Origin of the sequence: Sphingopyxis sp. JAI128, from assembly GCF_014207235.1 — a bacterium.
Taxonomy (GTDB): Bacteria; Pseudomonadota; Alphaproteobacteria; order Sphingomonadales; family Sphingomonadaceae; genus Sphingopyxis.
Genome location: NZ_JACHDA010000006.1, coordinates 1 through 57,303, shown reverse-complemented (window position 1 = coordinate 57,303; position 57,303 = coordinate 1). Strand labels below are relative to the sequence as shown.

Genomic DNA, 57,303 nt, shown 5'->3' with positions numbered 1-57,303 from the left:
CTTGAAATCATTGTAGCTGGTCAGCGAGACGAGCTTCATCGTCTCGCCGAGATCCTGATCCCAGCGCAGCTTCAGCCCCCAGAAGCGATTGTCCTCGGCGAGCGGGCCATCGAGGCCGAGCCCGGTGCCCACGTCCGCCGAGCGCGCCGCTTCGGGCGCCCAATCGGCCTGGCTGGCCTTGGTCGGAAAATTGGCCGAGAGATAGTCGGCGAGCCCCGGCGCGTTGAAGAACCGCGAATTGCTGGTGCCGGTGACGGGATTGGTCGCTGGGGTAAAGCCGATTCCCTGCCCCGCTACGGTATCCGAACGGTTACGCCACCAGGTCACCGACAGGTCGAAATGCGTCCCCGGCGCCGGGTCGATCGCAAGCGAGCCGCGGATGCCGAGCTTGTCGACTTCGCCCAGCCGATCGCCCCGCGCGTTGCTGACCTGCCACCCCTTGTCACTATTCTCGCTGCGAAAGGCAATGCGCGCCGCGACGCCCTCGCCGAGCGGCCCCGAGACATGACCGGCGATATTCCAGGTCTGGTAATTGCCGAGATCGGCCTTGATGCTGCCCTCGAAACGGTCGGTCGGCTTGGCGGTAATGAAGTTGATCAGGCCCGCCGTCGTGTTGCGGCCATAGAGCGTGCCTTGCGGCCCCTTCAGCACCTCGACGCGCTCAAGGTCCATCACCGGTCCGGTGTTCATGATCGGATAAGCGTAAGCAACCTCGTCGACATAAGTACCGACGGTCGAGGTCGACGACAGGTTGATCGTGTTGAAGCCGATCCCGCGCAGCGTATAGGTCGGAACGCCCTGATAGCTTTGCGAGACGGTGAAGCTCGGCGCCACCGCGGTCAGATCGCGCAGGTCGGTCACGCGCAGATTTTCGAGCGTTTCGGCATCGACTGCCTGGATCGCCATGCCGACGTCGTTCATCGATTCGGCGCGCCGCTGCGCGGTGACGATGATATCGCCTTCGGTCGCGACGCTGTCGGGTGCGGTTTCTTCGGCGGCAAGGGCCGGTGCCGCGACAACGAGGCCGATCGCGGTGCCGGGGGCCAGGAAAATACGCATTGCCTTCATCACTCATCCTCCCTCAAACGGCTTGTCGCGGGGCTCGTCTTTGTGCGAGCGTCGCGCGAAGCCGGACCGTGACAGAACAAAGGATTGCGGCGGGGCGAACAAGCTGACACCTGTGTCAGGGAGTGGAGGGACAAGCGTGTGATCAATGAAAGGGTCGAATGCTGGGCCGACATGCCGGCACTGATCGCGGCGGTACAAGCCGCCGGCGACGCGATCGGCCTGCCCTATGTCGCGGCGCAGGCCGACCTTGGCGACCCCGAACCGATGAGCGACGAGGTGGGCCGCCCCTATGCCGAAACCAGCTTTCACTGGGTCGACCCGAGCTATGCCTATTGGCGCGACCGCAAGCTCGCGCTGCAACTCGCCTTCCTCACCGCCGCGCGGCTCGTCGCCGAGCCCTTTTACTACAGCGACGGGCGGCTCGGCACCTGGCGCCCGTCGCACCTGCTCGATGAAGTCGATTGCTCGCAGGCACGCAACACCCCCAATTTCGGCGAGGCGATCATCGCGCCGGTGCACCTGCCACGCGGGCTCGTCGGCGCGGTCTTCTGGTGCTCGCGCGAGCCCGTCGGGGTCGAGGCGATCTTTGCCGAAGAGGCCGGCCATCTGCACAGCCTCGCAGTCAAGCTCGTCGCGACGCACAATGAGGCGCGCGGACGCCCGCGCAACGCCACGGTACCGCAGACGCTGACGCGGCGCGAGGTGCAATGCCTGCGCTGGGCGGCGGCGGGCAAAACCGACGGCGAGATAGGGATCATCTTGTCGCTATCGGTATCGACGGTGCGCTTCCACCTTCGCAACGCAGCGGCGAAGCTCGGCGCGACGGGACGCGCGCAGTCGATCCAGATCGCGGCGGGGCTCGGCTTCGTCGGTGCGCGCGCGGCCTGATGCAGGTGCCAGCTTGGCCCGACGTCGGCCGAAAGCCTAAGCAGAGGCCATGGACATGCTGAACGACCCGGCGTTTACGGCCTTTCGCGACGAGGTTCGCGCCTTTCTCGCGGCGCACCTGCCCGACGATATCCGCCGCGGCGCGGCGCGCGCGACGAGCGTTTTCATCGACCCCGCGATCACATTGCATTGGCAGCGTATCCTTCATACCAAGGGCTGGGCCGCCCCCGACTGGCCGGCGGAGTTCGGCGGCCCCGGCTGGAACGAGATCGAACGCTATATCTTCGCTGCCGAATGCGCACGCGCGGGCGCGCCGAACCTTGCCCCGATGGGGCTAAAAATGGTCGCCCCGGTCATCATGCATTATGGCAGCCCCGAACAGCGCGCCCATTACCTGCCGCGCATATTGTCGGGCGAAGATTATTGGTGCCAAGGATTTTCGGAACCAGGGGCGGGATCGGACCTTGCCGCGTTGCAGTTGCGCGCGGTGCCCGATGGCGCCGACTATGTGCTGAACGGATCCAAAATCTGGACCACCCACGCGCATTTTGCCAATCGCATGTTCGCGCTCGTGCGCACATCGAACGAGGGCAAGCCGCAGGCCGGGATCAGTTTCCTCCTCCTCGACATGGACTCGCCGGGTATCACGGTCGAGCCGATCCGCACGCTTGCGGGCGACCATGAATTCAACCAGGTGTTCTTCGACGATGTCCGCGTGCCGCAGGCGAACCGCCTCGGCGGTCAGAATGAGGGCTGGTCGGTCGCGAAGCATTTGCTCACCTTCGAGCGCGGCGGCAAATATGCGCCGGGATTGATCAGACGCCTCGATCAGCTGAGTAGACGGGCCGACGTCGGGGCAGTCCTGCGCGCGCAGATCGATCGAGAATCTATAAATCTCCACGCGCTGCAGGCACTCGAACTCAAGGCGATGCGCGGCGTCGGCGGCAGCAACGCACTTTACGCGTCGGCGTTGAAGATCCTTGGGACCGAAGCGGCACAGCGCATCGACGTGCTGGCCTGCGAGATTGCAGGTCATGCGGCGTGGGTCGACGCCGACGGACAGACGCCCGACGAACTGGCGGTCGTCGTGCCGCGCTATTTGAACGACCGTGCGGCAAGCATCTATGCGGGATCGAACGAAATCCAGCGCGATCTGATCGCGCGTCTCCTGCTGGGCTAAGCCGTTGCCTGGGCAAAGCGCGCCAGATGGCCGGCGCGCGAGCCGAACCCCGCGGTGATCGCCAGCGCTCGCTTGAAATGGCCGCCAAGGTGCAATTCCTCGGTCAGGCCCATCGCCCCGTGGATTTGCACCGCGCCTTCCCCGACGATCCGCGCCGCATCGGCGGTTTCGATACAGGCGGCGCTCACCAGTCGGGAACGCTCGGGACGTTCCTGGTCGACCGCGCCGATCGCGGCCTCGACCAATGCCGCGGCCTTCATGGCCGCAAGTTTCATGTCCGCGGTGCGATGGCGGAGTGTCTGAAACAGGCCGATCGGCTTTCCGAACTGCTGGCGCTGGTTCAGATAATCGACGCTGTCGGCAAGCATCCGGTCAATCAGTCCAAGTGCCTCGGCGCAACGCCCGACAAGAACCAGGTCGTTCGCGAATTCGGCAAGCGCCCGCGCTGCGGTACCGGACGCCAGCACCTCGAGATCGCCCGGCTTCAGCGTGAAGAAAAGGTCCGCCGACACGCTGCCGTCGTGCATGATTCGGTGGCGTTGCTCGACCTTGTCGTGTTCGGCCGCAATCCGCAGCAGGGCATCGCCGTCGGCCAGCAAGAAGAGATCCGCTTCGGCAGCTCCAGCGACCAGCGTCGCACTGCCCCGGACGGACGCGTCCCCTTCCACCACCGGCATGGTCGCCGACGACGCGGGGCAGATGATCGCCGCCCGCTTGGCGCCGGTCGCCAAGTCCGGCAATGCCGCGTCATCGGGCGCCACGCGGCCGAGCAACAGCGTTGCCGCGGCATGGGATAACCAGTCGGCTCCGGCCAGCGCGGGCCCGAGTTCCGCCATGACGAGCGCGATGTCGATCGCACCCCCGCCGAAGCCGCCCGCCGCTTCAGGCAAGGCGAGACCCGTCAGGCCAAGCGATTCGGAAAGGTCGGACCAACTGGGCCACGGCCTGTCGGCAAGGAAACGCTGAATGCTCGCCTGCGACAATTGCTGCTCGCCAGAGAGCGGAAAGTCTAGACCGCCCATGCCGGCGCATCCCGCAGGTCAGCAGATATCGGCATTATATATGTCACAGCATCCTCCCCCCTCCGCCTAGCGTCATAGCGCCGAAAGGGTCTAGCTGATTGGCGTATCAGGTCGAGCGTCCGGTGCCCTCCGTCTTATGGCACCAAAATGTCGCGGGGAAACACCGGCTGGCTGGGGCGGCAGGTCGAACGAAGATTCTATATCAATTTGAATTTAAGTGTTTTTCTTCGATCTCTGGTCTGAAATACCAGAATTTTGACCGCAATCGAGCTCCAGCCTTCTGAAGACAGGGCGCTCACTGGAGAGGAGCCCCACGGCAGATTTACCCGTCTCGGCACCCAGAAACCGACAGACAGCAATCGGCTAACATGGGAAGCCTGATAAAAAAGGTTCCGCCGAGATTGCAATGCCCCGCTGAGACACCATATGTCGGTCATTGCCAGGCCAAACTGCGTGCCGGTAACTGAGAGACCATCGCGCTCCCGCCCCAGGAGCGAAAATATGGATCTCAACGAACTTCTCTATCATCATCAGATCGCCCTGATGTCCGTCAGTCAAGCGGAGCGTCGCGGGCATGCGACGGCAAATTTCGATCTGCCGCTTTATTATGCCAAGCGCATCAACGACTATCGCGACATTCGGGGTTTGGCGGGCAATTTGATCATGTCCGACGGAACGCCGCAGGTGTCGGGCTTGTCCGACCGCGTCGAATGCAATCGATATGTCGGCGACATGCTGTCCATGGCGCAACCGGCCATTCTCGCTTGAAAGATCTTATTGCGTTCGATCTCGACGGCACGCTTGCCGAGAGCAAGCAACCGCTCGACGAGGCGATGGGGGAGGCGCTTGCAGATCTTCTCTCTGTCGCCGACGTGGCCATCATCTCGGGCGCCGACTGGCCGCAGTTCGACAAGCAGATCGCCTCGCGCCTTCCGGTTCGCGCCGACCGTGCGCGATTGTGGCTCATGCCCACGACCGGCACGAAGCTCTACACTTATCGTTGCGATGCCTGGCAGGCGGTCTATGCGGAACTCTTCGCCGACGATGAGAAACAGAGCATATTCGAAGCATTCGATGCCGCTCTCGAAGCCACGGGCTTCGTTCCGGAAGCAGTCTGGGGTGAACGAATAGAAGACCGCGGCAGCCAGATCACCTTTTCGGCGCTCGGGCAGCAGGCACCGATCGGCGCAAAGGAAAAATGGGATCCGGACTTTGCGAAGCGCAAGATCATCCAGCAGGATCTTCGCGGGCGCATGCCGGGACTGTCGGTCAATATGGGCGGGGCGACGTCGATCGACATCACTCGTGCAGGCGTCGACAAGGCCTATGGGCTGACCAGGCTGCGCGATGCGAGCGGTACCCCGCTCGACGCGATGATGTTCATCGGCGATGCGATTTTTCCCGGCGGCAATGATTATCCCGCAAAGACGCTCGGGCTCGACACGATTTGCGTTCGCGATACGCGCGAAACGCTTGGGGTTATTTCGACCATCATTGCCTGTCTGAAATGATCGGGTTTTCGCCGCGGAGCAGGTGTCCGGCGGAACCAACGCCTCGCTGATTTGTATTATTTCCGAACCCGCCGCAGCAGATCACGGCGCGTCCTAACACAATCAATCAATTTATTGGTGAGGCCTTCTGCCGCTTCATTTTGGAAGGTAAAACCTGTGTACGAAGCTCCTGATCGCACGTCGTTCGATGAAGGCCTCGAGGCTTGCCGATCGCTTCGTCCCACCGTCGCGCCGTCGCTCCGGCTCGCACTGATTGGCGGCTTCCTTCCCCGGCGCTGCGGCATCGCGACGTTCACCGCCGACATTCACGCGTCGCTTCGGGCAGCTGCGCCGGAGGTCGCTGTCGATGTCTATGCGATGGCCCCCGCAGCGACCCCGACCATATTCGATCCGGTGGTTTGTGCCGCGATAACCGAGGGCGACACCGACAGCTTTATCGACACGGCAAAACAGATCGAGGCGAGCTGCGCGGACATCGTCTGGCTGCAGCACGAGTTCGGTCTTTTCGGCGGGCTGGCCGGGGATATGGTGCTCGAACTGGTGGACCGGGTTTCGGCGCCTCTGATCGTCACGCTTCACACGGTGCTCGCCGAACCCGATGCCGATCAGCGCCGCGTCATGGGTCGCCTGATCGCGCGCGCCACCAAGCTTGTCGTTATGTCCGAACGCTCGCGCGACCTTCTGCGCAGCGTCTATCGGGCCGATGACGATCAGATCGCCATGATTGCGCACGGCGTACCCGATCGCCCGTTCGGCCGCGCGTCGCAGTTCAAGCCGCGGTTCGGCTTTGCGGGCAAACAGGTCGCGCTGACCTTCGGGCTATTGTCGCCGGGCAAGGGGATCGAGGCCGTCATCGAGGCACTGCCCGTGATCGTCGAGGATCATCCCGACTTTCTCTATTGCATCGCGGGGGCCACGCATCCCAATCTGCTCGCGCAGGAAGGCGAAGCCTATCGCGACCGGCTTGAGGCGCTCGCCGTCTCGCTTGGGGTTGAGGCGCATGTCCGCTGGATCAATGCCTTCTTGGACACCGACGATCTGCTTGATCTGATCGAGGCGGCCGACATCTATGTGACGCCTTACACAGGTGCGCAGCAATCGACGTCGGGCACGCTCTCCTATGCGATGGCGCTGGGCAAGGCGGTGATCTCGACGCCCTATGTGCATGCGGTCGAGCTACTCGCCGACGATCATGGCGTGCTGGTTCCTTTCAACGACAGCGAAGCGATCGCGAACGAAATCCGCTATCTGCTTGGCGATACCGACCGGCTGCTCACGCTGCAGCGCCGCGCCTATGATCGTAGTCGAGACATGATCTGGCCGGTGTTTGCGGAGCGCACCTGCGCGCTGATCGCGGAAAACCGTGTCCTGCCCAAAGCCGCTCCCATTCCCGACCGGATCGGCATCGACGGGTTCCTTCGCATTTGCGACGACACCGGCATCCTCCAGCATAGCGTTCATATGATTCCCGATCGCGCGCACGGCTATTGCGTCGACGACAACGCGCGGGCGCTGATGCTGATGCATCGGCTTGACGACGACGCCTTCCGCAGGTGCGGGCAGTTGACCTCGGTTTTTGCGGCATTTGTGCAGCATGCCTGGAACCCGGACCGCGCCGAATTTCGCAACTTCATGGGCTTCGGACGCGACTGGCTTGAGGACGTGGGGTCCGAGGATAGCTGCGGGCGAACCCTCTGGGCACTCGGCGCGACAGCGCGCGACGCACGCGAACCCGGTCAGCGGCTATGGGCGCACGAGCTGTTCGAGCGCACGGCCGCGTCCGCGCTGGATTTCCGGTCGCCGCGCGCGATTGCCTTTGCGATGCTCGGCGCCGACTTCGTCCTCGCGACGCATCCCGAGCATGACTTGGCGAACCGGATATTACGCAGCGGCGCCGACCGCCTGATGACGCTTTACGAAGTCGCGGCGCGGCCGAACTGGAGATGGTTCGAGCCGGTGCTTGCCTATGACAATTGCCGCCTGCCCGAGGCGATGTTGCGCGCGGGCGTGCGGATGGAGCGTGCGGACATTACTGCGTGCGGCGTCGATACGTTGCGGTGGATCAACGACGCGCAGATTTCGCCTGATGGTTATTATCGTCCAGTCGGATCCGACAGCTTCGGTCATGACTATGAAATTCCGCGCCCCTTCGATCAGCAGCCGCTCGAGATTTGGGCAGCCATCGATGCGGCGTCTGTGGCATACGACGTAACCGGCGACGATATCTGGCTCACGCACGCGCAACGGGCCTACGAATGGTTTTCGGGGCGCAACGACCGAGGCGTGATCGTTGGGGATCCGCTGACCGGGACCAGCAGGGACGGCATAAATCCCCGCGGTTTGAACTTGAACGAAGGCGCGGAGTCGGTCCTTGCCTATCAGCATGCGACCTATGCCATTCGGGATTTCATCCGCAAGGTCGACTGAGGGGATTATGGTGCATCTGGTCCAGGACGAATTGCGGCTCCACGCCGACCCGACGCGCGTCGTCGTGCGACCCTTTCACCTGGCATGGCAAGCGTCCGGCCCCGATCTCGAGCGCGTGCGGCGTCTGGCGCGCGAAATCGTTGCGCTCGATACACGCACCGTGCGCGCCGAGCTCGCTGTGATCCTGCGCGATTTCGCCGATCGGCACTGGCAGATCGAGAAGGTGTTCGAGGATCGTTTCGAGCAGATCGAACCGAAGCTCGGTCTCGAAGGCCTGACACTGAAGCGCGAGATGCGGCTCTTGATCGGCGCCTATTTCTGCCACGAATATAGCTACGCTGCAGCGGCGCTGATGAACCCCAGCGTTGTGCGCCATCCCGACCAGACGGGCTTGGGGGAAGGTTGCGTCCGAATCCTGCTATCGCTGCGTGCGGTCGGCGAAGGCCATATTTCGACGATCGCCTTTCGGGAGGGGATCATCACGAGCGACCGCGAGCTGACGCTGATGCCGCAGCCAGCCTTCGCCACCGCGGCGATGCTGGGTCAGCATCGCGAGGACAAACCAGACGATGTCGTCTCGCTCTACCGCCAGAAGGACAGCTCCCTGTCCGGAACCGTGATCTTTCCGATCACCGAGGCGCAGCGCAACGGTCTCGAGGATCTCCGGCTGCTCGAGTTCGAGCGCGACAGCGGCAAGAGCGAATGGATCGGAACCTACACCGCCTACAGCGGCCGGGACATTCAGTCGGAACTGCTGCGGACGCGCGATTTCAAGGATTTCACGCTGACGCCGATCAAGGGGAAGGCGGGTCGCAACAAAGGCATGGCGTTGTTCCCGCGCAAGATCGACGGGCAATTCTGCATGATTGGCCGGCAGGATGGCAAGAATCTCTACTTGCTACGCTCGGGTGCAGTCGATCAATGGGAAGACGGTGAATTGCTGCTCGAGCCGCGCTTTCCATGGGAGCTCATACAGATCGGCAATTGCGGCGCGCCAATCGAGCTGGACGAGGGCTGGCTGGTGCTGACCCATGGCGTCGGCGCAATGCGCAAATATGCGATCGGCGCCGTGCTGCTCGACAAGTCCGATCCGTCGAAGGTCATCGGCCGGACGCCCAACCCGATCCTGTCCGCCGCCGACGAGGACCGCGAAGGCTATGTCCCCAATGTCGTCTACACCTGCGGCGCGATCCGCGTCGGCGAAGATATCTTCCTCCCCTATGGCGTCGCCGACAGTTCGGTGTGCTTCGCATTCGTTGCGATAACGGAAATCCTTGCGGCCATGGATTATTCCGCGCGGGCCACAGGATGACGTCGCTTGCGGCCAGCGAAGGGTCGGCGATCGATATATTGATCGTCGGCGCGGGACCTGCCGGACTGACGGCCGCACTGTATCTCGCGCGCTACCGGAGAAAAGTACGCGTCCTGCATGACGGACGTTCGCGCGCCCTTTGGGTGCCGCGGTCGCGCAATATTCCCGGGTTTCCCGACGGCATCGTCGGGGCCGATCTCATCGCGCGCATGAGCGACCATGCCACGCGTTACGGGGCGGAGATTTTCGAGGCCAGCGTTAACGCAATCGCACCCCGACAAAATGAGGAGGGCTTTCGCGCCCACCTCGCGGACGGCGCGACCATCGATGCACGCGGCCTGATTCTCGCGACCGGCGTCGATACCAATCTCGCGAGACTCGACAGCGGCGATCATGACGCGGCGGTTCGGAACGGGGTGCTTCGTTATTGCCCAATCTGCGATGGCTTCGAACATGGCCACGAGCGGATCGCGGTCCTCGGTTCCGATCTCCATGGCGCCGCCGAAGCGATGTTCCTTCGACAATATTCGAGCGACGTCACCCTCATTCCGAAATGGCAGGTGGCGCTGACCGATCGGCAGCGGGGCGAACTCGAAGCGAGCGGCGTCGACGTTCTCGAAGGCCGGGTCCTTCGCCTTGACGCTACCGACGAGGCGATGTTCGTCGCGGTCGAGGGCGAAGCCCAACCGCGCCGGTTCGATACGCTCTACCCGGCGTTCGGATCGACGCCGCGCGGCGAACTCGCCGCCATGCTGGCGCCGCTGACCGACCCCAATGGCTGCATTCCGTTCAGCGCTTTTTCCGACGGACTGCTACCCGGCGTTTATGCCGCGGGCGACGTCATCGAAGGTCTCGACCAGATCAGCGTCGCGATCGGGCAGGCCGCGATGGCGGCGACGCGGCTCCACAACTGGCTGCGCGAACAGGACGGGCATGTGATGGCCGATCAGAAATAGTCAGAGAAATCGGCGCCCTGCGAAACCTAAGCGCGAGCGGGGGGTTGAGGATGCAAGCCCCTCGAAATTCAAGGAACCGATCATGGCCAAGAAGCCCGCGCCGTCGCCTGCGACCATCCACGCCCTTGGCGACCATCAGCCTGGCGCGGGGCAGCTTGCCCAGGCCGGCAGCCGCGGCAATGGTGACGAACTGCACCAGCAGGTCGAAGGAGGCGTCACCGATCCGGCAGCCTATCTCACCGACAATTTCGGCCACCGCATTTCGGACAACCAGAATTCGCTGCGCGCCGGCGAACGGGGGCCAACACTGCTCGAGGATTTCGTGCTCCGCGAGAAAATCTTCCATTTCGACCATGAGCGCATCCCCGAGCGGATCGTGCACGCGCGCGGGTCGGGCGCCCACGGCGTGTTCGAATGCACCAAGGCGATCCCCGGACTGACCAAGGCGTCGATCCTGCAGAAGGAGGGCGCGACCTGCCCGGTCTTCGTCCGCTTCTCCACCGTGGCGGGCGGCGCCGGATCGGTCGATACGCCGCGCGATGTGCGTGGCTTCGCGGTAAAATTCTACACCGACAGCGGCAATTGGGACCTCGTCGGCAACAATATCCCGGTCTTCTTCATCCAGGACGCGATGAAATTTCCCGACCTCGTCCACAGCGTGAAGATGGAGGCCGACCGCGGCTATCCGCAGGCAGCGAGCGCGCACGATACCTTCTGGGACTTCATCGGCCTGATGCCCGAGGCGATGCACATGATCATGTGGGCGATGTCCGACCGCGCGATCCCGCGCAGCTTTCGGATGATCGAGGGCTTCGGCGTCCACACCTTCCGCTTCGTCAACGACGATGGGGAGGGCAAGTTCGTCAAATTCCACTGGAAGCCGGTGCTCGGTATCCAGTCGACGACATGGGACGAAGCGGTCAAGATCGCAGGGGCCGATCCCGACTTCCACCGCCGCGACCTGTTCGAGGCGATCGACGCGGGCGACTTCCCGGCCTGGGATCTCGGCGTGCAGGTCTTCGACGAGGCTTTCGCCGAAAAGCTGCCTTATGACGTGCTCGACGCGACAAAACTGATCCCCGAAGAGGATGTGCCGGTCGAGATCGTCGGCCGCATGACGCTCAACCGCAACGTCGACAATTTCTTCGCCGAGACCGAACAGGTCGCCTTCCTGCCGTCCAACATCATTCCCGGCATCGATTTCAGCAACGATCCGTTGTTGCAGGGTCGGCTCTTCTCCTATCTCGACACGCAGAAGTCGCGGCTGGGGACGACCAATTTCCACCAGATTCCGATCAATGCGCCCAAATGCCCGTTCCACAATTTCCAGCGCGACGGGATGATGCAGACGCTCGTCCCGACCGGGCGCGCCAATTACGAGCCCAACAGCTTGGCCGAAGCAGGCGAGAATGGCGGGCCGCGGGCGAGCGCCGCAACAGGCTTCAGGACTTTCGAGACCAACGACGAACGGAACGATCCGGCACAGAAACTGCGTATCCGCGCGGAACTGTTCGCCGATCATTTCAGCCAGGCGCGGCTCTTCTATCGGTCGCAGACCGGGAATGAGCAAGCGCATATCGCATCGGCGCTGGTGTTCGAGCTGTCGAAGGTGACGCTGGACCATGTCCGCGCCCGCGTCGTCGGCCAGCTTCGCAATATCGACGAGGATCTGGCGAAGCGCGTCGCGGCGGGTCTCGCAATCGATCTGCCCGCAAAGGAAAAGGCCGCGCGTTCGCCGGTCGATCTTAAACCCTCGGATGCGCTGTCGATCCAGAAAAATGCCGACGACACGATGGAGGGCCGCAAGATCGCGATCCTGTTCGCTGAAGGGTCGGACAAGGCGGCGATCGACAAGCTGAAAGGCGAAATCGAGGGCGCAGGCGGCACCGCATTCCTCATCGCCCCCAAGGTCGGCGGCATCAAGGTCAAAGGTGGTACGCTCAAGGCCGACGGCCAGCTCGCGGGCTCGCCCTCGGTGCTGTTCGATGCTGTGGCGTCGATTCTCACCGAAGAACAGGCCAGCCTTCTCTCGAAGCAAGGCGCCGCCGTCCAGTGGTTCATGGACGCCTATGGGCATTGCAAGACGATCGCGCATGACGACGCGACGCAGGCGCTGCTCGACAAGGCGGGGGTCGAAAAGGACGGCGGTGTTGTTGCCATCGACAAGTTCGAAAACGTGGGCACGCGGCGCCATTGGGCTCGCGAAGCCAAGGTGCGCGATCTTGCCTGATCGCCCGTCCCGATGAGGCGCGCATCGGCGACCCATCATCGCGACCTTCGTACCGGCCAGTCGATCTGGTCGGCCCGGCGTCGCCCGGCCATCGAGGAGAAGCCGCTGACCCGCGATGTCGCTTGCGACATTGTGGTGATAGGCGCCGGTATTTCGGGCGCGCTGATCGCCGAGCAACTGTCCGATGCGGGGTTCGATGTCCTCGTCGTCGATCGCCGCGGTCCCACCGACGGGTCGACCGCGGCATCGACCGCGATGCTGCAATATGAGATCGATACGCCGCTCCATCAAATGGCCGAACGGATCGGTCGCGACAAAGCCGAGCGCATCTGGCGCCGCTCGCGCCAGTCGGTCGACGCGCTGCGCGAACGCACCGAAAGGCTCGGCCTCGACGTCGACGGTGCAACGCGCGGTTCGATCTATCTCGACGGCAATGTGCTCGATGCGGCGGGGCTTGCGCGCGAAGCCGAGGCGCGGCGCCGGGCCGGATTTGAAATCGAATTGCTCAAACCCGCACAGGTCGGGGATCGCTATGGCATCAAGGGCCGGCATGCGATCATCGGCTACGGCAATTATTCGGCCGATCCGCGCCGCCTGGCAGCAGGCTATCTGAACGTTGCGATTTCGCGCGGTGCACGGCTCTACGCCCCGGTCGATATTTGCGACGTCGCCCCCTCCGAGGCGGGCGTGACGCTCCGGTCCAAGGACGGACCCGCAATCCGCGCCAAACATCTCGTCGTCGCGACAGGCTATGAGATGATGAAGGGCGTACCGCGCAAGGGAAACAAGATCATCTCAAGCTGGTCGATCGCGACTCGCCCGCAGCCCCGCGCAATCTGGCCGACCGCCGCGATGATCTGGGAAGCTGCCGATCCTTACCTCTACATCCGTACGACGCCGCGCGGCGAAATCATCTGCGGGGGCGAGGACGAGGAAATCGCCGACGCGGCGCTCCGTGACGCGAAGCTACCGGACAAGGCGGCGACGCTGTCGCGAAAGCTCGCCGCTCTTTTACCGGGAGTGGACGCGACGCCCGCTTACAGTTGGGCAGGCAGTTTTGGCGACAGCCCGGTGGGCACCCCGACCATCGGTCGGATTCCGGGTATGCCCAACTGTTACGCGGCAATGGGATATGGCGGGAACGGCATTACCTTCTCGATGATGGCGGCCCAGATGCTACGCGGCCTTATCTGCGGCTATGGTGACCCCGACACCGATCTCGTCAGCTTTCATCGCAAATTTTGACTGCATAGATTTCATTCCTTCGGACGATTTCCGCTTTGCGGGTCATGATGAGCCACTTCGATTGCGCGCCGCGCCGCCGCCATTCGATTTCTAGTACGGTTTCGACGCGAGCTTGATGCCTTGACGCCAACGTTGGTGAGCATGGGCACAGCCTTTCCCGTCACGCGAACAGGTTCGAAACCTGCGCGCGCAATTTGTCGGTGGGAGCGGAATTGCGATTCCGCTCCAAGATAGTTCATTGTTTTTATTGATTTAGACGAGACGTCCCGAGGGCTAACGAGCGCTCGTGAAAACGCCGGCTGGCTGGGGCGGCAGGTCGAATACAGAAATTTTAGATGATTGAAATCATTGTATTTTATCTGAATTCTTCACAAATTTACCACCGTTCGGTGGTCGATTTTCGTGAGCTGCAGAGCGGCTATTTGGGACTATTTGCGAAATTCGATAGTGCGTTTGTTCGCGCGACGAAATGCTCGCCGCGGGAGGTATTTTAGGTTCTCAGAGCACGGTTGGACGCGTCGATAGCCGGATATGAGTCTCACAAGTCGACGACAATTTTTCCCATGTGCTGCCCGGACAACTGATAACGAAACGCGTCGCCTAGCCGGTCCAACCCAAAACTGCTGTCGATCAGCGGCCGCATGCCATTCGCTTCGACAAAGGCGACCAGGTCGGCAAGTTGCGAGACGCTGCCTACCGCCATGCCGCGGACTTGGATGTGGCGCATAACAACGTCGCGGAGAGGCAGTTCGGGCGCGGCATTCGAGGTCGAGCCGACAACCAGCAGCTTCCCGCCCATCCGGCACGCCGCGACAGAGCGGGCAAAGGTCGATTGCCCGCCGATGTCGAGAACAAGATCAACGCCAAGCCCCTTCGTAAGGTGGCGAACCGCGGCTGGCCAGTCGGGAACCGTGCGATAGTTGATGCCATGGTCGGCGCCGAGCGCTTTCAGTCGATCCAGCTTGTCATCCGACGACGAGATCATGATCACCTGCAATCCGAGCGCTTTGGCGATCTGGAGCATGAAGACCGCCAGACCGCCCGATCCCGGCAGCAAGACGGTCGCGCCGGGTTGCACTTGCCCCACGACGCAGAGCCCACGCCATGCCGTCAGTCCGGCGCATGGCAGCGTCGCCGCCTCGGCAAAAGACCAGCCGCGCGGCATTGGGCACAGCGAGTGCGCCGGGACGGCGACATGCTCGGCAGCGAAGCCATCGATCGTCTCGCCCGAAATCGCGGCATTATTTTCCTCGGTTGGCGCGCCGTCGACCCAGTTCGGAAAGAATGCTCCCATCACCCGGTCGCCCACCGAAAAACCGGCCACCCCCTCCCCGAGCGCAACAATCTCACCCGCGCCATCGGACATCGGTACGCGTCCGGCGGGCTGCGGAATGAAGCCTGCGACGACCAAATAATCATGGTAGTTGAGCGAGGTGGCGCGCACGCGGACCAGCACTTCGCCGGGCCCGGGATGCGGCGCCGCTTCCTCGGTCAAGGTCAGATTTTCGAGCGTCGGCTGGGCGGACAGGCGCAGGATGCGCATCATCCCGGTCACGCGGGTTCCCCCGGCACTGGGCGTATGACGAGGCTTTCGGCGCTGGCAAGGTGGCTCGCGCCGCCCAAGATATTGGTGAAGTTGGGCAGGCCGGTGTGTGCCATGCCGCCGCCGTCGACAACAAGGTTGTGGCCGTTGACGTAGCTCGCATCGCGCGACGCAAGAAACGCGATGGCCGCCGCGATCTCGGCCGGATCGGCGGGGCGTCCCAGCGGTAAGGCGTTGGTCCAGGCCGCCATGATGTCGGGATTGCCAGTCAGTCCAACGGCGAGCGGGGTCGCGGTGAGGCCCGGGCTGACCGCGTTGACGCGGACGTGCGGTGCATGATCGAGCGCCATGGCGCGGGTCAGGTTGATGAGCGCAGCCTTGGCGGCGTTGTAGGCGGCAAAGCCGTAGTCGCCCGCGATCCCGGCAACCGATGCGACATGGACGATATTGCCGCGCGCTTTTTCGAGGAAAGGCATCGCGGTGCGGCTCGCCCACATCGCCGCCTCGACATCGATCGCCATCACTTCGCGCCAATGCGCCAGATCGATGTCGGTAATCCGCCCGAACGAGCCGATCCCCGCGTTGTTCACCAGCACGTCGATCACGCCGAAGCGGTCGGCGACGGTGGCGATCAATGTTTCGATTTCCGCGGTAACCAGCATATCGACCCGATGGCCGACAATACGGTCGCTGCGCAGCGAACCAGCGAGCGCGTCGATCGCTTCGGGACGAATGTCGGCGACGACGACCGATGCGCCCTCATCGTGCAGGCGGCGGACAGTCGCCTCGCCGATCCCCGATGCGCCGCCGGTGACGATCGCGACCTTGCCGTCAAACCGCCCGCTCATCGCGCGGTGTATCCGCCGTCGACGGTCAGCAACGCGCCGTTGACGAATGAGGCGCGGTCGCTGAGCAGCCAGCACGCGGCCTGCCCAACTTCCTCGGGCTGCCCAAAGCGACCGATCGAATGGCGTTCGACCATCGGCGCGACCTGCGCCTCAAACGCCGGATTGCCGAACAGCCGGTCCTCGACCATCGGGGTCAGGATCAGCCCCGGCAGCACCGCGTTGACGCGCACCCCGGTGTAGCGCGCCTCGCACGCCGCGGCGCGGGTCAGGCCGATCACGCCATGCTTGGCGGCGACATAATCGGCGGCGTAGGGTGCGCCAATGATGCCGTCGCCCGACGAATTGTTGACGATTGCGCCCCCCGTCCCCTTCATCGCCTGCGTCTGATATTTCATGCACAGGAATACGCCGGTCAGGTTGATCCCCATCATTCGCACCCAGTCGCTCTGATCGAGGTCGGGGACGAGCTTGTTGGCCATCTCGATCCCGGCGTTGTTGAACGCGCCGTCGAGGCGGCCGAAGCTTTCGACGACCCCGGCAACGGCCGCGGCGACCGAAGCTTCGTCCGAGACGTCGCAGGTCCATGCGTGCGCATCGCCGCCGATAAGCTCGCGCGTTTCCGCATTTCCGTCGGGTTCGACGTCGAACAGCGCGACACGCGCGCCGTCGGCAGCAAAGACACGCGCGGCGGCGCGGCCGATGCCCGAACCGGCGCCGGTGACGATGACGACCTTGCCGTCGAGCAGTGGTTTGACGGCGGTCATGCCGGGTGGTGAATCGTTTGGGGAACGGTGAATTCGAGCAGACCATCGAGGCCGTTTTCGGCGCCGATCCCCGATTGCTTGTGTCCGGCGAAGGCCGCGAACGGAGTCAGTCCCTGCGCCGAGTTGATCCACACCGTCCCGGTTTCCAGCCGCGCCGCGACGTCCGCCGCGGCGGCGGGGTCGGATGACCAGACCGACCCACCGAGGCCATATTCGGATGCATTGGCACGCGCGACGGCCTCGTCGATGTCCGAATAACGCAGCAGCGGCAGTACCGGGCCGAAGGCTTCCTCGGCCACGACACGCGCGTCGTCGGGCGGGTTGTCGACCAATGTGACCGGGACAAAATAGCCTGCGCCGTCGGTGGGGTCGCCCCCGGCCAGGAACCTGTGCCCTGCCGCCTTGCTGTCGGCGATCATCGCCTTGACGCGCTCGTACTGGGAGCGGTTCTGGACCGGACCGAGCGCGCTGTCGGGGTCAGTGCCGTCGCCAATCCGTACCTTGCCCGCAATATCGACCAGCGCCGCCGCCAACTCGTCATAGATGCTGTCGTGGACGAACATGCGCTTGGTTGCGACGCAGACCTGGCCACTGTTGGTGAAGGCGGCCCAGAACAGGGGTTCCGCGATGTCGGTAACCTTCGCGTCCGGCAGCACGATCGCGGCGTCGTTGCCGCCGAGTTCGAGCGTCAGCCGTTTGAGGTTCGCCGCGGCGCTCGCCATCACGCGGCGCCCGGTGGCGGTCGATCCGGTGAAGCTGATCTTGTCGATGTCCGAATGCTCCGACATCATCGGCCCTAGTGCATCACCGCCCGAGACGATGTTGAGCACGCCGGGCGGCAGAACGCTTTGCAGGAGCTCGCCGAGCCGCAGCGTCGCGAGCGGTGTGAAGGGCGAGGGTTTGAGCACCAGCGTGTTGCCGGTGAGCAGCGCCGGGCCGATCTTCCAGATCGCCAGCAGCACCGGAAAATTCCAGGGTACGATGGCACCGACGACACCGAGCGGGACATGCCTGGTCACGCTGCGCTGGCCCGGCATGTCCTCGTTGATCGTTTCGGGTAGCAGCTGGTCCGCGACCACCCCGATCCACCATGCCGCCGCCTGAATTTCGCCGAGCGCCGCGGCATGAGGCTTGCCCTGTTCGGTCGTGAGCAATTGTTTCAGCTCCTCGGCGTGCTCGGCGACCAACGTGCCGATCGCCCGCAGCGCCGCCTGCCGTTCGGCATAGGGTGTCGCCCGCCAGCCGGGATAAGCCGCGCGCGCCGCCGCGACCGCCGCGTCGAGTTGTGCGCGCGAACAATCGGGGATGGTCGCGACAACAGCCTCGGTCGCGGGGTTGATGACGTCGATCTGGTCGGGCGAATTTTCTGCCCGCCCGTCGATGGTCATGTTGAAGACACTGGTGATCATGGATTACTCCCGCAGCAGGGACAGGGCGTCATGGTCGAGCACATGGCTGACATGACGGTCGAGCATGGTGAGGAACATCTGGTCGCCGCGGTCGGTGCGCTGGACGAGCATCGCGGCGCCTACGGCGACATTGATCCCGGCGAAGGTGAAATGGCGATAATCGGCGACGAATTCGTCGCGCGAATAGTCCGAGATGCCTTGCGTCCGCAGTTCGTCGAGATAGGCCGCCATCAATTGCGGTTCGATCGCGCGCCGCGCCTCGGGCGAATAGCCGCCCCCGATCAAATAAGCGACGTCAACCGCGCCGTTGCCAAGCGCGACCGACTGCCAGTCGACGACAATCAGCCGCTCGTCGTCAAACAGCATATTGTCAGGCCGGAAATCATTGTGGGTAATGCAGCGCGGCCGCGGGCGGGCGCGATCGTAGATGTCATACCCCTCGGCCAGCGCATCGCATACCTGGCGCTGCGCATCGCTGAGCAGCGCGTCGTAGCGATCGCGAAAGGCGGGCCAGGCGCCGCGAAAGACCTTAGCAGTATAGAAAGGCTGACCGTGGGCTTCGGTGCCGAGCCAGGCGAGGTCGCTGCTCTCTCCCTGCTCCCAGAAGGCGGCGTGGAGCCGCGCGGCCTCGCGCACCGCGCGTAGGGCATGGCGATCCGACAGCCCCTTGAACTGATCGCCGGGAGCAGCGGGGGCGAGGTCTTCGAGCAGAAGCGCAAAGCCCCCTGCCGCGTCCATCTGTGCGCCGTAGCAGGCCGGCACCGCGATCCGCGCCTGTGCTGCCAGTTCGCGGTAGAAACGCACCTCGCGCGCATAGAGCGACCAGGCGGCCGCGACGTCCAGGCTGGTCGGGTCGGTCGAGGAAAATTTGCCGATCAGCGTGGACGGCGCGGGGTCGCTGTCCGCCGCGTAGGTCAGGCGAAACCTCGCAGTATCGCCCAATTGCCCGGTACCGATCCGCTCGGCCGCCAGCGACGTGATCGCGACGCGGTACCCGGCATCCATCAACATCGCTTCGATCCACGGAGCGTCGACAGTTTCGGGACGGGGAACCGCATCGACCGCAACCAAATCTGCGGGCGCAATGGCATTATTCACCTGTATTCCTCTCCAAATGCCTGTTGTCGACAGGTCTGGCGGCAAGGATGCGAAGGCGCCCAGCTAAAGTCCAATCGGCCTTTGCCGCCGACCTATTGGGTCATCCGATGAATGGCGCCGCCGAAACAATTGGTATCGCCTGGCCGACGGAGCGACGACGGAAAAACATCGGGAGATGCAGGATATGACCGACGACCGCACGCAGCGCGCGCTCGCAATATTGACCGCGATCGGTACGGGAACCGTGCCGATCGGTCCCTTCGCCGCGGACGCACGCTGGTGGTGGAACGGCGGGCTCGATTTACCGGTGGCGGATTTCGCTGCGCTGCTCGCCGAGCTGCACAACCAGACCGAAAGCGGCATCGCGATTACCCCGGGGCTGATTTTGGCTCAGGACGACAGCGTGATGATCGAGGCGACGTCGATGGCGCGACTGACCAACGGGCGCGTTTACGACAACCGCTATGTCTTCCTGTTCCATTTCACCGGCGACGCGATCCGCGAGGTGCGCGAATATAGCGACAGCGCGCACGTCAACGCGACCTTCGATCTCGGCGGCTAGCCGAAGGAGGCGATCGGCAGCTGCTCGACGCTTTCGCCCGCGGCCTCGCGGGTCGCCTGCCAGCCTTCGGCAAATTCGAAGAAGCGCCGCGCCGCCTTGTTCGGTGCCGTGCCGAGCACCACTGAAAAATCCATATAGAAATTCATGCCCTCCACGGGCCGCAGTGCCAACCCCGCGGGGGTCGGGAACCAGCCGATGCCGATGCAGCAATTGCCACTGCGCAGCGCATAGCGTTCGATTGCCAACGCATTGCCTTCCGACGGAGCAAGCGGGATCGCCCCGTGTGACAGCATGAAGCTGACCATCGGGTTGATGAAGGCGTCGCCATGCTCGCCGCTGAGCATCGCGATCCGCCGCCCGGCGAGTGCCTCGCCGGGAATGATGTCCATCGCGGCGAGTTCGGATTCCTCGGGCACCAGCAGGCCGATCTTGCGGCGGCACAGGATCACGCGTTCGAGGACGTCGGGATATTGCACCTCGTTGACAATGTGGCCGGTGGGGACATCGCGGGTGAATTCGCCCGGCGGGACATCGGTCGCAATGCCGAGCAACAGCGCGGCGTCGAGCCGGTCGGAAAGCAGGTCGCGAATCTGGTCTGATTGCAGCCGGTTGTCGATCTGATGCCGGATTTCGGGTCGCGCGGCGGCGAACGCGTCAAGCAGATTGATACGCTCGGCAAAATCCATCGTGTACATCGCAGCACCGAGACGGAATTGCGTCACCGTCGCATGCTGCATGTCTTCGGCGTCGTGACGCACTTCGTCGGCGAGTTCGAGCAGCGCCTCGACCTTGGGCAACAGCCGCGCGCCCTGTTCGCTGAGCGTGACGCGGCGCGAGGTGCGGTGAAACAGCAGGAAGCCGAGAATCGCTTCGAGTTCCTTGATCTGGCCGGACACCGTCGGCTGGGTCAGGTGCAGCTTTTCGGCCGCACGCGTGACCGAGGCTTCGCTCGCAACGGCGGCAAAGCTGCGCAACAGCTTGAAATCCAGGTGATGCATATCCTCAGCCCATCGCTCTGTCGGCGTATGCCGCGCAGCATAACAGATTGATTGGCGCGGTCTATCGATTCACCGCGATTGCCGATTGGACGCGACCAGCACCTACTCCCTACCAAGGCGCCGAGAGGAGAACCGACGTGGCCGATAAGCTCGCGGACAAAATCGACGAGATCATCACCGATCCGGCAACCTATGCCGACGAGACGCTGTATCATCGGGCTTTTGCCGAATTGCGCCAGCATGATCCGGTGCATTGGTGTGCGCCGAAGGATTATCATCCCTTCTGGGCAGTCACGCGGCACGCCGACATCATGCGGGTCGAGCTTGACGCCACCAATTTCCTCAACGAACCGCGCCAGTTTCTCGTCACCATTGCCGATCAGAAGATGCTGGAAGAGCAGACCGGCGGCAGCAATTTCGCGCGCAATCTGGTTGCGATGGATAACCCCGATCACAAGGCGTATCGCGCGCTGACGGCCGACTGGTTCGGTGCCAAGAGCGTGCGCGCACTAGAAGAAAAGATCACGGATCTCGCCCGCGAAACGGTTGACCGCATGATCGCCAAAGGCGGCAAATGCGACTTCGCCAAGGAAATCGCCGCCTGGTATCCGCTGCGCACGATCATGATCGTGCTCGGCGTGCCGCGCGAAGACGAGCCGCTGATGCTCGAACTGTCGCAAAAGGTGTTTGGCGGTAGCGATGCCGACACCGGCGGCGGCGAAGGCATGGCATCGATGCTCGAGGCGTTCAACGCGTTCAACCAATATTTTAGCGGGGTTGTGGCCGATCGCCTGGCCAACCCCCGTGACGACGTCGCGACGCTGCTTTCGACCGCGACGATCAACGGCGCCCCGATCGGCGAAGCCGAGCGCAACGCCTATTTCCTTATCGTTGCGGCAGCCGGGCACGACACGACCAGTTCGGCGATTTCGGGCGGGCTGCTCGCGCTGATCCGCAACCCGGACGAGATGGCAAAGCTGCGCGCCAACCCCGAACTGATGCCGCAGGCGGTCGACGAATTCATTCGCTGGACGACCCCGGTCAAGCATTTCTTCCGCACCGCGGTCGAGGATTGCGAAGTCGGCGGACAGGCGGTGAAAGCGGGTGACAGCCTGATGATGTGTTACCCTTCGGCTAACCGCGACGAAGCCGCGTTCGAAGATCCAATGGCGTTCCGCATCGACCGCAAACCCAATCGCCAGCTGGCCTTCGGTTATGGTCCGCATGTCTGCCTCGGCCAGTTCCTGGCAAAGATGGAGATCCGTATCCTGTTCGCCGAGCTGCTGGCGCGCATCGACGACATTGCGCTCGACGGTGATCCGGCGTGGGTAAAGGCGAATTTTGTATCGGGGCTGAAGCGCCTGCCGATCCGCTATCGCTGCTCGACGTGACTGACGGGAATCAGTCACGGGTTTGGCGGACGATTCCCGTCTAGGACAGCGTGAAATACCTCGCGTCCTTCCATTTCTTTTTCCGATGGATGGACAGGTAGTCCTGATTGGACAATCGCCGAGCGGGAATGGGACAAAGTCGACAACGCCCGTGGCCACGAAGCCGCGCGGACAGAACAAGAACTGGGATGGAGGGCCAAATGAGAGGATGTCGGACTTTTTCGGTGGCGCTCCTGAGCGCCACGGCGCTGGTTTCGGCGCCGACATGGGCACAAGACAGCAGCGCGGCGGCACCCGTTGCCGACGAAAGCTCGCAAGGGATCGACGATATCGTCGTCACCGCGCAGCGCCGCTCGGAATCGCTGATGTCGGTTCCGGTCGCGGTGTCGGCGATCACGACCGAAGACCTGTCGCGGCAGGGTATCACGTCGAGCTTCGATCTCAGCGGCTCGGTTCCGTCCCTGCAGGTGACGAGCGCGTTCGGCGAAGCGCAGCCCAATTTCACGATGCGCGGCATTGGCGTCGGCAATGAATATGGCGCCAATCAGGTGTCGCCGGTCGGCGTCTATACCGACGACAATTATCTGAGCGCGCGCACGATGCACGGCCTGCAACTCTATGACCTTGAACGCGTCGAGGCGCTACGCGGGCCGCAGGGCACGCTCTATGGTCGCAACACGACCGGCGGCGCGATCAACTTCATTTCGAACAAGCCGACGCTCGGCCCGGGCACGCGCGGCTATGTCGAGGCAGGCTATGGCCGCTTTAGCGAAGTCCGCGGCCAAGCCGCGCTCGAAGGAACGCTTATCGACGATGTTCTCGGCTTTCGCGCCGCGGTGAACTATGTCGAGGCCGACGGCTATGTGAAGAATATCTTCCCCGGCCAGCCCGACGCGAATTCGAAGGATTCAATCGCGGGCCGCCTGATCATCCGCGCCAAGCCCACCGAACGGCTCGACATGATGCTGAAGTTCACCGGCAGTAAGGGCAAGCCGACGCAGGCCGCAGCCTTTCACCGCAATGACGGCACCGGCACATCGGCCTATTTCCGCTCGAACGACAATCTGAGCTTCTATGAGACGAACCAGCCCGACCTTGGCTTCAACGATGTCAAGAATGCCGGCGTCCAGTTCAACATCAACTACGAGCTGACCGACAGCCTGTCGCTGCAAACGCTGAGCGCCTATGACTGGTCGAAGCAGGCGCTGTCGCAGGAAGGGTCGGGTACCCCCGTTGTCGGCTTCCTGCAGACCAATTATGGCGACGTGTACAAGCAGTTCAACCAGGAAGTGAAACTGGCCTACAGCGGCGACAGCACCAATGTGCAGGCCGGCGTCTATTATGGCCGCGACAGCATCGACAATGTCGATAAATATCGCCTCGTAAGCACGCTCTATTTCTATCAGCATTACCGGCAGGTACGAAAGAGCTACGCCGCCTTTGCCCAGATCGACCAGGATCTCGGCGAGAATTTCGGGTTCACGGTGGGACTGCGTTATACCAAGGACAGCAACCGGCATTATGATGCCTATTCCTTCCTGACCGCTTTTGCCGATCCGGCAACCTCGCCGCCGTTCAGCACCTATGATTTCGATCCCACCGATCCGGCCGCGGCGGCGATCACCTTTACCCATGGCACCATCTCGCCCGCCGGGGTGATCACCCCCGAAGCGGAAAAGCGCCGCAAGAGCAGCAGAGTGACCGGCAAGGTCGGCATCGACTATACGTTCGACAGCGGATCGATGCTTTATGCCAACTTCAGTCGCGGCTATCGCGCCGGATCGTTCGCCAGCCAATTTTATGCCGGCAACCCGATCGATTTCGTGCCGCCAGAAAAGGTCGATGCTTATGAAATCGGGGCAAAGACACGGCTGTTCGACGGGCTGGCAACGCTGACGACCGCGGCGTTCCTGACCAAATACAAGAACCAGCAGCTCAACGAGGTTATCGGCACGACGGGCTTTATCCGGTCGGCGCCGGGATCGACGATCAAGGGTGTCGAGGCCGAGCTGAATATCCGCCCGGTGTCGTCGCTGACCGCCAATCTGTCGGTCACCTATCTCGACGCAACCTACGACACGCTGACGCTGTCGGGGACCAATCTCGACGGCAACAACCTGCCCAATGCGCCGAAATGGACGATCAATGCCGGTGCCGACTGGACGATCGGCTCGCTCGGGTCGGGCGAAATCGTGTTCTCGCCCAACCTGGTTTACACCACCAAGCAGTTCTTCTCGCCGTTCAACAACAAAGGCGGCAACCAGTTCCTCAATTCGCCCGGCCATGTGTTGGCCGATGCGACGCTCGGCTGGGAAGGTGAACAGCTGTCGGTGCGGCTGTGGGCGACCAACATCTTCAACAAGAAATATTTCATGTACGGGCTGAACCTGCGCGACGCCTTTGGCTACGACTATCTGCTGCACGCGCCGCCGCGGATGTATGGCGTCACCGCGCGGTACAAATTTTAGGAAAAGGGGGCGTGGCCGGTGGAGCGACAGCTCCGCCGGCTGCCGATTCCCGATCTTGACAAGACACCATGACAAATAGTGAGAGCACCGACAATGATACCACCGGCGGCTGTCTGTGCGGCCAGGTGCGGTATAGTTTTGGCGGTCCGCCCCTCCTGACCGCGATCTGCCACTGCCGCCATTGCCAGCGCCAGTCGGGTAGCGCCTTTTCGATCGTCGCGGCGGTACCGGCCGCCGATTTCTACCTCCACGGCGAAACCCGCACCTTCGACGATATCAGCGACAATGGACGACCCGTCGCCCGGGTCTTCTGCCCTGAATGCGGCTCGCCGATCCTCTCGCGCATCGAACCGATGCCCGACATGCTGCTGATCAAGGCGGGGACACTCGACGACGCCAGCATTCTGCAACCCACGATCGAGGTTTTTTGCGATCTGGCGTTTCCCTTCATGCCGCCGCTCGCGGGGACCGAGCGCCACGGCCGGTCGAACATCTGAGGACGGACGATGCGTGAATTTTTGAACCTCGACGGCAAGGTGGCCGTCATTACCGGCGCCGCGTCGGGGATCGGGCGCCAGACGGCGACGCTGTTTCACGCCCTCGGCGCGCGATTGCTGCTGACCGACATCGATGCCGCGCGACTGACCGGCTTTGCCGCCAAACTGGGCGGCGATGTGCTGACCGCCACGCATGACGTGACATCCGAAGATGGCTGGCACGCGGCATTTGGCCAGGTGGACGCGGTGTTCGGCCAGCTCGACATCCTCGTCAACAACGCCGGCATCATGATGTCGAAACCCTTTGTCGACGCCGGCATCGATGTGTTGCGACGGCAGATGGCGATCAATGTCGAAGGGGTGTATCTGGGCATGCACGGCGCGCTGCCGCTGCTCCGCGCGGCGATCGCGCGAGGCGCCGCGACGGCGGCGATCGTCAATATCTCGTCGGTTTACGGCAAGGTTGGCGGGGCGCAATTTGCCGCCTATAGCGCCACCAAGGGCGCGGTGCGGGCGCTGAGCAAGGCCGTCGCGATCGAGCTGGCGGGGAGCGGGATTCGCGTCAATGCGGTGCTGCCAGGGCCGGTCGCGACCAATTTGGGCGCGACGTGGGAAGCGCCAACCGACGCGGCAGGCAACCCCCTCACCCCCGAAGCTGCGCTCGCCGCATGGACCAGCCTGATCCCGATGGGGCGGCTGGGCGATGCGAACGACATTGCGCCGCTGATCGCCTTTCTCGCGAGCGACGCCGCCGCGTTTATCACCGGATCCGAATTCATCGCAGACGGCGGCTATACCGCTGCCTGACAGGAGTTGCATATGGACGTCAAAGCCGCGGTCGTATCGGCGCCGGGCGCCGATTTTGTCATCGACAGCCTGACGATTGACGAACCGCAGGCAAACGAGGTGCTGGTCGAGATTGCAGGGGTCGGTCTCTGCCACACCGACCTCGTATTTCGCGACGGATTTGCGCCAGTGCCGTTACCGATGGTGCTTGGCCATGAAGGCGCCGGGATCGTCCGTGCGATCGGGTCGGAGGTCAGCGATGTCGCACCCGGCGACGCGGTGATCATCGGGTTCAGCAGCTGCGGTCATTGCGCGCGCTGCGACGAAGATCTGCCCTCCTATTGCCGGTCGTTCCCGCAACTGAACTATGCGGGCGCGCGGACCGACGGCACCACCGCGCTGGCCAAGGACGGGCAATCGATTGCGTCGCATTTCTTCGGCCAATCCTCCTTTGCCAGCTTCGCGATCGCGCCCACGCGCAATATTGTCAAAATCAATCCGGCCGGGCTCGACCTGGCCACCCTCGGCCCGCTGGCGTGCGGGTTGCAGACTGGCGCGGGCGCGGTGATGCGCTCGCTCGATTGCGGGGCGGGCAGCACGCTGGCAATGTTCGGCGCCGGACCGGTCGGTCTGGCCGCAGTGATGGCGGCCAAAATCCGAGAATGCGCGCGGATCATTGTTGTCGAACCGATGGCGCAGCGGCGCGCGCTGGCGATCGATCTCGGTGCCACCGACGTAATCGATCCGGCGGCCGGCGACGTCGCCGAAGCGATCCGCACGATCGAAACCGACGGGATCGATTTCGGGCTGGAAACTAGCGGCCGCGAGACGGCGATCGCCGCGGGGCTGGCGGCACTTGGCAGTCGCGGGATGCTCGGGCTGGTCGGGGTGCCGCCGCGCGCCGATGACGCACTGTCGATCAACATCGCCGCCATGATCACCTTTGGCCACCGCGTGATCGGGATCATCGAGGGGGACAGCGATCAGCAAGGGTTTATCCCGGAACTGCTCACGCTGCACCGCGCCGGGCGCTTTCCGTTCGACCGGCTGATCACCACCTTTCCGCTTGAAGCAATCAACGACGCAATTGCGGCGCAGCATCGCGGCGAATGTGTGAAGGCGGTCCTGATCCCCTGAATTCAGGGCATCGCGCGTTCGAGTTCGGCAAGGTCGAAATAATCGCGCCAGGCGGCGATGCGGCCATTGGTGTCGATCTCGAACACCCCCGCCGCACGCACCGCGGTCCAGTCCTTCCCTGCGAAACGGAAACGATCGTCGCGTTCGGTGAACACCGTGGTGCCATTCGCCGCGATGGCAAGAATCCGCCAGTCGATCTCCTCCGCCGCCAGGAAAGGCGCGAGCATCGCCATCGTCGCCCCGCGGCCGTGCGCGGGTTCGAGCGGGATGCCGGCACAGACAATATCTTCGGCCAGAAGCTCGGCAATCGACGCCGCATTGCGCCGGTTGAATGCGGCAATCAGCGCCTCGACGATCGCGACGGGGTCGCGCTTCACCCGAGCGGCACCTGCGTCGGCTGGCCGCTGCCGGCGCTGACCCCGCCGTCGGCAACGACAATCGACCCGAACATAAAGCTCGCCTCGTCGGAGGCGAGGAAGGACGTCAGGTTCGCAATCTCCTCGGGTCTTCCCGGACGCTGCGCGGGGATGTCCTTGATCCAGCGATCGAGCAGGTCGGGCAGCGCCTTGAACGCATCGGTAGCGGGGGTCTCGATAAAGCCGGGGCAGATTGCATTGATGCGGATGCCCTCGCGCGCGTGATACACCGCCATCGCGCGGGTCAACTGGATCACCGCGCCTTTCTGTGCCGAATAGGACGGATAGGCCCCCTCGCCGCCGAGCCCTGAGATCGAGGCGATGTTAATGATCGTTCCCCTGGTTTTGCGAAGATGCGGGATCGCGGCGCGCGATGCGAAGAAGACTGAATCGTAATTGACCGCATTGCTCCGCCGCCAATCCTCGGTGCTATGTTCGTGGATCAGCGCGACCGCCGCCACGGCCGCATTGTTGACTAGTATGTCGAGCCCGCCAAATGTCGTGACGGCTTTCGCGATCAGCGCCTCGACATCGGCTTCCTCGCCCACATCCGTCGCCAGAAAATGGGCATTGTCGTTCGCCAGCCGCCGCAGCGCCTCATCACCGCGTTGCTGCTTGCGCCCGCAAAACAGGACTTGTGCGCCATCGTCGAGCAGACGCTTGACGATGGCAAAGCCGATACCATCGGTGCCGCCGGTAACGATCGCAGCCTTGCCATCGAACTTCGCCATCGCTTCAGTCCTTATCCCAGCGGGTGATGTCCATCGCGCTTTCGATGCCGAGCGGGCGGTACGCGCCGAGGATCGCCTGTTCGAACGTCCCGATGGTTTCCTCGACAGTACCGTCCGGCTCGGTCATCTTCACACGCGACAGGCGCTGGACGTGCAGGTTTTCCAGCTTCATCGGATCAAGGTCGGCGACCGCGAAATCCTCACGCTCGACGCGCAGGCCGCCATGGTAATTGCCGTGGAACCATTCGGAATGAAAATAGCCGATCCCTTTCATCTGCATCCGGTGGAAAGGCTCGAACTCCAGCCGGTAAGGGCCGGTCCCATAATCGACGGTCAACACCCCGCTCTTGGGCCACAGCGTGCCGGGTTCGAGCACCGTTTCCATCTCGGCATTTTCGGTTTCGAGGAAGGATTCGGGGCCAGTGCCGTCGAGGCAGAGCACCGATCGTTTGTTCCATACATGCCCGCTCGGTTCGGCGGCGATGTGAAAAAAGAAGCTCTTGTTCTTGAAATTGAGCGGAGTCCATTGCCAGAAATAGCCCTGTTCACCCGCCAGTGGGTTGGGCTGCGGATCGGACATGCCGATGGGGCGGGTGCCCCACGAGCGGTCACGGGTGCCGGTGCAGAGCGAGCTGAGGTCGATGCGCTTGCCGTCGATGCTGATCCACCCTGTCCAATGGCCGTTCTGGGTCAGGCGCGTGTAATCGAGGAAGCCCCGCGTGCCGACGCGGCGCATGAAGCGCGGCTCCTCGATCGGAAAGGCGCGGCCGGTGATCGTGATGTCGGCGGCGATGCCGTCATGTTCGTCGACGACGATCCGGAGCTTTTGCAGCGGCTCGGTGACCTCGATCCGGATCGGGCCGACCGACGTGTCCATACGGTCGGTCAGCACCCGGCTGCCGCGCAGGCAATGCTGCACCCCGTCGACCTGGATCGAGATGCCGCAATCGATGATGTTGAGGTGCGGATAGATGCCCATTCCGGCCAGAAAGAACAGCGACCCGTCGGGCTCGTAGCCGTTGAACCAGTAGCGGTCATAGAAATTGCGGTCGGTGCCCGAATAGGCAATCGGTTCGGGGGTCTGGTGGATCGGGAAATCATCGGCGGCGGTCAGCATGTCAGTCTCCAGATGCGGGAGGGGAGGATTCAGAAATTGGCGGAGGCGATGCGGCGCCGCTCGACCGATTGCGCGAGTTCGCGCCAGATATCGTCGTCGAGGGCGCTGGCATCGCCGTCGTTTCGGGTTTCGAGCGCGGTTTGCAGATCGATCAGCGCGCTGCGCAGCAGGTCGTTTTCGGCTTGGAGCACCGAGACGCGGAGGTCGGGTTTGGCGGGCGCATCGGGCGCAGCGACGCCATCGACGAGCGCCGCGTCGCGCTGCAATAGCGCACGCACCGCCTCATTCTCTTCGAAAAGACGCGCCGCCGCACGGTCGAATTCCTCGGCGATCATGTCGATCATCGCCGATCCCATCGCGACATTATTGGCGCGAAAGCCGGTGAGTTCGGGGACAATCTCGCTACGCAGGCGTGCCGCGAAATCACTTGCGGCGGCGGGGATCGACGGTTTCATAAATGCCCCATCAGTTCGAGGATCGCACGGTCCTGGGCGTTGCGCAGCCACCAGGCGGCATAGGCGTGGATCACCTCGCGCTCGCCCGACGTCGTGGTCCAGGCGTGGGCGCAGCTGTTCCAGATGCCCTGCCCCTTCACGCAGTTAAGCAATTCCCACCAATGGAGCGCCTCTGGATCGGCGGTCAGGCCGCTCGCAGCTTCCCAGATGCGGATCGCGTCGGCGCGCGGCGCAATGCCGCTGCGCCGGTCGTCCTTGCCGAAGGAAAAGACGCGTGCGAGGCTCCACGCCAGATCCTCCAGCGGGTCGCCGCGATGCGCCATTTCCCAGTCGAGGACCGCGATCAGATTGCCATCGTCGTCGTAGAGGAAGTTCCCGGCGCGAAAATCGCCATGCACCATGGCCAGCTTTTGCGCCGGCGGTGGCGGGTTGCGGCGCAGCCAGCGGATCGCGGCACGGGTGATCGGTTCGGGGCCGACGTCATTCTTGTCGAGCGTCGCTTCCCAGAAATCGAGTTCCTGCATCGCGGTGGTTTCGGGGGTGGCGGGGACCATGAAATCGAGATCGAGGTCTTCGACCGGCACCGCGGCAAGTCGGCCCATCGTCCCCCACATCTGCTCCGCGATATGCGGCAGCTTGTCGCGCCAAGCGGGCTCCTGCAGCTGATATTCGCTGTTGTGAAACCCGCGCAGGTCCTCCGCGATCGAGATCGCGCCGCCCATCGGACCAGGATCTTCCTCGAGCAGGATCATCCGCGGCACCGCGATGCCGTGCCCGTGGATCGCGCGGTACGAACTATATTCATGGTTACGGTCGCTATCGACGTTGCTGACCGGCGGATCGCGGCGCAGGATCAGCTTGTCGCTGTGCGCCCCGTTCATGTCTTCATAGGACAGGTCGAACCGGTAGGTTTCGCGCGATGCGCCGAGCGGCAAGCGGTGCAACCCGTCGATCCGGATATTGCGCCAGTCGGGGAACCGCGCGGCCAGATAAGCGGCCATATCCTCTGCGGTCAGGGCTTTCATGTCGGTTTCACCATCAGTTTAATGTCGGACCCGCCGCCTGACAGCGCGGCAAAAGCGCGATCGACATCGGCGAGACCGACCGATCCCGTCACCATCGGCGCAAGGCTGTCGGGATTGGCGACTATCATCGCGAACGCAGCGGCGAAGTCGGCGGGCGAATATGCGAAAACGAAACGCAACTGCAGCGCCTTTTGCAGGAAGAACGCCGGTTCGATCGCGTCGCTTTCCATACAGGTGCCGACGACGGTGATCGTCGCGCCGATCGGCGCCGCCGCCCCGATCGCCATCAGCATCCCGGGCTTACCCACGCAGTCGAACAGAATCGCGCGCTCGCGTTTCTTCAGTTCAGGCGCCTGCGCCATCGCGTCGGACAGTCCGAGCGGCAGCCCAAGGCCATCAAACCAGCCTTCGATACCCGCATCGCCCGGCGCGACGACATTATCGGCGCCCATCCGCGCCGCCATATCGCGCCGCGCCGCATTGGGTTCGACCGCGAGAATCGGACCATAGCCCAAGGCCTTCAACCGCGTGATGACGAACAGTCCGACCGGGCCGCAGCCGAAAACAGCAAAAGCGCAATTTTCATCGGCGCCGCTCTCTACCACCGCATGCACCGCAACCGATAACGGCTCGGTGAGCGCCGCGATGTCGGTTTCGACATGGTCGGGCACCGCAAATGCCGCATCGGCCTGGAGCAGCATCTGTTCAGCGAACGCGCCGTTGAAGCGGTTCGAATAGCCGATCAGTTCGATGCCGTCGGGTCCGGCGATGAACGGCTGCGCGACGACGCGCTGGCCGCGCTCAAAACCGCCCGCGCTTTCCAGCACTTCGCAGCAGAACTCATGCCCCATGACGACCGGCTTTGCCGGGTCCATGAAACCGCGAAAACCGGCCCGGTGGAGCAGATCGCACAGATGGTCGCTGTGATCGCGGGCGTGGAGGTCGCTGCCGCAGACCCCGCACACCAGTGGCCGGGTCAGCATCTGGCCCGGACCCGGCACAGGCTCGGCGACGTCGGCCAGAGCCAGTACGCCGCGGTCGAGGAGCATCGCCTTCATCACCATCCATTCCCTGTCGTCCCACCGGCGGCAGAGCGCGGCGGATCATGCTTCATGGGGTAAAAGGCGGCAGCGCGCGCGGCCAGTGACGGAAACCCGCTATCGCGCTCAATGTCCGCCGAAAATCTTCGCGGTCATCGCGGCGCGATTGTGGACGTTGAGCTTGCGATAAATGCGCCGCAGATGGTTTTCGACAGTGAATTCGGAGATGCCGGCGATATAGGCGACTTGCTTGTTCTGTTTGCCCGCGCCGATGAGCTGCGCAATCTGCAACTCGCGCGACGACAGCTTGTCGGCGGCGTTCCACGACCCCGCGTCCGTGTCGTCAAGCGCGGCGTGCAGCATACCGCGCCCGCCCGCACCAGAGACCGTTTCTTCGAACAGTTGGCTCACCACCATCTGCGCGATCGCGGCGGACTCCCTTTCGAGAAGGCCGTGCGCGACATCGGATGTGCGATGACCCTTGGGTACGCAATGCGCGCCGATAACCAAATAGAATTGGGGCAGGATTTGCTGCACCCATGCACCCACCACGTCGACCGAATGGCAATTGATGAACTGTCGATATTCCTTTGCTCGGCCAGCTTGACGATCAAGCGCCGCGTCGCCCCACCGAACCAGCCGTCCGCAGCGATCGTTGCGATCCACAATCCGGGTGAACGGATCCTCTTCGAAAACGCGCCCATCCCGGTAGGCGGCCTGGGCATCTTCCGAGACGCCATGATGAAACAGATAGGTCAGTCGCTGCGCGGTTTCAGCCTGTTCCGAAAAGAAAATCGACAATGTGTCCAGTCCGCACGCCGCGATCATCTGCTCGGATCGAGAAGCTATATCTTTCGAAACCAGCATCGCCTCATCCTTTCCCATTTTGCGCGCAGCTTTGCTGCGTCACGATGTCGCGCCTGCATTTTGAACGATTTCGTCCTACCATAGTCGTGCCACGAGTCTAACGGAATCGAAGCGAACCGAACGGGTTTCAGACGTGCGCAACGCTGATGGAGAGGGCGATTGAACCGCCATCTCCATCGGTAGCGCAGGATAGACCGGCCGCCCTCCGCCCGGCGCGGTTCAGAAGCGATAGCCCAACGTGACGCCATAAGTCGCTGGCTTCGCGGCATAGCGAACGACGGTGTCCTGGCCGGCGACGACGTTCGTCCAATAATATTGGTTGGTGACGTTCTTGCCCCACAAAGTGGCCTTCCAGGGGCCGTCAGGAGCCTCGATTCCTACCTGCAGATCGAGCAGCGCATAATCATCAATTTTGTAGAGCGGCGTTTCGCCGACGATCGCGTTGGTGGCGCTGCGATAGGTCAATTGAACGCCGCCGAACAGGTTTAGCCCGTCGCTAACGGGGATGTCGGCGCGCATGTTCGTCGCTGCTTGCCATTTTGGCGTGAAGGGTACCCGTGTACCCGCGAAGTCGGCTTGCACGCCACCAGCATTCACGCCTGTGTAACGATCGATCTCTGAGTCCACATAGGTCAGCGCCGCGCCGAAGCTGAGGCCTTGTGTCGGACGCGCCTGCAACTCAAGCTCGAAGCCCTGAAGATGCGATTTGGGAATGTTGATGATCGCGTCGAGGATGCCGAAGGTCGCGTCGATCAGCTTCGAGCGCAGCTGTTTGTTGCGATAGTCCATGTAGAAAACTGCGCCGTTGAGCGACACACGGCGGTCGGCAAACTGCGCCTTGAAGCCGCCTTCATAGTTCAGGATCGATTCCTGCACAGCGGGATTGAACTGCGCGGTTGAAGAAGCGTTGATGTTTCCGAACGTCCCCGCCTTATAACCCTTGGATACATTGGCGTAGAAAAGCAGATCGGTCGACGGCTTGAAATCGACACCGGCACGCCACGAGATATTGTCCTCGTTGAGCTCGCTGTTGAATTCCGGTCCGTTGAAGAAATTCTCATCAAGCACGAAACAGTCTGTCGGGCCGAGTGCCGGACGGTTCGGATCCCCCGACAGGAGCCGCGAGAAGAAGGTGAACAATCCTGATGTCAGCCCGTCGCCGCCATCGCGGTTGCAGATGGTCGCGCTACGCCGTGCATCGGTATAACGGATGCCGCCCTTTACCGTTAATTTGTCCGACAGGTCGAACTCGACATTGCCGAAGGCGGCAAGATTGCGCATCTTCTGATCACTGTAATTTTCGCTGGTCGTGATGCCAAAGTTATAGAACGCCGACGAGTCGCCGTAGAGAAGGTTTTCGATATAATAGACCTTGTCCCGGCTGTAATTTCCGCCGACGATGAATCGGACACGACTTGCCGCATCGTTCGAAATCCGCAGTTCCTGCGACAGGCTGCGGATACGGCCGGCAAAACTGCGCAGATCGATATCCTGCAGATTCATCCCGTCCTGGTCGAGCGCACCCCGCTGATTGAACCGGCTGTAGGCGGAAATTGAGGTTAGGGTCAGACCGCCGCCTAGCTCGATGTCACCGCGCAGCGAGGCCTGCGCGAACTTGCGATTGATAAACATGCCGTTGTCGGTCGACCAGTCGGCGGCGCGCGAGGTCAGCGGCGAGCGCGGATAATCGCGGACGATCTGCGTATTCGAAACGGCCTGTTCGTTGAAAGCGAGATACTGAACCGCGATCGGATCACTCTTGTCCTGCCAGCCATTGATGTTCAGCTGAAAATTAAGCGCGTCACTGGGTTCCCAGTCGAGCAGGAAACGCCCCGCCAGCTCGCGCACCCGACCATTCTCGTCGTCGCGCGTATAGCTTTTCTGCCAAGGCCCGCTGTGCGCTCCGCGAACGGCAAGGCGCGCACGCAAGGTGTCGCTCAACGGCCCGCTAATAAAGGCATTACCGATGAAATGGTTGAAGCGGCCATAGCTGGCATCGACGCCAGCTTCGAAATCTGACGACGGCTTTGCTGCGATATAGTTGATTGCGCCTCCGGTCGAATTCTGACCAAACAAGGTGCCCTGGGGCCCTTTCAACACCTCGATCCGTTCGAGATCGAAGGCGGTGAGCGTGGTCAGCACGGGAAAGGGCAGCGGGACCTGATCGAGATAGACGCTGGCGGTCGGATAAGAGCCGAGCGAGGTGTCGTAGAAACCGACACCGCGCAGCGTAAACACGGGCGTGTTGTTCGCGCTGTTCGTATAGCTGAGCCCCGGTACCGCTTGCGCGATGTCGGCAGCAGATGTGATCTGGCGCTCGCGCAAATCCTGTTCGCCGACTGCCTTGATCGTCAGACCGACGCGGTTGATCGATTCCTCGCGCTTATTCGCGGTGACGATGATTTCATTATCATCGTAGCCGCTTGCCGCCGGGGCTGCCGAAACGGCTTCCTGCGCGTGAACGGAGCTCGTCGCGGCCCCCATCGCAAGCATCGAACAGCTCATCGAAATCGCAATATGCTTGGAAACCATCGGCCCTCTCCTCCCACTGCGGCTCGCATTTTCGCAAGTCCACTTAACGGCGAGGCTGGACCTCGCCGGGCATCTTCATTTCATATTGACGGACATCCGTCAATATCGTTCGACGATTTCGTGTGATGACAGTGTAAGACGCTTTTCCGACAGATGATGGACGACCGGTCCGACTTGGGTTACACAGGTCGGAAGTTTGGGGCAGGAACCAAGATGGCGACAACAGCGAAAACGGCTCGGAAAAGCGTGCCTGCGGGCGATGTGACTGAGGGCAAAAATGCGGGTGACGGAGCGCTTGCCAGCGCGGCCGACCGGGTTTCGGAATCGATTCTGCAGGGGATAAGATCGGGATCCTTCGTTCCCGGGCAGCATCTTCTGGAGCCCGATCTGACCCGCAGACTCGGGATCAGCCGCGGGTCGCTGCGCGAGGCGCTCAAACATCTGGCTGCCGCCGGGATCGTCACCCTCAACCGTTTTCGCGGCGCCTATATCAGCACGCTCGACCGCAAGTCGGTGCTCGATCTGCTGGACACGCTTGAACCGCTGGCGCGCCTAGGCGCGCGCCTTGCGGCCGAAAATTGCGGCACCGATGCCCAGCGCAAGCGGATGCAAGTCGCCGCCGCCAACATCGATGCCGCGACCAAGGAGCGCAATCGCGGCCTCTACCTCGATCGGCGCCGGCAATTTTATGACGCGATGATCGACATTGGCGGCAATATGGAACTGGCGCGTGCGATGCCGCTCAGCCGCACCGACCTTTTCCGCGCCCAGGTCGAGACGATTCAGACAGAGCGCCAGCGTATGCTGCATGCATCGGGCTATGCCAAGATCACCAAGGCGATCGTCGAAAATGATCCGGTTGCGGCCGACAAAGCGGTCAAAAAGCACTTTGACGGAACGCGAAAAACGATCAACGAACTGCCGCCGCACGCCTTCCCAACCTTGGAAATCTAGGCTTTTTCATAGTTCAGACCCGAACGGACTCGAACTACGTGTGCTAAAATCACTGGACGAAATCGTCCGACACGTTTAGTCCTTCCGCAACGAGCTCGGTCGAATCGCGAGCCGCGGGAGAGGTCTGGCATGCTGTGCATCACAGCCGTTTATCCGAATGATCCGGGCAGCCGGTTCGACGCCGACTATTATCGTGTGTCGCACACCGAACGCGCCCAGGCCTTATTGGCGCCGCACGGGTTGCAGGCAATTCGCACCACGATCGGTACCGCGAGCCTAGATGGCTCACCCCCGCCCTATTGGGCGGTAAGCGAATTGCATTTTACCTCGCGCGCGGCTTTCGATGCCGCAATCGCGGCGAGCGGCGACGCACTGTTCGCCGATATTCCCAATTACACCGATGTCACCCCGATCCTGCAGGTCAGCAAACTGCCCGCAGCATAATCAATCCAGGAGAGCGCGAGAATGTCCGGTTTCAACCCCAATACTCCCTATGTCCGCAACGCGATGAGCGACATCGGGATGATCACAGCGCTCGACGAGGTGCTGAACCACCAGATCGTCGACACCTTCTCGACCGTCTCGACGTCGGAACAGAGCTGGACCGAAAAGATCTGGTCGGCGATCGTTCGCAAGGACGGCACGATGGGGATCGATTTCGGATTGGGCCGCTATCACAACCGCGGCGTGCTCGACGGCTGGGCCGCGGTGTCGCGCGGCAGCGAACAATGGACGGTGCGCGCCAACCGCGAATTGCGCGACGATCCGTCGATTACTCAGGTCGGTCCCCTCACCTATGAAATCATCGAGCCGCTGAAAAAGGTCCGCTACGCACTCGCCAAGAATGACGCGCAGCCGATCAGCTATGACATCGTCTTCACCGCCGAAATGCCGCCGTTCTTCGAGGACCGCCACAAACAGCGCGAGCGTGACGGCTTTCGCGTCGGGTCCGACGTCGTGCGTTACCACCAGATCGGGGTGCCGTCGGGCTGGGTCGAGATCGAGGGTGAGCGCTTCGAAATCAAGCCCGAGGAATGGACCGAATATCGCGATCATAGCTGGGGCACCCGGCTCGACGTCGGCGCGCATAATGCCGATGTCCGCCCCTCGTCCGATTTCGGCGACGTCAAGTTCGGCGAAGGCGAATTCGTGCTGATCTGGAGCCCGTTCATGCTCGAAAGCCCGAGCGGCGAACGCACCAGCTATCACTTCTATTACATGTCGAAACAGGGCCATATTTTCTACTCATCAGGCTATCGCAACCTGCCCGACGGAACGCAGGAAAAGGTGGCGCGCGTGCGGCCGGAAATGCGCTTCGACGACAAGACCCGCCGTTTGCTCGGCGGCACCGTTCACTTCGACATGCTGCAGGGCGGCACGCACAGCGTCGAGGTCGAAGTCGTTGGCACCTCGGGCGTTCACCTTGGCCCCGGGCTCTATCTTGGGTTCGACGGGCGCAAGCATGGCAGCTGGCATGGCCCGCTGACCATCGAGGGCGAATATTTCGCCGACACGATGGACGTCCCCACGCTCCAGCGCATCCGTCAGCTGCGCGACTGCCCGATCAAGGTGACCGAAGGCGACGCCGTCGGTTACGGCATTATGGAAACCATCATCCACGGCGCGCACCCCGAAATGGGTCTGACCGCCGCGAACTCGCTGGTCTGATCGGGTGGCGCGCGATACCGACCAGCTCGCCGCGGGGCTCCGCACCTATCTGCCGCGCGGCGCCGGGATCACCGGAGTGACCACGCTGTCGGCGGGACATTCGAATGAGACTTATTTGGTCAATGGGATCGGCGAAGTGCTACGCATGCCGCCGTCAGAGGAAGGGTTGCTGCCCCCCTATGACATGGCGCGCCAGCATGCGGTGCTGACCGCAGTAGCGGGTGCTGCGCCGGGCGTCCCGTTGCCGCCCGTGCTCGAACTTTGCACAGATCCCTCGGTGATCGGCGACGAGTTTTTCCTGATGGGTCAGGTCAAGGGCGACGCGTTCGAATATGCGGTACCTGACTGGCTCGCCGCCGATCCCGTCGCGGGCGCCGACAGCGTCTGCCGCCAATGGTTCGACGCGCTAATCGCGCTCCATAACATGCCGATCGGCGCGATGCCGCCGGGCGAGCGGACGGTGCGGCAAGAGGCGCAGCATTGGCTCGACGTCGCGCGCGGCGCCGAGTCGATGCCGGTACTGATCGACATCCTCGAGGATTTGGCGAAACGCCCGCCCGCGACCAGCGGCCCCGCGACGCCAGTGCACGGCGACCCCAAGCATGGCAATTGCCTGTGGCACGAGGGCAAGCTGACCGCGCTGCTCGACTGGGAAATGGCGCAGATTTCCGAACCGTTGCTCGACCTGGGCTATGTGCTGATGTTCCACGACCAGGGCGAAGCCTCGCTGGCCGATGCCGGGTTCGATCTCCCCGGCTGGTGGTCGCCCGAACGGATGATCGCCGAGTGGGAGCAGGGCACCGGGCGCAAGGCGGTCGATGTCGCGCGCTATGCGGTGCTGGGGCAGGCGAAGGTGTCGGCGATCATTTCGGTCGGCGCGTTTCTGTTCAACAGCGGCCGCATCAACGATCCACGGTTCGAGGCGTTTGCCGGGGTGCTGCCCGCCTATGTGACGTTGCTCGAAAAGCGAGCGATGGTGGCGGGTTAAGCGGGCTCTAACCGCACCAGCGGGGCGCCATATTCGACCATGTCGCCGTCGGCCGGAAGGACCGCAGCGATGCGGCCCGCGACATCGCTGATCACATCGGTCGCTTCGCCCAGCTTGTCGACCTGGCCAATCACCGCCCCCACCTGCACCTCGGTCCCCGGCGAAACGCGCGCCGAAAAAATGCCGAGATGCGGCGCGGTAACATCGCGCAGCGCCGCTACGGCGGCGGCCACCGCAGCGCCTGCCCGAGCCAGCATCGGATTGGGCCCGCCATCGGCCTTCGCCATGAACAGCGACCAGCTGCCCGACCGGACATGAAGGTCGCGCCAAGGTGACTGGACAAAACTGGCGAGCAACGCGCGGACGTCTCCGACGGTCGAACTCATGCGGCGTCTCCGATCATGGTCAGCAACACTGGCAGCACGGGTTCGGTGACGATCACCTTCGCCCCCGCGCCGCGCGCAATGCGGGCAATATCGTCGTTGGCGAGCGCATAACCGCGCACCACCGACGCGCCGCCGATAGCGGCGCCCAGCCCTTCGGCATCGCCCGCCGCCAGCGCGCGATCGACGTCGAAGCCTTCGCGGCCATCGGCAAAGTCGACCACCGCGACCGGGCTCGCGGCGCGTGCCCAGTCGATCAGCTGGCGCAGATGGGCATCGTCGCGCTCGCTGGGCGCCTCGGTCGCGAGCGCACCGGCATAGACAAGCCCCGCCGCGCCATCGACCGTCACAACTGTTCCCGACTGTGCCACCGCACCGTCACCCACGCCGACCACGCACGGCCGCCCGAGCGCACGGCTGACCACCGCCGCGTGTGAGGTTGAGCCCCCCTGTTCGGTGACCACCGCGCGCGCCGCGATCATACCATGGACGTCGTCGGGGCTGGTCGTCTTGCGCACTAGGATCACATCTTCACCCGCTGCGGCGCGGCGTTCGGCCTCGTCGGCGTCGGCAACAAGCACGCCAACCGCCGCGCCGGGGCAAGCCCCCTCACCCGCCGCGAGCACCGAGGCGCCGTCGGTCGCACCCTCATTGAGGCGCGGCAGCAGCAGCGTCCGCACTTGTTCGGCGCTCACGCGCGACAAGGCAGTGACGGGATCGATCCGCTCTTCGGCCACCATATCGACCGCAAAGCGCACCGCCGCCGCTGGCGCACGCTTGGCAGCGCGCGACTGGAGCAAATATAGCTGCCCCGACTGGACGGTGAATTCGATGTCCTGAACATCGCCATGTTCGCGTTCGAGCAGGTCGCTGGCGGCGAGCAGCGCGGCATGCGCGGCGGGCTCTGCCGCTTTCATCGCATCCAGCGGCAGCGGGGTGAATTTGCCCGACACCACATCCTCGCCCTGCGCGCGCGGCAGATATTCGCCATAGGGCAGATTTTCGCCGGTCAGCGGGTTACGGCTGAACAACACGCCGGTGCCGCTCTGGGCATCGAGATTGCCAAACACCATCGCCTGCACCGTCACCGCGGTGCCAAGGTCGTGCGGGATATTGTTATGCTCGCGGTAGCGCCGGGCGCGCCGCGTGTTCCAGCTTTCGAACACCGCGCGCACCGTAGCGAGCAGCTGGTCACGCACGTCGCCGGGCACCGGTCCGCCTCCGGCCTCGACGCTCGCGCGCCACGCGGCAGGCTCGGCATCAGGCTCCAGCTCTACCGGCGCCCTGAGCACGATCGACGCATAAAGCTCGAGGAAGCGGCGATGCGTATCGCGGGCAAAAGCGGGCAAGCCGGTTTCGGTAGCGAGCGCGGCCTCGCCGTCACCGTCGATGCCGAGGTTGAGCACCGTGTCCATCATCCCGGGCATCGAAATCGCCGCGCCCGAACGCACCGACAGCAACAGTCGTTTGTCGCCGGTGCCGAAGGTCCGTCCGCTTTCGCCCTCCAGCCATGCCAGCCCGGCGTCGATCTCTTCGACCAGCCCAGCAGGGAAATCGCCACTCTCAAGAAAGGCAAGGCACGCCTTGGTCCCGATCACGAACGCTGGCGGCACTGGCAGCCCCAGTCCGCGCATCCGCGCGATCGACCACGCCTTCCCGCCCGCAGCCTCCTTGGTCGGGAGTGCCGACCCGTCCAGCTGGATCGTCCAGCTGCTCATTCGTCGCGCTCCGTGCCCATGATACGAAGCAGTTCTTCGTGCAGTTCGAACCAGACGGTGTGATAGCTGTCGCGGCGAATATCGCTGACCCATTCGACGTCGCCATCCTCAGCGGCTTCCAATGCGGCGAGCAATTTGTCGCCGTAGATTTTCAGGCGTGGCAACCCTCTGGCCAGCCCGGCAAGGATCGGTTCGGCCTGTTCATGCAGCCCGCCGAGCCGATCGATGATCTTCGCATCATAATCCTTGTCGCGATGGTCGTTCGCGACCTTCTGCCCGCCGACGTCAAGCGTCTGCCAGTCGGTGATGATCTGCTTCAAGGTCCGGTTGATCCGCTCGAACCCGTCATAGGCCGACCGAAAGGCAGCGTCCTCGCGCAGATGCTGGAAATGCAGGCCATAGCGCGATTGCAGCGCCACCCCGGCAAGCGGGGTCAGCGCATAGGCGCCCTTGGCCTCGATCGCACGACCGCTCGCCACCGCCTCGGTCAGTAGCGCCGCAGCGCGCTCCTCGGACAATCCGACCAGTTCGCCGATCGCTTTGGCCGGCGCATGGCGCTTGATCGCCGCGCCGTGCAAGGCAAGGTCGCGGTCGTTCATGCGCTCTCTCCCGCTAGCAACCAGACGCGGCCGACGCGCTCGACACCTTCCTGATAATCCTCGGTCGTTTTCGCAGGCGCGCTCGCCTCGATTACCACCGTATCGCCCTCGCGGATCCCGCTGATCTTGGCGTTCATCAGACAGGGGATATTATATTCGCGGGTCAGGATGCCGAGGTGCGAGCGGACGGTGCCGCCGGCGCAGATCACCCCGGCGAATTGTTCGATGATCGGCGCGGTCAGCGTCCCGCCGCTGTCGTCGATCACCGCGATCGTCCCCGGCGGCACCCCGTCGGTCAGGTAGGACAGAACACGCTCGTTCGAGCGAATGTAGCGGGCGGTACCGCGCATGTCCTGCGCATGCTGGACGACATTGTCGCCGACCCCGCGCAGCGCCCTGCCCCGGTCGTCGGCGTCGCCCGTCGGCGCGTCGGGATGAACAAAGCCGGCGTCGGTCGCGGCGTCGTCGCCCGCCGATTTATAGGCCTCGGGCCGCTCGGCGACCGAGATGCTCGCCGACCAGTCAAAACGGTGGCCGCTCGCAAGCAGCCGCGCCTCGACTGCCGCGAAATCGGCGGTCGTCAGCAGGTCGTCGGCACCCGCCATCGTGAAATCGTTCCAGTCGCGGCCCGACTCGCGCAGGCGGTCCCGCACCAGCTCTTGCACGAGGCCGAGCGTCGCTTCGACCAGCGGCGATGCCGGAGGTTTTACATAGAGCGCGTCGTCGATAGGCAGCCTGGCCAACCCTCTTCCCCTAAATGTCGTTTTCTTTGTCCGCTAGGTGACCGATGGCGGGACTGATGTCAATAAGCATTGGGCAAAATCGTCCGACGATATTGACTAATGAACTCGCTTTCCCCTATGGTGTGCCGATAACGGAATTTGGGGAAGGATGACGAACATGGGCATGAAGGCCAACCCGCGGATATTGGTGATCAACGACGACGGCATCGACGCGCCGGGGATCGTGCTGCTCGAAGAGATCGCGCGCCAGTTCAGCGACGATGTCTGGCTCGTCGCCCCCGACGAGGAACGCTCGGGCGCGGGCCATTCGATGTCGATCAGTCATCCGGTCCGCGTGGTCCAGCGCGACGAGCGGCATTGGGCGGTGCGCGGCACCCCGACCGACTGCGCGCTGCTTGGCATCTATGAATTCATGACCGACAAAAAGCCCGATCTGATCCTCTCGGGGATCAATCGCGGCCCGAACCTCGCAGAGGACATCACCTATTCGGGTACCGCATCGGCGGCGATGGAGGGCGCGGTGCTGGGCGTTCCAGCAATCGCGCTGAGCCAGATCATCCGCTACCACAGCGAGATCCATTGGGACACCGCGCGCCACTATGCGCCGATCGTGATCAAGCAGCTGCTCGAACTTGAGTGGACACCCGGTCTGTTCGTCAACGTCAATTTCCCCGACTGCCCGGTCGGCGACGTGACCGGCATCCGCGCGACGACGCAGGGGCAACGCCCCTCGGGCTGCTTCCGCCCAGTGCGCCGCGTCGACGAGCGGCACGTTCCCTATTACTGGGTCAAGATCGGCTTTCCCGACGGCGGCGACGACGACGGCAATGACCTGCACGCCGTGCTCGACAACAAGGTGTCGGTGACCCCGCTGCAGATCGAGATGACCGCGCATGAGGTCGTGCCGAAGATTGCAGCGCTGTTTGCGGACGCGGATGCTGCGGCCGGATAGAGTACCCGTCGCCGCGTGAAGGTAGGGGCCGCTGTCGGTCTACCCCGCCTAGTTGCGCAAGGCCGATCGCGGTCCCCGCCTTCGCGGGGGCGACGATCAGCTATAGCCGCGCCAATATCGTCACTGCCGACATGCCATCCTCTACGCCGTAAAAGCCGCCGCTGTTCTCCGCGATCGCGATGCGCGCGCCTTCGACCTGGCGGCCATCGGCGCCGCCGCGCAATTGCGTCACCAGTTCGTGAATCTGCCCCAGCCCGGTCGCGCCCAGGGGATGGCCTTTTGATACCAGCCCGCCCGATGTGTTGACCGGGATTCGCCCGCCAAGTGCCGTTTCGCCGCGCTCGGCCGCCGCGCCCGCTTCGCCGGGCGGACAGAGCCGCAGCGCTTCGGTCTGGATGATCTCGCCGATCGAGCTTGCGTCGTGGACCTCGGCGACATCGATGTCGGCGGGACCGATGCCCGCGCGCTCATAAGCGCGGTCGCCGACGATCCGGGTAACATGGTGCGCATAATCGTGGGGCGCGCGGTTGCTGCCCGTCTGTTGCTCGGCGGCAAGGATGCGGACGGCACGACCCGTAAAACGCGAGGCGATGTCGGCCGTGCAGATGATCGCCGCAGCGGCACCGTCGCTGATAGGTGCGCACATCGGATTGGTCAGCGGCCAGGCGACCTGCGGCGCGGCGAGCACTTCGTCGATGCTGATCGCATCGCGATATTGCGACAGCGGATTGAACTGCGACGCGGAATGATCTTTTGCGGCGACGGCGGCGATCTGGCGCTGCGTCGTACCATAAGTCGCCATGTGAAGCCGCGCCTGCGCCGCATAGGCTTCCATCAGCACATTGGGGCTTTCGCGTTCCAGCCCCGGCGGGACGGGCGCGAGCAGGTCGGCGGTGCGCGCGAGATAGGCACGCGCCTCGACCAGGTCGCGCGGCTGCTGGAACACAGCGAATTTCTTGGCGCGGTCATCGGAATAGAGTTTCTCGACCCCGACGATCAGCGCGATATCGCACAATCCGGCGCGGACGTGATCGACCGCGAGGTGGAAACCGACGGTCGAACTCGCGCACGCCGCCTCGACACGGAAACCGCGCACCCCCGAAATGCCGAGCGGACGCAGCGCATATTCGCCCGGGATCGACATTTCGCCCGCAAAAAAGCCCTGGATGACATTGGCATAGACCGCCATCTGAATCTGATCGGGGGGCACGCCGGAATCGGCGAGCGCCAGCCGTACCGCCGCCTGCGTCAGTTGCTCGTGACTCTTGTCGAGATGGCGCCCGAATGGCGTCATGCCGACGCCGAGGATGACCGCATCACGCATCAGATCGCCCTGCCCGCCGCAGTCCAGCGTTCGCGGCGCAGCTCGGCGCGTAGGACTTTGCCGGCATTGCTGCGCGGCAGCGATTCGACAACTTCAATCACTTTTGGCGTCTTGACGGGCCCAAGCACTTCGCGTGCCGCCGCCATCAGCGCGTCGGTGTCAATCGTCGCCCCGACGCGCGGTTCGACCACCGCGACGACCGCCTCGCCCCATTTGTCGTCTGGCACGCCGATCACCGCGCAGTCCTGGACTTGTGGGTGCGCTAGGAACGCCTGTTCAACCTCGGCGGGGTAGATGTTGAAGCCGCCTGAGATGATCATGTCCTTCTTGCGATCGACGACATAGAACCAGCCGTCTTCATCGCGCACCCCGATGTCGCCAGTATGGTGCCAACCGAACGCCGAGACCTCGGCGGTGGCTTCGGGGTTCTTGTAATAGCCCGCCATCACCAGCGGCCCGCGCACGACAATCTCGCCGCGTGTCCCCGGGGGCAATATATGACCTTCCTCGTCCATGATCTCGACGATCGAAAGCAGGTTCGCGCGCCCACAGCTGCCGGGATGCGCAAGTTCGCCCGCGGCATTCAGATGCTCGTGCGGCGGCATCGCAGTGACGCACATCGGCGCCTCGGTCTGGCCGAAGCTGGCGTTCATCACCGGGCCGAGCACCGCAATCGCCTCCTTCAGTCGGTCGAGCGACATCGGCGCCCCCGCGTAACTGATATATTCGAGGCTCGAGAGATCGGCCGTCCGCACGCTCGGTTCGGCGAGCAGCATGTAGATCGCGGTCGGCGGAAGGAACATGTAAGTCACCCGGTGGCGTTCGATCGCCTCGACAACTGCGGGCGGGTCGAATTTTGGCAGGATCACGACCGTCCCGCCGAGCGCCATGCTGGCGAGCGCCAGCGGTCCCGCCGCGTGCGTCATCGGCGCCGCGACCAGGTTCACCGGCGGCACCTTCATCGGCATCGACGCGACGAGGCTCGACACCAGCGCCTGCCAGTTGCGGTTCGACAGCATCACTCCCTTGGACCGCCCCGTCGTCCCGCCGGTGTTCCCGAGGAAGGCGAGTTCGTCCTCATGGCCCGAACGCCGCTGCGGCGCCGGTTCAGTCGAGCCGTCGATCATATCCTCCAGGAACAGATCGGCCTCGGCGAACGGGCGGTCAAGCGCGACATAGCGGCGGATGTTCGGGCATTCAGCGCGAAAGGTTGCGATACGGTCGGCGATTTCCGAGTGAACGAACAGCGTGTCGACATCGAGCAGATCGAGCAGATAGGCGTTCTCGCCGACCGCGGCGCGGTTGTTCGCCATCACCCACACGCCGTCGGCGCGCAAGATGCCGAGGATCGCCTCGAACGCTTCCATTGCATTGCCGCTGAGCACCGCGCCGTGCGCCCCGGGAGCAAAGCCGTCGGCGATCAAGGCGCGCGCGATCGCATGGCTGCGCGCCGAAACCTCGTCATAGGTCCGCGATCGATCGCCCGCGATCATGCACGGCTGATCGTGCGCCATCCGGGCGCCACGATCGAAATAGTCGATCATCCGCATCGGCGGCTATCTCCGCATGACGAGGTCGAGTTCGGCTGACTTGATTTGCACGAACGGGGTGTTCGCGACCTTCATCAACCGCCGCACCTGCTCCATTTCGGGGGACGAAATCGTCGGATAGTCGCGCTTCAGCGGGCCGGCCGCGCGCATCTTGTCGATATCGGTCGCGGGGACCAGCGCGCGCAGGATGAGCTCATCCTCGTCATCAGTGCCGTGCTGGCGCTTTAGATCCTCGAGCGTCGGCTCCGGCGGCGGATTGCCAAAAATTTCCTTCGCACGCGGCGCCGCGGCGATGCGGTCCATCACTTCGGGGTCGATCGGCGCCGGCGGTTCGCCGTAATAGCCCGCGGCATATTGGATCACCTCGTCGGGAATCGCGCCATAACGCTTGCCGGTAACGATATTGAGAACCGCGAGTGTGCCGACGAGCTGCGCGAACGGCGTCGCCATCCCGGGGTAACCGAGCTCGCGTCGCACCGCGGCGACCTCGTCGAGCACCACCGGCAGCATATCGAGCATATTCTGCTGGATCAGCTGGTTGCGCAGCGTGCCCATCATGCCGCCCGGGATCTGCGTGGTCAGCGAGGTGACATCATATTCATAATGCTGGTCGTGCAGATAACCCGCGGTCTTGGCGACCTTGCGGAAATGCTCGGACACCGGATGCAGTTTCGACATGTCGATGTCGTGCGTGTGGCCCAGCGTTTCCATATTCTTGGCCATGATGTCGATCGACGGGATCGACGGACCGTTCGCCATCGAGCGCGCCGCGGTATGGAGAACGGTGACCCCGAATTCGACCGCATCGCAATAGGCCTTCGCCGACTGGCCGAGCATGTTGTTCGAATGCATCTCGACCGGCTTGCCGCGCGCATTGGCAACGATCGCGGGAACCAGCGTCTTGATCCGGTCGCGGTCGAGTACGCCGCCAGTGTCATAGAGCAGCAGGCTGTCGACTTCGGGTATGGCGGACAGCTTGTCGGCCTTGTCCGCCCAAAAAGCATCGTCGTGGACGGGCGACAGCGTGAACAGCATCGTCGCCGCGACCTTGCAGTCATATTTCTTCGACAGCTTGGCGAGCCGCGTCATCTTGTCGATGTTGAACAATACGTCGTAGATCCACCAGCTGCGCACGCCATGGATGCAAAGCCGTTCCATCCACAAGTCCATCAGCACCTGCGGGGTAAAGCCGAAGGTCACCGACCCGTTCGAGCGGATTCCGCCGCGCACGGGGGTGTTCTTGATCTGGCTCATCATCAGGTCGAACCCCGCCCAGGGATCCTCCTGGCAGTGCCGCACCAGCACCTCGAACAGCGAGGATCCCGCCAGGCTGATCGTCGAATAGCCGGTCTGGTCGATCGTCGGCAGCACCGGATAGGCCTGCCCTGCCTGCATCCGCATGCCCCACAGGCTCTGCTGGCCGTCGCGGCAGGTCTCGTCAAGGAATTTGATATGGGCCATAGTCTGCCTATTCTGCTGCAATCGCCGGTTCGGCGAGCATCACTTGTTCGAGCCAGCGCGTGTGGAAACGGTTGGCAATGAAATCGGGGTGGCGGACGATCTGCCGGTGCAGGTCGATCGTCGTCGGCACGCCTTCGACCGTGAAATCGTCGAGCGCGCCGGTCAGCCGCGCGACCGCCTGCGCGCGGTCGGCGCCATGGACAATCAGCTTGCCGACCATCGAATCGTAAAAGGGCGGGATAACCGCGCCGCTACCCATATGGCTGTCGAGCCTGATCCCTGCGCCTTCGGGCGGCGCCCAGCGGGTGATTGTGCCGGGAACGGGGGTGAAACCGCGAGCACTGTCCTCGGCATTGATCCGGCATTCGATCGCATGGCCCGACAGCACGACATCGTCCTGCGCCATCGACAGTCTCTGCCCGCCCGCAACGCGGAGCTGCTGCTGGACCAGATCGACGCCGCTCACCATTTCGCTCACCGGATGCTCGACCTGGATGCGCGCATTAACCTCGATGAAATAGACTTCCTGACGCAGCACGTCGTAGAGAAATTCAACCGTGCCGGCGTTGCGGTAATCGACGCTCGCGGCCAGATCGACTGCTGCCTTGTGCAGTTCGGCGCGCAACGTGTCAGGCATCGCGACGCTCGGCGCTTCCTCGATCAGCTTTTGGTAGCGGCGTTGCACGGAACAGTCGCGTTCGCCGAAATGCACGACCTTGCCCTGTCCGTCGCCGATCAGTTGCACCTCGACATGCCGCGCCTCGGGAACGAAGCGTTCCATAAACAAGGTGCCGTCGTTGAACGCCGCCAACGCCTCGGCGCTGGCACGGCCATAGCCCGCCTCGACCTCTTCGCCGTTGTTGGCGATCACCATGCCGCGCCCGCCGCCGCCTGCCGCGGCTTTGAGCAAGACCGGATAGCCGATCTCATCGGCAATCCGCCGCGCATCGGCGGCGCTGGCAATCTCACCGCTGCCCGGCACCAGCGGCACCCCCGCCGCGGCCGCCATTTCACGCGCGCGCAATTTGTCGCCGAGCGCGTCGATGATGCCAGGCTGGGGCCCGACAAAGATAATGCCATGATCCTCGCACAGCTGCGCGAACATCGCGCGTTCGGACAGGAAGCCGTAGCCGGGGTGCAGCGCGTCGCATCCGGTGGCCTTCGCCGCCTGGACCACAAGCCTCGCATCGAGGTAGCTTTTTGCCGCCGGTCCGGGGCCGATCACGACAACGCGGTCGACCAGCCGCGCCGCAGCGCTGTCCTTGTCGGCTTCGGACACCCCGAGCACGGTTTCGATATTCAGCGCCTGCGCGGCGCGCGCGACGCGGAGGGCGATTTCGCCGCGATTGGCGATGAACAGGCGGCCAATCGCCATCGTCAGTCCGCCACGATCACGAACAAGGGCTGATCGGCCTCGACCAACGACCCGTCGCTGGCGAGGATCGCGTGGACAACGCCATGCCCCTCGGCGCGCACGGTGGTGAACAGCTTCATCACCTCGACCAGGCAGAGTTCTGATTCTGCTGTCACCTTGTCGCCGACCTCGACATAGGGTGCCGACCCCGGTTTGGGGGCCCGATAGAAGGTGCCGAGATAGGGCGCGCGGATGACCAGCGCGCCGTCGGGCCAGTCCGAGGCCGCGGGCGCAGCAACTGCCGCCGTCGATGCGGCCGCGGGCGCCGCAGCGGCGCTCGCCGCCATCGGCGCGGGCGCGGCAGCACCGGTGCTCAGGCCGACGCTGTTGCCGTCGTTCGACAGATAGATTTCGAGGCCGTCGCGCACGACGTGCAGTTCGCGCAGCCCTGAGGCTTCGAATTCGGCGATCAGTTGCTCCAGCTCCGCCGAGCGGTTGCCCGCGTTCATTGTGCTGCCCCCCGCAGCGCTTCGATCGCTGCGCGATCAAGCCCGGCGCCCTTGCCCGTCAGCCGAGAATTCTGCTGCTCGTCCAGGTACATTTCCTGCACCGCAGGATCATCGGGGTGATATTTGACCGTCGTATCGCAAAGGAAACGATATTCCGGCTGCATCTGGGTCGGCCGCATCGCCGCCGCCCGCGCATTAAATTCGGCGAGGGTCAGTACGCCGGCGGTCGTGGTGTAGCGATCGGCCTTGGCATCGAAATGGATGACACCCAGTCCGATCGGCGCCAGTTTCGGAGCCGTGCCTTCGTCGCCGAGCACGCTGTAGGGGATCTGCGAGATGTAGCGCACCGGATTATTGTTGTGCTGCATCATCGCATAGTCGCTGATCCGCTGGCTCGGCAGGTCGACCAACCCGACCATCTCGCCCAGAAAATCGCGGCCGAATTCGTCGTTGAGCAGCGGCCGGAAACGATCGGCGCGCGGGTCGATCGTCATCCAGTCATTCACGTCGTAAACCCCCGCGATGTGCGCAAAATCCTTGGCCATCGAAAAATAGACCAGCGCGCCCGCGTCCATCATTTGATCGCGCGTCCAGCCCGCGACGCTTTTCCACAGCGCCACCGTCGCGGCGCGGACCTTTTCGGTCAGATCCTCGAAGGTATCGGCCAGCTCTTCGGCGGAGGCCATGCCGACCGGCACAAAGCCTTCGGACAAGGCATCCGACGTGTAAAGACCGACTCCAGTCAGCTTCTCGGCGGTGAATTCGGGCCGTGATTCAAAGCTGCCCCAATCGTCCATCAGATAGAAATGGCACCCGGTCGCCTCCATCGTGACGGTCAGATTATTATAGGGGATGTCGCCGGCAATCCCGTCGAGCCACGGATAGTCGCCCTCCGCCAGGTCGCTGAACTCGCGGACGATCAGCTCGCGGTCGTCGCCAAGTTTGTATGGCCCATTGTTGTTGAGCGAAACCCGGCTTTCGCACGACACGAGGAAGCCATATTGTGACACGGTGGCGAGAAATGCCTGCGCCGCCTTGTGCAGCCGATCGCCCGGCGCGCAATTATGAAGGTCGGCATGAAACCGCTGCACGCGGCGTTCGGGAAGCAGTTGCACCCGCTGACCGAATTCGCGGGCATTAAGGTGGCCGTCCTCGCGCTGCTGCGCCAGCTTGAAGCGGCGCCAGAAGTCGAGGACATAGGCAACGTCTTCGGCGCCGTCGGTGGGGTCGAGCATCCCGAAGTTGATCAGCATTTCGCGGCCGAGTAGATAGAAGGTCGGCAGGCCCCAGCCAGGCAAATTACCAAATTTGCCGCCCATCGCCCGCGCGCGGTCGCCAATCTCCTCCGCCGACATCTTGGCTTCGACTTTGCGCAGCAGCTCGGGATAGCGATAATAGCAGCAAAGGTACGACAGCAGCATGTACGAAGGCACGGGGAACAGTTTGGATTCCTGCACCGTTCGCGTCACGCAGAGCCAATAGGTATCGTCGCCCAGCGTCTGGATCGCATTATTGGCTTCCAGCAAGCGCGCATAGCTCAACATCACTCACCCCTTGTTCCCCCTGTCGGCCGGGGGCTCGTTCGATAGCCCCCGGTTAGCACCGACGAAATGAAAGTGAAAGAGTGTTTAGGCGAAATCGTCGAACGAAATTGACAAGTCAAACGGCGATAAGTGCCCGCTCGCGCCAAGCTTGGCACGGAAATTATGGCTGAAAATGCAGGATTCCGGCGCAAAGACCCCGTCAGACTATTTCGTTTCGTGGCGGGAATCCGTCACACGCCGACGCAGTCGTTCATCGCTTGGCGCGCGAGTGCTGCGAGTCGAGGAAAGGCTTGAGCCCGTTGGCGCGCGTGCTCGCTGTTCGCCGTGCCGCGTATCACGCGCCCCTTGATGCCATGAAAAATGGCAGCGAGCCGGAATAAATTGAAGGCAATGTAAAAATCCCAGTCGGGTAGGCCCGAGCGCCCGGTCCGGCGGCAATATGCCTCGACATAACCAGCCTCGGTCGGGAGCCCGAGCGGGGCCGGATCGGCGCCGCCGAGCCCCGCGACGATGTCGGGGGGCATTCGGTACAACAGTGCGTGATAGGCAAAGTCCGAAAGCGGATTGCCCAGTGTCGACAACTCCCAGTCGAGAACCGCGACGACGCGCGGCTCGGTCGGGTGAAAGATCATGTTGTCGCAGCGAAAATCGCCGTGAACGATGCAGCTCTCATCGCCCCCCGGAATATGCGCGGGCAGCCAGGCGACAAGTGCATCCATGTCGGCATCACGCCCCGCCGCGTCATCCGCGAGATATTGCCGCGACCAGCGTGCGATCTGGCGTTCGAAGAAATTTCCCGAACGCCCGTAGTCGCCCAGTCCCACGCTCTCGGGATCGACGCTGTGCAGCGCGGCGATCGTGGCATTCATCGCATCGAAATAGGCCGAGCGCTGATTGATTGGCACCTCGGAGAATGCCGCGTCCCAGAATATCCGCCCCTCGACGAGGCTCATGATATAGAAGGCGCTACCAACGACGGCATCATCATCGCAAATGCCGAGCACCGCAGGCACCGGCACCGGGGTTGCAGCCAGCGCCGAGATCACGCGCGCCTCGCGCAGCACGTCATGCGCACCCTTGACCAGTGGCCCGGGCGGCTTTCGCCGCATCACGTAGCGCGCGCCAGGCGTCGTCAGCCGATAGGTCGGATTGGATTGACCGCCGTTGAACTGCTCGGCCGTCAGCGGTCCCGCGTACCCCTCGACGTTTCCAGTAAGCCATGCGTCGAGCGCGCTGACGTCGAGCGCGACACGCACTGCGCCCGCGCCGACATTTACCGACGGATCAGTGACCATTTGCGGCCTTCCAGTCGCGCTTGATCTTCTTGGCGAGGCTCCATTTGTGGACCTCGGTAGGGCCGTCGTATATCCGGAACGCGCGAATTTCGCGGAACACCTGCTCGACGATGGTTTTGTCGGTTACGCCCAGGCCACCCATCACCTGGACGCAGCGGTCGGCAATGCGCATCAGCGCCTCCGACACAGCCACCTTGGTCATCGAGCTCTCGGCGGTACCAAGGTCGCCGGCATCGAGCACTTCGGCGCACCAGCGGATCATCAGCTCGGATTGTTTCAAGTCGATCAGGTTTTCGGCCAGCATGAAGCCAACGCCCTCATGGTCGATCAACGGCTTGCCGAAGGCATGGCGGCGGTTGGCATAATCGGTCGCAATCTCATTGGCGCGCTCGCAAGCGCCATGCCAGCGCATGCAATGCGACAGGCGCGCGGGGCTGAGGCGGATCTGCGCATAGCGGAACCCCTCGCCCGCCTGTCCGAGCATCTGGTCGGCGGGTACGCGCAGATTGTCGATGAGGACCGTGGCGTGACCGCCGGGCATCGAACTATCGATCGTGTTTGGCACATGCTCGATGCGGATCGCCGGATCAGGGAGATCGACCAGGAACATGCACGCGCCTTCTTCCGCCTTGGCCATCACAATGCCGACTTTTGCTCCCTCGGCCCCGGTGATGAAACATTTGCGGCCGTTGATGACCCAATGATTGCCATGGAGATGGCACGTCGTCTGCATCATCGACGGATCGGACCCGGCGCCTCCCTCTTCCGCTGGTTCGGTCATAAAGAATGCCGAACGCGCGCGTCCCTCGATCAACGGCTTCAGGAAGCGCTCCTTGATATCAGGGCTGCCGACATGGCCAAGCAGATACATATTGCCCTCGTCGGGTGCTCCGGTGTTGCACGCCAGCGGACCGAGCGGCGACAGGCCGGTCTTCTGCAACACGAAAGCTGTCTCGACTTGCGTGAGATGACTGCCGTCGACCAGAATATGCGGCGTGAGCACGCCTGCCGCTCGTGCCTGTTCCTTGAGCTCGTCGATCAGCTCGTCGGACGGGCAATCATGATGGTCGCGGCGCGGATCACCTTCATAAGGCGCGACGATGTCGCGGACGAAGGCTTCGACGCGTTCACCAATCGCGCGGGCGCGGTCCGAGATGCTCATCGCGGCGCCATCCGGATCGCGCCATCGAGACGGATCGTCTCGCCGTTAAGCATCGGGTTCTCAATAATGGTGCGCACCATTTGAGCATATTCCTCCGGTTTGCCGAGACGGCTGGGATGCGGAACCTGCGTGCCGAGACTGTCCTGCGCCGCCTGCGGCAGGCCCATCAGCATCGGCGTCAGGAAAATGCCCGGCGCTATGGTCACCACGCGAATGCGATGCTGCGCCAGATCGCGCGCGACCGGCAACGTCATGCCGACAACGCCGCTTTTCGACGCCGCATAGGCCGCCTGCCCAATCTGCCCGTCGAACGCCGCGACCGACGCGGTATTGACGATGACGCCGCGCTCCTCGCCCAACGGATCGGCAGCGGCGAGGCGCGCCGCGAATTGCGAAATGACATTGAAGCTACCAATCAGGTTGATCTCGACCGTGCGGCGAAAAGCATCGAGCGGGTGCGCGACATTCTCCTTGCCGACCGTTTTGATCGCAGGAGCGACGCCCGCGCAATTGACAAGAATTCGTGCGGTACCGTGCGCGGCCTCGGCGGCAGCGATTCCACTTGCCACACTCGCCTCGTCGGCAACATTCACGTGCGCGAATAACCCGCCGATGGCCTGTGCGTGGGCAGCGCCCGCTTCGTCGTTGACGTCGAAAACGGCGACCTTCGCACCAAGTTCTGCGAGCATCGCGGCTGTCGCGCCGCCGAGCCCCGAGGCGCCCCCGGTTACGATTGCAGCCAAACCTTCAATCTTCATGTCCGTCTCCCTAAATTACTGACTGCGCCAGCGCGCGATAATCTCATGTCCGTCCGCCTTCGTCGGGCGAATGGCACCGGGCGTGCGCGAAAAACGCGGCGCGGGCGCCGCCTGGATGAGGCCGTCGGCTTCGACATAGGTTTGGCGCGCAGCGAGATGTGGGTGGTCAGGCGCTGCGGCGAGTTCGAGCACCGGCGCGAAACACGCGTCGCTTCCCTCAAGGATCGCGCACCATTCCGCGAGCGTCCGCGTCGCAAACAAATCGGCGAGACGATCCGACCGCACTTCCCAACCGGCGACGTCATTTTGCTGCTCCAGCAGGTCAGTCGGCGCGCCGCTCAATTCGATGAGTTGACGGTAAAATTGCGGCTCGAGCGCGCCGACCGCGATCTCGTCGCCATCGGCGCAGCGATAGCAACGATAGAAAGGCGCCGCGCCTGCGAGCAGGTTTCGCTCGCGATCCATCGAGATGCGGCCTTCGGGTAGCAACCCTGCGAACATCGTCATCAGCGACGTCACCCCGTCGATGATCGCGGCATCAATCACTTGCCCACGTCCCGACGCCTGACGCTCCCAAAGCGCGGCCATGATCCCGAAAGCCAAGAACATCGATCCGCCGCCAAAATCGCCCACAAGATTGAGCGGCGGCATGGCAGGTTCTCCAGCAGCGCCCATCGCGGCGAGCGCACCGGTCACGGCTATGTAATTGATATCGTGGCCAGCGGCTTGCGCCAGGGGTCCCGATTGGCCCCAGCCGGTCATCCGGCCGTAGATGAGCCTTGGATTGCGTTCGCACAGGACGTCCGGTCCAAGGCCGAGCCGTTCCATGACGCCGGGCCGAAATCCTTCGATCAGCACGTCTGCCCTATCGGCGGCATCGTAGCAAAAGGCTCGACCCTCGTCCGACCGGATGTCGATCGTAACCGTCGATCGACCGCGATCGACGACCGGATTAGGCCAACCATTGCCGCCCGCGCGATCAATCCGCACGACTTCGGCGCCGAGATCGGCGAGCAGCATGGCGCAGTGCGGTCCGGGTCCGATCCCCGCGAATTCGAGCACTCGCAAACCCGCGAGTGGGCCGCTCATCGCCCTGACGCTCTAAAATCGGGCGCACGCTTCGCAAAAAAAGCTGCAATGCCTTCGCTGCCTTCGGGACCTGCCCCTGCTTCCGCGATCGACCGGGTTTCCTCTTCAAGTTGCGTCTCGAACCCGGATTCATAACTTCGCTGCAGCAATCGTCGGGTGGCGGCCAGTGCTCCGACCGCCGAGGCCATGAGTGACGTCGCGGCATCTGCACCGGCCTGCGCAAGCGCATCGTCGTCTACCGTCCGGGTCACCAAACCAATCGCCTCGGCTTCGTCTGCCCTAACCCTTCGATTGGTCAGGATGATGTCTTGCGCTTTGCGCAGTCCGACCAAGCGCGGCAGCTGCCAGCTCATGCCGCCGTCCGGGGTCAAGCCGATAGCGCCATAGGCCGCGGTGAAATGAGCCGATCGCGCGCAAAGCACGACATCCCCAGCCATCGCCAAACTCATTCCCGCTCCCGCGGCCGGGCCGTTGACCAGCACAAGCAAAGGGCATGGCATGCGGGCAAGACGCGTCACGGCCATGGGCAGCGTCCCGGCCAGTTCGCTCAGAAGCGCGCTCGCCCGATCGCCTGCCTCGGCAAAACTGCCTACGTCACCGCCCGCACAAAAAAGCCGACCCGCGCCTGTAAGCACGACGCAGCGGATTGTGCGGTCGGTTTCACAGCGGATCGCGCATTCGACCAGCGCCCGCGCCATTTCAAGATTGATGGCATTGCCGACAGCGGGCCGATTGAGCGTGATCGTAGCGAGATCATCGCGCACGTCAAAGATCACCGGGGTAGTGTTCATCCAGAAACCTTTCAAAAAGCCGGATCGCCAAATGGCCATGTCGCCCGGACCAACCACTGCCGCGAATCGTTGAAACCTATACGTATATAACTTACTCACAAGTATATTGATTGCATACACGTTTCGTGTCAACGATGCGGGGCTATGTTTGGTCAACAAATTCCATGAATCGCGGCCTGTCCGATCCTTCGCCATTTCCTAGCCGCGCGGAGAAGCTTTCCGAGCGAGAGCGGAAACGTGAAGCTGTGCTCCGCGCGGCGGTGCGCGCATTCAATGCTCGGGGTTTTCATTCGGCGTCGCTCGACGACGTCGCTGCGAGCCTGCACATCAGTAAGCCGACGATTTATCACTATTTGGGGAACAAGGAGCAGGTGCTGCTCGAGTGCGTCACGCGCGGCCTTGAAAAGCTTCAGGAAGCAGCGGACGCGGCGGAGCGGGAAAGCGGGACGGGCCTTGACAGGCTAAGGAGCTTCTTGCGCCGCTACGCTGAAATCAACATGGACGATTTTGGCCGCTGTGTGATCCGTACCGGCGAAGAGATGCTGTCTGCCGACGGCGCACGACGGTTTCGCGAACTTAAATCACGCATCGATCTGGCGATGCGCAGTTTGATTGAAGAAGCAGTCGGTGATGGTTCCATCGAAACTACGGATGTAAAGCTTTTGGCATTTACGCTTGCCGGCGCCCTCAACTGGCCAGCGCGCTGGCATCGTCCCGACGGCCCCCTTACGGCGGAGGCTATCTCGGCGACGATGGTTGATCTATTGACCGCCGGCATTGCGCCACGCCGTTAGGAAATGATGGGCTTCAAAATGCGCTGCAATTTCGACGATCACTAGGGTCAGGACTCATTGATCAGAGCCAGAAGATGACGGTCGCGGCGAGTGCCACGGCGGAGAAGAAGGCTTTCGGGCACCGATCGTAGCGTGTTGCGACGC

The 57,303-nt window shown here is 63.3% G+C and carries 52 protein-coding genes and 1 pseudogene (1 of these 53 only partly in view); 21 read left to right on the top strand and 32 right to left on the bottom strand.

The features are described 5' to 3' along the window. A protein-coding gene (locus tag HDC35_RS14835) for a TonB-dependent receptor (protein ID WP_184648159.1) crosses the window boundary here: on the bottom strand, window positions 1-1,068 show its start. 1,383 nt of this gene lie to the left of the window's left edge; only the first 1,068 of its 2,451 coding nucleotides appear in the window; it begins with the start codon at window positions 1,066-1,068; its stop codon lies off the left edge, out of view. Between the two features lie 138 nt (window positions 1,069-1,206). Here HDC35_RS14835 and HDC35_RS14830 point away from each other — a divergent pair, with 138 nt between their 5' ends. Together HDC35_RS14830 and HDC35_RS14825 are read left to right on the top strand one after the other, a co-directional pair. Beyond that, window positions 1,207-1,956, top strand: coding sequence for a helix-turn-helix transcriptional regulator (locus HDC35_RS14830; protein WP_311770778.1), 750 nt, complete (start codon window positions 1,207-1,209; stop codon window positions 1,954-1,956). A 49-nt stretch (window positions 1,957-2,005) separates the two neighbouring features. After that, window positions 2,006-3,136, top strand: a complete 1,131-nt coding sequence (locus HDC35_RS14825) for an acyl-CoA dehydrogenase family protein (RefSeq protein WP_184648157.1) — start codon at window positions 2,006-2,008, stop codon at window positions 3,134-3,136. Here the strand turns inward: HDC35_RS14825 and HDC35_RS14820 are convergent. Continuing rightward, window positions 3,133-4,158, bottom strand: coding sequence for an acyl-CoA dehydrogenase family protein (locus HDC35_RS14820; protein WP_184648155.1), 1,026 nt, complete (start codon window positions 4,156-4,158; stop codon window positions 3,133-3,135). The two genes, HDC35_RS14825 and HDC35_RS14820, sit on opposite strands and share 4 nt — an antisense overlap. Window positions 4,159-4,584: 426 nt before the next feature. Between HDC35_RS14820 and HDC35_RS14815 the strand changes: the two genes are divergently transcribed. The 7 genes from HDC35_RS14815 (at window position 4,585) to HDC35_RS14785 (ending at window position 13,839) form a co-directional block, all read left to right on the top strand. Then, a complete protein-coding gene (locus HDC35_RS14815; protein WP_184648153.1) occupies window positions 4,585-4,926 on the top strand; it encodes a hypothetical protein in 342 nt (113 codons plus the stop codon). Beyond that, entirely contained in the window at window positions 4,923-5,669 is a 747-nt protein-coding gene (locus HDC35_RS14810; RefSeq protein ID WP_184648150.1) for an HAD-IIB family hydrolase, read from the top strand. The genes HDC35_RS14815 and HDC35_RS14810 overlap by 4 nt, the downstream gene beginning before the upstream one ends. A 156-nt stretch (window positions 5,670-5,825) precedes the next feature. Continuing rightward, the gene (locus HDC35_RS14805) at window positions 5,826-8,096 is read left to right on the top strand and encodes a glycosyltransferase (RefSeq protein WP_184648148.1); all 2,271 of its coding nucleotides are present in this window, start codon (window positions 5,826-5,828) and stop codon (window positions 8,094-8,096) included. A gap of 7 nt (window positions 8,097-8,103) precedes the next feature. After that, window positions 8,104-9,408, top strand: coding sequence for a glycoside hydrolase family 130 protein (locus HDC35_RS14800; RefSeq protein ID WP_184648146.1), 1,305 nt, complete (start codon window positions 8,104-8,106; stop codon window positions 9,406-9,408). After that, the gene (locus tag HDC35_RS14795; protein WP_184648144.1) at window positions 9,405-10,364 is read left to right on the top strand and encodes an NAD(P)/FAD-dependent oxidoreductase; all 960 of its coding nucleotides are present in this window, start codon (window positions 9,405-9,407) and stop codon (window positions 10,362-10,364) included. Before HDC35_RS14800 ends, HDC35_RS14795 begins: the two co-directional genes overlap by 4 nt. 82 nt (window positions 10,365-10,446) lie before the next feature. Then, window positions 10,447-12,594 carry a catalase gene (locus tag HDC35_RS14790; protein WP_184648142.1) on the top strand — a complete coding sequence of 716 codons (2,148 nt, stop codon included), beginning with the start codon at window positions 10,447-10,449 and terminating at the stop codon, window positions 12,592-12,594. Window positions 12,595-12,606: 12 nt separating this feature from the next. Continuing rightward, window positions 12,607-13,839, top strand: a complete 1,233-nt coding sequence (locus HDC35_RS14785; RefSeq protein WP_221438275.1) for an FAD-binding oxidoreductase — start codon at window positions 12,607-12,609, stop codon at window positions 13,837-13,839. A gap of 538 nt (window positions 13,840-14,377) precedes the next feature. On the opposite strand, the gene HDC35_RS14780 is transcribed toward HDC35_RS14785, so the two are convergent. The 5 genes from HDC35_RS14780 to HDC35_RS14760 are packed head-to-tail and all read right to left on the bottom strand — an operon-like array spanning window position 14,378 to window position 19,501. Beyond that, on the bottom strand, window positions 14,378-15,385 hold the full coding sequence (locus HDC35_RS14780; RefSeq protein WP_260397786.1) for a zinc-dependent alcohol dehydrogenase family protein: 1,008 nt from the start codon (window positions 15,383-15,385) through the stop codon (window positions 14,378-14,380). 5 nt (window positions 15,386-15,390) lie between these two features. Then, complete coding sequence (locus HDC35_RS14775) at window positions 15,391-16,230, bottom strand: SDR family NAD(P)-dependent oxidoreductase (RefSeq protein ID WP_184648140.1); 840 nt, start codon at window positions 16,228-16,230, stop codon at window positions 15,391-15,393. After that, window positions 16,227-16,994: an SDR family NAD(P)-dependent oxidoreductase gene (locus tag HDC35_RS14770; RefSeq protein ID WP_184648138.1), complete on the bottom strand. Its 768-nt coding sequence runs from the start codon at window positions 16,992-16,994 to the stop codon at window positions 16,227-16,229. Before HDC35_RS14770 ends, HDC35_RS14775 begins: the two co-directional genes overlap by 4 nt. Then, complete coding sequence (locus HDC35_RS14765; protein ID WP_184648136.1) at window positions 16,991-18,403, bottom strand: aldehyde dehydrogenase family protein; 1,413 nt, start codon at window positions 18,401-18,403, stop codon at window positions 16,991-16,993. Before HDC35_RS14765 ends, HDC35_RS14770 begins: the two co-directional genes overlap by 4 nt. Before the next feature lie 3 nt (window positions 18,404-18,406). Further along, window positions 18,407-19,501, bottom strand: a complete 1,095-nt coding sequence (locus HDC35_RS14760) for a phosphotransferase (RefSeq protein ID WP_184648134.1) — start codon at window positions 19,499-19,501, stop codon at window positions 18,407-18,409. 184 nt (window positions 19,502-19,685) lie between these two features. Between HDC35_RS14760 and HDC35_RS14755 the strand changes: the two genes are divergently transcribed. Next, on the top strand, window positions 19,686-20,063 hold the full coding sequence (locus HDC35_RS14755) for a nuclear transport factor 2 family protein (protein ID WP_184648132.1): 378 nt from the start codon (window positions 19,686-19,688) through the stop codon (window positions 20,061-20,063). Here the strand turns inward: HDC35_RS14755 and HDC35_RS14750 are convergent. Next, window positions 20,060-21,061: a LysR family transcriptional regulator gene (locus tag HDC35_RS14750; protein WP_221438274.1), complete on the bottom strand. Its 1,002-nt coding sequence runs from the start codon at window positions 21,059-21,061 to the stop codon at window positions 20,060-20,062. The two genes, HDC35_RS14755 and HDC35_RS14750, sit on opposite strands and share 4 nt — an antisense overlap. Before the next feature lie 137 nt (window positions 21,062-21,198). Here HDC35_RS14750 and HDC35_RS19870 point away from each other — a divergent pair, with 137 nt between their 5' ends. From HDC35_RS19870 to HDC35_RS14725, 5 genes are all read left to right on the top strand, one after another. Continuing rightward, window positions 21,199-22,452 carry a cytochrome P450 gene (locus tag HDC35_RS19870; protein WP_184648130.1) on the top strand — a complete coding sequence of 418 codons (1,254 nt, stop codon included), beginning with the start codon at window positions 21,199-21,201 and terminating at the stop codon, window positions 22,450-22,452. Window positions 22,453-22,676: 224 nt separating this feature from the next. Then, a complete protein-coding gene (locus HDC35_RS14740) occupies window positions 22,677-24,920 on the top strand; it encodes a TonB-dependent receptor (protein WP_184648128.1) in 2,244 nt (747 codons plus the stop codon). Window positions 24,921-24,988: 68 nt separating this feature from the next. Continuing rightward, entirely contained in the window at window positions 24,989-25,417 is a 429-nt protein-coding gene (locus HDC35_RS14735; RefSeq protein ID WP_184648126.1) for a GFA family protein, read from the top strand. Between the two features lie 9 nt (window positions 25,418-25,426). Then, window positions 25,427-26,224, top strand: coding sequence for an SDR family NAD(P)-dependent oxidoreductase (locus HDC35_RS14730; RefSeq protein ID WP_184648124.1), 798 nt, complete (start codon window positions 25,427-25,429; stop codon window positions 26,222-26,224). Window positions 26,225-26,236: 12 nt separating this feature from the next. Then, window positions 26,237-27,340, top strand: a complete 1,104-nt coding sequence (locus tag HDC35_RS14725) for an NAD(P)-dependent alcohol dehydrogenase (protein WP_184648122.1) — start codon at window positions 26,237-26,239, stop codon at window positions 27,338-27,340. Window positions 27,341-27,342: 2 nt separating this feature from the next. On the opposite strand, the gene HDC35_RS14720 is transcribed toward HDC35_RS14725, so the two are convergent. From HDC35_RS14720 to HDC35_RS14685, 8 genes are all read right to left on the bottom strand, one after another. Next, window positions 27,343-27,717 (bottom strand): limonene-1,2-epoxide hydrolase family protein, encoded by a 375-nt coding sequence (locus HDC35_RS14720; protein WP_184648120.1) that lies wholly within the window; start codon window positions 27,715-27,717, stop codon window positions 27,343-27,345. Next, complete coding sequence (locus HDC35_RS14715) at window positions 27,714-28,487, bottom strand: SDR family NAD(P)-dependent oxidoreductase (protein WP_184648118.1); 774 nt, start codon at window positions 28,485-28,487, stop codon at window positions 27,714-27,716. Before HDC35_RS14715 ends, HDC35_RS14720 begins: the two co-directional genes overlap by 4 nt. 4 nt (window positions 28,488-28,491) lie before the next feature. After that, window positions 28,492-29,604 carry a hypothetical protein gene (locus HDC35_RS14710; RefSeq protein ID WP_184648116.1) on the bottom strand — a complete coding sequence of 371 codons (1,113 nt, stop codon included), beginning with the start codon at window positions 29,602-29,604 and terminating at the stop codon, window positions 28,492-28,494. 29 nt (window positions 29,605-29,633) lie between these two features. Further along, window positions 29,634-30,059, bottom strand: coding sequence for a hypothetical protein (locus HDC35_RS14705; RefSeq protein WP_184648114.1), 426 nt, complete (start codon window positions 30,057-30,059; stop codon window positions 29,634-29,636). Then, window positions 30,056-31,084 carry a phosphotransferase family protein gene (locus tag HDC35_RS14700; RefSeq protein ID WP_184648112.1) on the bottom strand — a complete coding sequence of 343 codons (1,029 nt, stop codon included), beginning with the start codon at window positions 31,082-31,084 and terminating at the stop codon, window positions 30,056-30,058. Before HDC35_RS14700 ends, HDC35_RS14705 begins: the two co-directional genes overlap by 4 nt. Then, the gene (locus tag HDC35_RS14695) at window positions 31,081-32,142 is read right to left on the bottom strand and encodes a zinc-binding dehydrogenase (RefSeq protein WP_184648110.1); all 1,062 of its coding nucleotides are present in this window, start codon (window positions 32,140-32,142) and stop codon (window positions 31,081-31,083) included. The genes HDC35_RS14700 and HDC35_RS14695 overlap by 4 nt, the downstream gene beginning before the upstream one ends. A gap of 108 nt (window positions 32,143-32,250) precedes the next feature. Then, window positions 32,251-32,991 (bottom strand): helix-turn-helix transcriptional regulator, encoded by a 741-nt coding sequence (locus HDC35_RS14690; RefSeq protein ID WP_184648108.1) that lies wholly within the window; start codon window positions 32,989-32,991, stop codon window positions 32,251-32,253. A 219-nt stretch (window positions 32,992-33,210) separates the two neighbouring features. Beyond that, window positions 33,211-35,523: a TonB-dependent receptor gene (locus HDC35_RS14685; protein ID WP_260397772.1), complete on the bottom strand. Its 2,313-nt coding sequence runs from the start codon at window positions 35,521-35,523 to the stop codon at window positions 33,211-33,213. Window positions 35,524-35,784: 261 nt separating this feature from the next. Between HDC35_RS14685 and HDC35_RS14680 the strand changes: the two genes are divergently transcribed. The 4 genes from HDC35_RS14680 (at window position 35,785) to HDC35_RS14665 (ending at window position 39,133) form a co-directional block, all read left to right on the top strand. After that, window positions 35,785-36,477, top strand: coding sequence for a GntR family transcriptional regulator (locus HDC35_RS14680; RefSeq protein ID WP_184648106.1), 693 nt, complete (start codon window positions 35,785-35,787; stop codon window positions 36,475-36,477). Between the two features lie 129 nt (window positions 36,478-36,606). Further along, window positions 36,607-36,921: an EthD family reductase gene (locus HDC35_RS14675; protein WP_184648104.1), complete on the top strand. Its 315-nt coding sequence runs from the start codon at window positions 36,607-36,609 to the stop codon at window positions 36,919-36,921. A gap of 21 nt (window positions 36,922-36,942) precedes the next feature. Next, complete coding sequence (locus HDC35_RS14670; RefSeq protein ID WP_221438273.1) at window positions 36,943-38,145, top strand: hypothetical protein; 1,203 nt, start codon at window positions 36,943-36,945, stop codon at window positions 38,143-38,145. Between the two features lie 4 nt (window positions 38,146-38,149). Further along, window positions 38,150-39,133 (top strand): phosphotransferase family protein, encoded by a 984-nt coding sequence (locus tag HDC35_RS14665; protein WP_184648102.1) that lies wholly within the window; start codon window positions 38,150-38,152, stop codon window positions 39,131-39,133. Here the strand turns inward: HDC35_RS14665 and HDC35_RS14660 are convergent. From HDC35_RS14660 to HDC35_RS14645, 4 genes are read right to left on the bottom strand one after another with little or no spacing between them, the layout of a single operon-like run. Continuing rightward, complete coding sequence (locus HDC35_RS14660; RefSeq protein ID WP_184648100.1) at window positions 39,130-39,519, bottom strand: acetyl-CoA carboxylase biotin carboxyl carrier protein subunit; 390 nt, start codon at window positions 39,517-39,519, stop codon at window positions 39,130-39,132. The genes HDC35_RS14665 and HDC35_RS14660 overlap by 4 nt on opposite strands. After that, window positions 39,516-41,234, bottom strand: a complete 1,719-nt coding sequence (locus HDC35_RS14655) for a pyruvate, phosphate dikinase (RefSeq protein WP_184648098.1) — start codon at window positions 41,232-41,234, stop codon at window positions 39,516-39,518. Before HDC35_RS14655 ends, HDC35_RS14660 begins: the two co-directional genes overlap by 4 nt. Then, entirely contained in the window at window positions 41,231-41,833 is a 603-nt protein-coding gene (locus HDC35_RS14650) for a hypothetical protein (RefSeq protein ID WP_184648096.1), read from the bottom strand. Before HDC35_RS14650 ends, HDC35_RS14655 begins: the two co-directional genes overlap by 4 nt. After that, window positions 41,830-42,576, bottom strand: a complete 747-nt coding sequence (locus HDC35_RS14645; RefSeq protein ID WP_260397770.1) for a PEP-utilizing enzyme — start codon at window positions 42,574-42,576, stop codon at window positions 41,830-41,832. The genes HDC35_RS14650 and HDC35_RS14645 overlap by 4 nt, the downstream gene beginning before the upstream one ends. A 157-nt stretch (window positions 42,577-42,733) precedes the next feature. On the opposite strand from HDC35_RS14645, the gene surE reads away from it, so the two are divergent. Continuing rightward, window positions 42,734-43,528 carry a 5'/3'-nucleotidase SurE gene (gene surE / locus HDC35_RS14640; RefSeq protein ID WP_260397769.1) on the top strand — a complete coding sequence of 265 codons (795 nt, stop codon included), beginning with the start codon at window positions 42,734-42,736 and terminating at the stop codon, window positions 43,526-43,528. A gap of 100 nt (window positions 43,529-43,628) precedes the next feature. Here the strand turns inward: surE and HDC35_RS14635 are convergent, their stop codons facing one another. The 11 genes from HDC35_RS14635 to HDC35_RS14585 form a co-directional block, all read right to left on the bottom strand. Then, window positions 43,629-44,852: a thiolase family protein gene (locus HDC35_RS14635; protein WP_184648094.1), complete on the bottom strand. Its 1,224-nt coding sequence runs from the start codon at window positions 44,850-44,852 to the stop codon at window positions 43,629-43,631. Further along, on the bottom strand, window positions 44,852-46,402 hold the full coding sequence (locus HDC35_RS14630) for a class I adenylate-forming enzyme family protein (RefSeq protein ID WP_184648092.1): 1,551 nt from the start codon (window positions 46,400-46,402) through the stop codon (window positions 44,852-44,854). The genes HDC35_RS14635 and HDC35_RS14630 overlap by 1 nt, the downstream gene beginning before the upstream one ends. Window positions 46,403-46,408: 6 nt before the next feature. Continuing rightward, entirely contained in the window at window positions 46,409-47,863 is a 1,455-nt protein-coding gene (locus HDC35_RS14625) for a pyruvate carboxylase (RefSeq protein ID WP_184648090.1), read from the bottom strand. Between the two features lie 7 nt (window positions 47,864-47,870). Continuing rightward, complete coding sequence (locus HDC35_RS14620; RefSeq protein ID WP_184648088.1) at window positions 47,871-49,238, bottom strand: acetyl/propionyl/methylcrotonyl-CoA carboxylase subunit alpha; 1,368 nt, start codon at window positions 49,236-49,238, stop codon at window positions 47,871-47,873. Between the two features lie 2 nt (window positions 49,239-49,240). Further along, window positions 49,241-49,726, bottom strand: a complete 486-nt coding sequence (gene accB, locus HDC35_RS14615; RefSeq protein WP_184648086.1) for an acetyl-CoA carboxylase biotin carboxyl carrier protein — start codon at window positions 49,724-49,726, stop codon at window positions 49,241-49,243. Then, window positions 49,723-51,270: a hypothetical protein gene (locus HDC35_RS14610; protein WP_184648084.1), complete on the bottom strand. Its 1,548-nt coding sequence runs from the start codon at window positions 51,268-51,270 to the stop codon at window positions 49,723-49,725. Before HDC35_RS14610 ends, accB begins: the two co-directional genes overlap by 4 nt. 230 nt (window positions 51,271-51,500) lie before the next feature. After that, window positions 51,501-52,565: a phosphotransferase family protein gene (locus tag HDC35_RS14605; protein ID WP_184648082.1), complete on the bottom strand. Its 1,065-nt coding sequence runs from the start codon at window positions 52,563-52,565 to the stop codon at window positions 51,501-51,503. Further along, entirely contained in the window at window positions 52,555-53,727 is a 1,173-nt protein-coding gene (locus HDC35_RS14600; protein ID WP_184648080.1) for an acyl-CoA dehydrogenase family protein, read from the bottom strand. Before HDC35_RS14600 ends, HDC35_RS14605 begins: the two co-directional genes overlap by 11 nt. Next, window positions 53,724-54,485 carry an SDR family NAD(P)-dependent oxidoreductase gene (locus HDC35_RS14595; RefSeq protein WP_184648078.1) on the bottom strand — a complete coding sequence of 254 codons (762 nt, stop codon included), beginning with the start codon at window positions 54,483-54,485 and terminating at the stop codon, window positions 53,724-53,726. Before HDC35_RS14595 ends, HDC35_RS14600 begins: the two co-directional genes overlap by 4 nt. A 15-nt stretch (window positions 54,486-54,500) precedes the next feature. After that, the gene (locus tag HDC35_RS14590) at window positions 54,501-55,574 is read right to left on the bottom strand and encodes a CaiB/BaiF CoA-transferase family protein (protein ID WP_184648076.1); all 1,074 of its coding nucleotides are present in this window, start codon (window positions 55,572-55,574) and stop codon (window positions 54,501-54,503) included. Then, window positions 55,571-56,365 carry an enoyl-CoA hydratase/isomerase family protein gene (locus HDC35_RS14585; RefSeq protein WP_184648347.1) on the bottom strand — a complete coding sequence of 265 codons (795 nt, stop codon included), beginning with the start codon at window positions 56,363-56,365 and terminating at the stop codon, window positions 55,571-55,573. The genes HDC35_RS14590 and HDC35_RS14585 overlap by 4 nt, the downstream gene beginning before the upstream one ends. A gap of 164 nt (window positions 56,366-56,529) precedes the next feature. On the opposite strand from HDC35_RS14585, the gene HDC35_RS14580 reads away from it, so the two are divergent. Then, the gene (locus HDC35_RS14580; protein ID WP_184648073.1) at window positions 56,530-57,159 is read left to right on the top strand and encodes a TetR/AcrR family transcriptional regulator; all 630 of its coding nucleotides are present in this window, start codon (window positions 56,530-56,532) and stop codon (window positions 57,157-57,159) included. A gap of 61 nt (window positions 57,160-57,220) precedes the next feature. On the opposite strand, the pseudogene HDC35_RS14575 reads toward HDC35_RS14580, so the two are convergent. Next, window positions 57,221-57,303: pseudogene (locus HDC35_RS14575) on the bottom strand (IS5/IS1182 family transposase); the annotation flags it as partial.

What these genes read in the sequence shown, in the direction of transcription:
- HDC35_RS14795 (WP_184648144.1), top strand. Translation starts at nt 9,405, where the DNA reads ATGACGTCGCTTGCGGCCAGCGAAGGGTCGGCGATCGATATATTGATC.
- HDC35_RS14750 (WP_221438274.1), bottom strand. Translation starts at nt 21,061, where the DNA reads ATGCATCACCTGGATTTCAAGCTGTTGCGCAGCTTTGCCGCCGTTGCG.
- HDC35_RS14800 (WP_184648146.1), top strand. Translation starts at nt 8,104, where the DNA reads ATGGTGCATCTGGTCCAGGACGAATTGCGGCTCCACGCCGACCCGACG.
- HDC35_RS14775 (WP_184648140.1), bottom strand. Translation starts at nt 16,230, where the DNA reads ATGAGCGGGCGGTTTGACGGCAAGGTCGCGATCGTCACCGGCGGCGCA.
- HDC35_RS14705 (WP_184648114.1), bottom strand. Translation starts at nt 30,059, where the DNA reads ATGAAACCGTCGATCCCCGCCGCCGCAAGTGATTTCGCGGCACGCCTG.
- HDC35_RS14660 (WP_184648100.1), bottom strand. Translation starts at nt 39,519, where the DNA reads ATGAGTTCGACCGTCGGAGACGTCCGCGCGTTGCTCGCCAGTTTTGTC.
- HDC35_RS14715 (WP_184648118.1), bottom strand. Translation starts at nt 28,487, where the DNA reads ATGGCGAAGTTCGATGGCAAGGCTGCGATCGTTACCGGCGGCACCGAT.
- HDC35_RS14605 (WP_184648082.1), bottom strand. Translation starts at nt 52,565, where the DNA reads ATGGTCACTGATCCGTCGGTAAATGTCGGCGCGGGCGCAGTGCGTGTC.
- HDC35_RS14595 (WP_184648078.1), bottom strand. Translation starts at nt 54,485, where the DNA reads ATGAAGATTGAAGGTTTGGCTGCAATCGTAACCGGGGGCGCCTCGGGG.
- surE (WP_260397769.1), top strand. Translation starts at nt 42,734, where the DNA reads ATGGGCATGAAGGCCAACCCGCGGATATTGGTGATCAACGACGACGGC.
- HDC35_RS14820 (WP_184648155.1), bottom strand. Translation starts at nt 4,158, where the DNA reads ATGGGCGGTCTAGACTTTCCGCTCTCTGGCGAGCAGCAATTGTCGCAG.
- HDC35_RS14735 (WP_184648126.1), top strand. Translation starts at nt 24,989, where the DNA reads ATGACAAATAGTGAGAGCACCGACAATGATACCACCGGCGGCTGTCTG.
- HDC35_RS14610 (WP_184648084.1), bottom strand. Translation starts at nt 51,270, where the DNA reads ATGTTGAGCTATGCGCGCTTGCTGGAAGCCAATAATGCGATCCAGACG.
- accB (WP_184648086.1), bottom strand. Translation starts at nt 49,726, where the DNA reads ATGAACGCGGGCAACCGCTCGGCGGAGCTGGAGCAACTGATCGCCGAA.
- HDC35_RS14620 (WP_184648088.1), bottom strand. Translation starts at nt 49,238, where the DNA reads ATGGCGATTGGCCGCCTGTTCATCGCCAATCGCGGCGAAATCGCCCTC.
- HDC35_RS14695 (WP_184648110.1), bottom strand. Translation starts at nt 32,142, where the DNA reads ATGAAGGCGATGCTCCTCGACCGCGGCGTACTGGCTCTGGCCGACGTC.
- HDC35_RS14635 (WP_184648094.1), bottom strand. Translation starts at nt 44,852, where the DNA reads ATGCGTGATGCGGTCATCCTCGGCGTCGGCATGACGCCATTCGGGCGC.
- HDC35_RS14625 (WP_184648090.1), bottom strand. Translation starts at nt 47,863, where the DNA reads ATGGCCCATATCAAATTCCTTGACGAGACCTGCCGCGACGGCCAGCAG.
- HDC35_RS14815 (WP_184648153.1), top strand. Translation starts at nt 4,585, where the DNA reads ATGTCGGTCATTGCCAGGCCAAACTGCGTGCCGGTAACTGAGAGACCA.
- HDC35_RS14650 (WP_184648096.1), bottom strand. Translation starts at nt 41,833, where the DNA reads ATGAACGACCGCGACCTTGCCTTGCACGGCGCGGCGATCAAGCGCCAT.
- HDC35_RS14655 (WP_184648098.1), bottom strand. Translation starts at nt 41,234, where the DNA reads ATGAGCAGCTGGACGATCCAGCTGGACGGGTCGGCACTCCCGACCAAG.
- HDC35_RS14725 (WP_184648122.1), top strand. Translation starts at nt 26,237, where the DNA reads ATGGACGTCAAAGCCGCGGTCGTATCGGCGCCGGGCGCCGATTTTGTC.
- HDC35_RS14770 (WP_184648138.1), bottom strand. Translation starts at nt 16,994, where the DNA reads ATGACCGCCGTCAAACCACTGCTCGACGGCAAGGTCGTCATCGTCACC.
- HDC35_RS14780 (WP_260397786.1), bottom strand. Translation starts at nt 15,385, where the DNA reads ATGATGCGCATCCTGCGCCTGTCCGCCCAGCCGACGCTCGAAAATCTG.
- HDC35_RS14700 (WP_184648112.1), bottom strand. Translation starts at nt 31,084, where the DNA reads ATGAAAGCCCTGACCGCAGAGGATATGGCCGCTTATCTGGCCGCGCGG.
- HDC35_RS14790 (WP_184648142.1), top strand. Translation starts at nt 10,447, where the DNA reads ATGGCCAAGAAGCCCGCGCCGTCGCCTGCGACCATCCACGCCCTTGGC.
- HDC35_RS14755 (WP_184648132.1), top strand. Translation starts at nt 19,686, where the DNA reads ATGACCGACGACCGCACGCAGCGCGCGCTCGCAATATTGACCGCGATC.
- HDC35_RS14730 (WP_184648124.1), top strand. Translation starts at nt 25,427, where the DNA reads ATGCGTGAATTTTTGAACCTCGACGGCAAGGTGGCCGTCATTACCGGC.
- HDC35_RS14690 (WP_184648108.1), bottom strand. Translation starts at nt 32,991, where the DNA reads ATGCTGGTTTCGAAAGATATAGCTTCTCGATCCGAGCAGATGATCGCG.
- HDC35_RS14600 (WP_184648080.1), bottom strand. Translation starts at nt 53,727, where the DNA reads ATGAGCATCTCGGACCGCGCCCGCGCGATTGGTGAACGCGTCGAAGCC.
- HDC35_RS14580 (WP_184648073.1), top strand. Translation starts at nt 56,530, where the DNA reads ATGAATCGCGGCCTGTCCGATCCTTCGCCATTTCCTAGCCGCGCGGAG.
- HDC35_RS14710 (WP_184648116.1), bottom strand. Translation starts at nt 29,604, where the DNA reads ATGCTGACCGCCGCCGATGATTTCCCGATCCACCAGACCCCCGAACCG.
- HDC35_RS14765 (WP_184648136.1), bottom strand. Translation starts at nt 18,403, where the DNA reads ATGATCACCAGTGTCTTCAACATGACCATCGACGGGCGGGCAGAAAAT.
- HDC35_RS14590 (WP_184648076.1), bottom strand. Translation starts at nt 55,574, where the DNA reads ATGAGCGGCCCACTCGCGGGTTTGCGAGTGCTCGAATTCGCGGGGATC.
- HDC35_RS14785 (WP_221438275.1), top strand. Translation starts at nt 12,607, where the DNA reads ATGAGGCGCGCATCGGCGACCCATCATCGCGACCTTCGTACCGGCCAG.
- HDC35_RS14585 (WP_184648347.1), bottom strand. Translation starts at nt 56,365, where the DNA reads ATGAACACTACCCCGGTGATCTTTGACGTGCGCGATGATCTCGCTACG.
- HDC35_RS14670 (WP_221438273.1), top strand. Translation starts at nt 36,943, where the DNA reads ATGTCCGGTTTCAACCCCAATACTCCCTATGTCCGCAACGCGATGAGC.
- HDC35_RS14630 (WP_184648092.1), bottom strand. Translation starts at nt 46,402, where the DNA reads ATGCGGATGATCGACTATTTCGATCGTGGCGCCCGGATGGCGCACGAT.
- HDC35_RS14685 (WP_260397772.1), bottom strand. Translation starts at nt 35,523, where the DNA reads ATGGTTTCCAAGCATATTGCGATTTCGATGAGCTGTTCGATGCTTGCG.
- HDC35_RS14675 (WP_184648104.1), top strand. Translation starts at nt 36,607, where the DNA reads ATGCTGTGCATCACAGCCGTTTATCCGAATGATCCGGGCAGCCGGTTC.
- HDC35_RS14825 (WP_184648157.1), top strand. Translation starts at nt 2,006, where the DNA reads ATGGACATGCTGAACGACCCGGCGTTTACGGCCTTTCGCGACGAGGTT.